Below are 56,189 nucleotides of genomic sequence, written 5' to 3'. Positions count from 1 at the left end.
CGGTAATGCCGATGCTCGCGCCCACATCGTAGACCCGCCCTTCCCACGGGAAACGCTGGCTGCGGATGGCATCGATGATCTTCTGGCACACGCGCTCGGCCTGGTCCACCGTGCAGTCCATGAGCAGCAGCGCGAATTCGTCGCCGCCCAGGCGGGCGAGCAGGTCGTCCGGGCGCACGTGGTAGCGGATCACGTGGCCGAGCTCGCGCAGCAGTACGTCGCCCGCGGCATGCCCGGCCGTGTCGTTGACGATCTTGAAGCGGTCCAGGTCGATGAAGCACAGCGCGTGATGCTGTTGCTGCATGCGCGCAGCGTCGCAGGCCTCGCGCAGCCGCTTCTCGAACCAGATGCGGTTGGGCAGGCCGGTGAGCGCATCGTGCGAGGCCGAATGGGCCAGCTCGCGCTGCAGCGCGCGGGCGCCGGTGATGTCCTGGAACACCAGCACCGCGCCGATGACCTCGCCGGTAGCCGTGCGCACCGGGGCGGCGGAGTCCTGCACGTCATGGCGGTCGCCGGTCAGGCTTTGCAGCACCGCGCCGTCCTGCAGGTAGACCGGGCGCAAGGTCAGCAGGCACTGTTCCACCGGGCTGGGGATCGGCGCGTTGGTATGCTCGTCGACGATGCGGAAGATGGATTCGAGCGGCTGGCCGGCAGCCGCCTGCATGGTCCAGCCGGTGAGCTGCTCGGCGATCGGGTTCATGAAGGTGACGCCCATGGTGGCGTCGGTGCAGATCACCGCATCGCCGATCGAGCGCAGCGTGATATGCAGGCGTTCCTTCTCTTCGAACAGCGCCTCGGTGAGGCGGCGCTGTTCGGTGATGTCCCAGTTGGTGCCGATCATGGACACCGCGGTGTCATCGTCCTGGCGCAGCACCATGGCCATGGCGCGGATGTGGCGCACCGCGCCGTCGGGGCGCTGGATGCGGTATTCGGTATCGAAGGTGCGCGTGCCGCGCACCGCCTCGCGCATCTCGGTGCTTGCCTGCTCGACATCGTCCGGATGCACCATGGCCGTCCAGCGCTTGATGTCCGGCGCGCCCAGGGCAGGATCGACGCCGTGCAGCGCATGCATGCGCGCGTCCCACTCGATCGCGCCGCTGGCAACGTCCCATTCCCAGATGCCTACGCCGCCGGCTTCCACCGCCAGCTGGGTGCGGCGCGACAGCGCCTCGAGCTTTTCCAGCGCGGCCTTGCGCTCGTCGATGTCTTCCACCTGCGAGATGAAATGCAGCGGCTTGCCGGTGTTCTCGTCGTGCACCAGGGAGACGGCCAGCAAGGTCCAGCGATAGTGGCCGTCCTTGTGGCGGAAGCGCTTTTCTATCCGGTACGACTCGATCTCGCCGGCCAGCAGGCGCTCGACCTGGTGCAGGTCGGGGGCGAGATCGTCCGGGTGGGTGATGGTCGGGAAGGGCAGCTCCGCCAGCTCGGCGGCATCATAGCCAAACAGGTCGCAGATGGCGCGGTTGACCTGCAGCCAGCGGCCGTCCAGCCCCACCAGCGCCATGCCGATGGCCGAATGCTCCATGGCCTGGCGAAAGCGCCGCTCGCTGCCGCGCAGCTCGCTGCGGTCACGCCGGTTCTGCTCCAGCAGGAAGGCGATGCAGATCGGGAACACCATGACCAGCGTGGTCGACAGCTGCACCGACTGCAGCAGGAACGGCTCGTTCGCGCCCACGCCGAGCGATGCGGTGACGAGCCCCAGCGCCACCGTGCCGCAGATGGCCAGCAACGTCAGCAGGGCAGTGGCAAAGGGATTGGTCAGCAGCGCCGCCAGCACCAGCGGCAGCGCCATCACCACGAACGGCTCGTTGCTCTTATATAGCGCCACGCCGCCCACCGCCAGGCTCAGCAGGAGCAGGCCGGCAAAACGGGGCAGCTGCGCGCGGCGGAAGGTGTCGGCGAAACGCTCGCGGGTGATCGATACCATCAGCGGCAGCAGCATGACGATGCCCATCGAGTCCGCCGTCCACCAGGTCCACCAGACCGCGCCAAAGCCGCTGTGGTAGGCGGTGCTGATGGTGGCGGCGCCGATGGTGGCGCCCACCGCCGGTCCCAGCGTGCTGGCCGCGCCCAGCGTCAGCGCGAAGCGCGCCAGCGGTCCCGGGCGGGATAGCGTGGCGCCGCTGGTCATGGCGCGCACCAGCCACGCCGAGAACGCGATCTCGACGACGTTGCCCAGCGCCAGCGCCAGCGCAATGGCAGGGCTATCGCCCATGGCCGCGTTGGCCGCCAAGCCCGCCACCAGCATCCCCGCCAGCTGCCAGGGCACATCGCCGCTGCGCTGGTGCAGCAAGATGCCGAGGCCGAAAGCGTTGGCCAGCCAGAGCATGGCCACGTTTCCGGGGTAGCGCGACACGGCCAGCCCGGCCAGGGCCAGCAGGAAGAAGGCGATTGCCGATAGCGACACGCGTTGCCAGCGCGGGTAGGTGGCGGGCAAGGGGCGGACATCCAAATCTGGCGTCATATGGCGTCAGCCTGAAGCTGCGTTCTCGAAATTGAGGCGATGGGCGGGCGTCGGGCAGGTTGCACGCACGGCCCAGCTTAATGGATCAATATAGCGGCGATACGCCGGAATCACGAGGCAATAAGCCCCGGTGTGTTACCGCTGTTCGGACTAGCGCCGGACGCCGTTTTGCGGTAGGAACCTGGCCCGCGGCGAGCTGGAACCGGCCCTGGCGGCCAGTCTGCTGCCATGGCGGACAGGCGCGCTGCCGTTCCAGTCATACAGGCGTTTCAGGCATTGCCCCGCCGAGGAGGGGTATCGGCGCGGATATCGGACCGGCGCGAAGCGCGTCGAAACCGATGCAGCTCGCCGGCGCGCGCTGATCGTCGGCGCCTGGACCGAGTCCGCCAGCTATGTCGACCCGCTCATGCGCGGTGACGGCCACGCCGGGATCGACACCATGATCGCCGTTGTCCATTCGCGCCTTCCGGGTTTGCGCTTTACGCGCGGGACGCCGGTCGACGCACATGGCGGCAACCTGCGCTTTACCTGGGAACCGGCGCCGGCGGGTGCGGCAGCCGTGGTGGTCGGCACCGACTTCGCGACGGTGGCGGCGGACGGCCGGCTGCAAAGCATGACGGGCTTTATCGACCGCGCGCCGGAAGGCATGGCCTGAGGCCGCTCGGGTGCAGTGCACGGCACCGAACGCGACTTCCCTTTTTGCACTATGCTCACAAGGTTTTACGGCGTGCGCACCGCGGCTGGGGCACACGCTGCTGACCGGCCGCCGGCGGCGCGGCGTGGCGGATCGAACCGCCGCGACGCGCCGGGGGCGGACCAGGGCAAACAGACCCAAGGAGCTCCCCCCATGACCACGCTAGATATCAACGGCAAGCCGTTGCAGGTAGACGTTGATCCTTCCACGCCCCTGCTGTGGGCGTTACGCGACAGCCTTGGCATGACCGGCACCAAGTTCGGCTGCGGCATGGCCGCATGCGGCGCATGCACCGTGCACGTGAACGGCCAGGCCACGCGCAGTTGCGTGACGCCGGTCTCGGCGGCGCAGGGCGCGCGCATCACCACCATCGAGGGCGTTACCGGCGACAAGGTTGGCCGCGCGGTGCTCGACGCCTGGATCAAGCACGACGTGGCGCAGTGCGGCTATTGCCAGAACGGCCAGGTGATGAGCGCCGTCGGGCTGTTGCGCAGCAAGAAGCACCCAAGCGATGCCGACATCGACCAGGCCATGGCGGGAAACCTGTGCCGCTGCGGCACCTACCAGCGCATCCGCGCGGCCATCAAGGACGCGGCGCGCGCGCTGGCTTAAGGGGACGACACCATGCGAATCAGATACCTCGAAGCGCTGGCCGGCGGCAATCGCAGGCACGCGGACGCTGGCGGCGTCGCCGCGCTGGACCGCCGCAGTTTTCTCAAGCTGACCGGCTTTGCCGGTGGCGGCCTGGCGCTCGGCATCCTGCCAGCCCAGGCCGCGCTGGCGCAGGAAGGCGCGGCGCCCAAGGCCCCGCCTTCACCGCCGCAGGCGTTCCTGCTGATCGCGCCGGACAACACCGTCACGGTGGCGGTCAACCGGCTCGAATTCGGCCAGGGCGTGCATACGGCGCTGCCCATGGCGCTGGCCGAAGAGCTTGACGTGGACTGGCGCAACGTGCGCGCCACGCTGGCGCCCGCCGGCGATGCGTACAAGGATCCCGCCTTCGGCATGCAGATCACCGGCGGCTCCACCGCGCTCAACCATTCCTTCCAGCAGTACCGCGAGCTGGGCGCGCGCGCCCGCGCCATGCTGGTTTCCGCCGCGGCCACGCAGTGGCAGGTCGATCCGGCGAGCTGCCAGGTGGCGCTGGGCGTGGTCACCTCCGGCAGCCATCGCGCTACCTTTGGCGAGTTGGCGCAGGCTGCCATGGCGCTGCCGGTGCCGCAGCAGGTAACGCTCAAGAACCCGGCGCAGTTCAAGCTCATCGGCAAGCCCACGCGCCGGCTGGACGCGCGCGGCAAGCTGGAGGCTACCACCGCCTTCGGTATCGACGTGCATCTCACGAACATGGTGGTGGCCGTGGTGGCACGCCCGCCGCGCTTTGGCGGCAAGGTGAAATCCTTCAACGCCGACAAGGCACGCGCGATCAAGGGCGTGGCCGACGTGATGCTGGTGCCGGTGGATCGCGGCGGCACCGGCGTGGCGGTGGTGGCCAATGGCTACTGGCCGGCCAAGCAGGCGCGCGATGCGCTGGAGATCGTGTGGGAAGACAGCGGCTCCAGCGTTTCCACCAAGGACCTGTTCGCGCAGTACAGAACGCTGGCCGCGCAACCCGGCACGGTGGCGCTGCAGGCTGACCTGGGCGCCATGTCCGGCGCCGCGCGCACCATCTCGGCGGATTACGAGTTTCCCTACCTGGCGCATGCGCCGATGGAGCCGCTGAACTGCACCTTGCAGGCCGAGGTGTCGGGCAAAGCGGTGCAGAGCGTGAAGGTATGGGTGGGCTCGCAGTTCCAGACCGTGGACCAGGCCGCCATCGGGCGCGTGCTCGGGCTGCCGCCGGCCAAGGTCACGCTCAACACCATGATGGCGGGCGGCGGGTTCGGCCGGCGTGCCGTGCCCACCTCCGACTACCTGGTCGAAGCGGCCAACGTGCTGCTGGCCTGGGTCAAGAACGGGCATGACGAACCGCTCAAGGTGATGTGGAGCCGCGAGGACGATATCCGCGGCGGCTACTACCGGCCGCTGCATGTGCACCGCGCGCGCATCGGCACCGATGCGCAGGGGCAGGTGCTCGGCTGGCAGCACACCGTGGTCGGGCAGTCCATCCTCTCCGGCACGCCGTTCGAGGCGTTCATGGTCAAGGGCGGCGTGGACTCGACCATGGTCGAAGGCCTGGTTGAGAACGACTACGGCTTCCCGCTGCAACTATCGGTGCACCACCCGCAGGTGGCGGTGCCGGTGCTGTGGTGGCGCTCGGTGGGCAACACGCACACCGCCTTCGTCAAGGAAACGCTGGTCGACGAAGTGGCCGTCAATGCCAGGCAGGATCCGGTGGCTTACCGCCTCGCGCGGCTGGACGCGGGCAAGCACGCGCGCCATCGCGCGGCGCTGCAGCTGGCGGTGGACAAGTCCGGCTACGGCAAGCGCAAGCTGCCCAAAGGCCAGGCCTGGGGCGTGGCGGTGCACGAGTCGTTCGGCACGGTGGTGGCCTATGTGGTGGAGGTGTCGCTGGTGAAAAACGAGCCACATGTGCATCGCGTGACGGCCGGGGTGCATGCCAACCGCGTGGTTAATCCCATGTCGGCCGAGGCGCAGGTGCAGGGCGCATGCGTGTTCGGGCTGGCGATGACGCGGCCGGGCTTTGCCATCGAGATTGAAAACGGCGCGGTGAAGAACAGCAACTTCCCCGACTATCCGCCGCCGCGCATCACCGATGCGCCGGTGGTGGACGTGTTCTTCGTGCCCTCCGAGGATCCGCCCACCGGGCTGGGCGAGCCGGGCGTGCCAGCCATTGCGCCAGCGGTGGCCAACGCGCTGTTCACGCTCACCGGCAAGCGCCAGCGGCAGTTGCCGTTCGTGTTCGCCTGAGCGGGCCTGAGCTGGCCTGAGCCCAGGCGCCGGGCTCAGGGCGCGCGGTTGTCGCCGGCCGCGCGCCAGGCCTGCGTGAAGCGCAGCAGGTCGTCGGCCGAGGCATCGGTGATGGCGGCGTAGCGCATGCCGTCCGACTCCCAGAGCGCCAGCTGGTAGCCTTGGCGCGACTCGATCTGCGCCGCCTCGCTACGGCCGGGGTTGAGGGCAGGCTTGCTGTCCGGCTTGTCCGCCGTGCGCGCTGGCAGCACGAACACATCGATGGGGTGCTGGTTGCGGCGGTAGACCAGCACCGCCACCGGCCGCCCGTGCACGTAGTCGAGCCGTCCCCCGACCAGCGGGAAATCTTGCGCAGCGAGTTCCCGTACCGACGGCGCGTAGTCGATCCGGCCATTGAACCAGGGCTTGACGGTGTGGCGGTCCGATGAGGCGACATCGATCGTGTGCCCCGAGATCAGTGCGCGCACGTGGCTGCTCACCATCTCGCCTTCCACCGTCGGCCCGGAGCCATCGCTCAGCGCGTACTGGGCCATGCCAATGCCCAGCGTCGCCACCGTCAGCGCGGCCATGGCGGGGGCCGGCCCGGCGCGGTGGTAGGGCGCATGCGCGCGCAATACGGTGCGCAATTCGCGCAGGTGCGCGAGCTGCGCGGTGCAGGCCGCACATTGCGCCAGGTGCCGCTCAAGGCGCAAAGCATCGCCTGCGCCGAGCTCCCCGTCGGCACTGGCTTGCAGCAGCAGGCGGGCGTCATTGCAGTTCATGGCCTGTCTCCCCTGCAGGTTGCGGCGGTGTGGCGTGGATGGCGGTTGCCGCGGCGGCCCTGCCCGTTGCCGGTGCGCTGGACAGGGTGCCTGCCGCGCTAAGGTCGGCGCCGCCCTGGGTGCCGGTGCCGCGCGCGTCCTCCGCGTGCATGGCGAGCACCGCCGCCGCCAGCAGTTTGCGCGCGCGTGCCAGCCGCGACATCACGGTACCCAGCGGGATGTCCGCGACGGTGGCGATGTCGCGATAAGGCAGGTCCTCCAGCTCACGCAGCACCAGGACTTCCCGAAAGGCCAGCGGCAGTCGCTCCAGCGCCACATGCAGCAGCCGGATATCCTCGGCGCGCAACAGCCATTGCTCAGGGCTGTCGCCGTGGCCATCCTGCCAGCCGGGCAGCGGCTCGCCATCGAAATGCGCATCGTCGTAGTCAGCGCTCTCGGCCTGGCCCGGCTGGTGCCGCTTGCGCCAGGCGGTGAACCACGTGTTGCGCACGATCGCCAGCAGCCACGCGCGTGGCTGGTCGCCCCGGAAGCTGTCAAAAAAGCAGAAAGCCCGCAGGCAGGCTTCCTGCACCACGTCATCGGCCTCCATGGGGCTGCCCGACAGCCAGCGGGCCAGGTTGTAGGCGGCGTCGAGGTGCGGAAGCACCAGATCGTCGAAACGGCGGCGCTGGTCGGCAGCGTTCACGTCACTCCTTTGGCTCGGTGCCCGGGTTGGACGCATCGCGCGCGCTTCCCCGTTCATTCCGTCTCTGCCGCGTATACCGGAAATGCACTGAGTTTATTCCCGATTCTCACCACCACCACGCAAAAAAAATATCGCCGGCAACGGGAATAAACACGCTTGCGCGCCGGTATGACAGGCAGGTCCCCAGCAACCGGATCAATCCGACCGATCCGATCAATCCGGTCGATCCGATCAACCGATGGAGCTCAATATGCAGCGAGCATGGAAGCGGCGCGATTTTCTCGGGCTTGCCGCGTGCGCCGGCGGCGCGGTGTTTGTGTCGGCATTGCCCGGATGGGCCGCCGGCCGCGACGAATCGTTCTACTTTGTCCAACTCTCGGACGCGCACTGGGGCTTCCAGGGCCCGCCCAATCCCGACGCGCGCGGGACCTTGCCCAAGGCGGTGGCAGCGGTCAACGCACTGGCGGAGCCGCCGGATTTCCTGATGTTCACCGGCGACCTCACCCACACCACCGATGACCCCGCCGAGCGCCGCCGGCGCATGCGCGAGTTCCAGTCGATCATCGCCGCGCTCAAGGTGCCGGTCGTGCACCTGATGCCGGGTGAGCACGACGCCAGCCTGGACCAGGGCGCTGCCTACCGCGAACTGTTCGGGCCCACGCATTATGTGTTCGACCACAAGGGCGTGCACTTCATCGTGCTGGACAACGTGTCTGATCCTGCCGGGCGGGTAGGCGCGGCGCAGCTCGACTGGCTCGCCGCGGATCTTGCGCAGCAGCCGCAGTCGGCGCGCATCGTGGTGTTCACGCACCGTCCGCTGTTCGACCTGTATCCGCAGTGGGACTGGGCCACCCGGGACGGCGCGCAGGTCATCGAGCGGCTGATGCCGCATCCCAACGTGACGGTGTTCTATGGGCACATCCACCAGGAGCATCACCACATGACCGGGCATATCGCGCACCACGCGGCGCGCTCGCTGATGTTCCCGTTGCCGGCGGCGGGGTCGCAGCCGCAGCGCTTGCCGGTGCCGTGGGATCCGGCGCAGCCTTATCGGGGATTGGGCTGGCGGGAAGTGGAGGCGGGCAGGGCTGCGGGGGATTTCGGGATCGAGGAGAAGCCTGTCAACGGTTGAGCGGATCGTGCCGTGTCGCTTTGATCGGCTTGGATTGGCTTTGAGCCGCTTGGAACCGCTTTGAACTCGCTATCAGGAGTTGGTCATGTCGGAAATCGGACGGGAAGGAATCAGCCGCAGGCGGGCGCTGTGCTGCTTGCTGGCGCTGGCGGGCGGGACGCCACTGTTGCAAAGCGCTGCCGCTGCGCCGCGGGTGATCAAGGTGCATGCGCGCAAGTTTGTCTTCACGCCAAACCGGATTGCGCTGCGGGTTGGCGAGCCGGTGGTGTTCGAGCTGACCGCGCAGGATGTGATCATGGGGTTTAGCGTGCCGGATCTCGGCATTCGGGAGGATTTGCCGCCCGGCAAGGTCGTGCGGGTTTCGGCCTTGCCCAAGGTGGCTGGCAGCTTTGTGTTCCTGTGCGATATTTTCTGTGGGTCGGGGCACGAGACGATGAATGGGGTGATTGAGGTTAGTTAGGTTGTTGCGGCTGCAGCTGATTGACGTCAAGGTCAAAGGCAACTGCAGTTTCACCACCCCTGCGGGGCGGCGACCTACTTTTTTGTCTTGCCAAAAAAGTAGGCAAAAAAGGCGCGCCGGATGGGGCGACACCCCCTCGGGCTTCGGCGAAAAGAGCGGCCGGGACCCAAACTCGCATCGCCTTAAGGCGATACTCAGACATGGGTCCCTCTTTTCCGCTCTTTTCGCCGAATCCCGAGGCGCCCCATACGGCCTTGGCACACCTTGACGGCTCGCTTCGCATCGCGTTGGGGTGATTCCCGCCCTTCGTGCGGGAATCACGGCTACACCGAATCGATGCTCTGACTCTCCTGCCGGTTTTCTCCCCTCTCCCACACTTGTGGGAGAGCAACCGTGTCAAGCGGGCAGTTTGTTTTCCCACGGCTGACCGGTCTTCGCCATGGTATTGAGGACCGTCAGCAGCTTGCGCATGCAGGCAGTCACGGCGAGCTTGAATGGCTTGCCGGTAAGACTCAGGCGTTCATAGAAACTACGGATGGCAGGGTTATGACGAATCGCTGTTACCGTCGCCATGTACAGCACATTGCGCACCTCGGCTCGACCGCCGCGGATGTAGCGTTGTCCCCGGCGCTTGCCGCTGTCGTCGTTAAACGGCGCCACGCCGACCAGCGCTGCAATCTGCTGGCGGTTGAGCTTACCCAACTCGGGCAGTCGCCCCAGCAGGGTGAACACGCTGACTTTGCCAATGCCCGGCACACTGCTAGGCAATTCCACTTTGTGCTTCCATACGTCGCTGGTGCGCAGCTTGTGGGTCATATCGATATCGAGCGACTTGATGCGGGTGTCCAACCATTCGATATGCTCTTTCAGACTCTTGATGGCAAGCGGCGGCGCAGTGGCGACTCGAGCCTTCTCTTGAGCCCGCATGACCACCAGCTGGCTGCGCCGGTCCAACAGGTCAGCAAATTCGCGCTGCGCCTCGTCGGGCAGCGGACGCACTGGCGGCCGGATCTGCTGGGCAAAACGCGCCAGCACGCGCGCGTCGAGCCGGTCGGTCTTGGCCAGAATCCCGCAAGCTTTGGCGAAGTCGCGCACCTGCTTGGGGTTGACAACCGCGACCGGCAATCCGGCACCGGCCAGCGCGATACTGACGCTGGTTTCATAACCGCCTGTCGCCTCGAGCACGATGCGCTCGATTTGACCTTCGTCGTTATGCTCGGCCAGGTAGGCCAGCAGCGAAGCGATACCCGCTTCGTCATTGGTGAACTGCAAGCTCGCGCTGTCAGGCAAAGAGTCCAGATCCAGCGTGTTCTTGCTAACGTCGATTCCTACAACCTTGATATCCATTTGGCTTATCCCATCCTTGTGACCATTCGGCGTGCTGCCATCCAACCGTTCGGGCTTAGGCTAAACGCTATCAAAAAATGGAAGCCTCGATCCTCGCTCTCCCTCGAACTTGGGCTTTCGCCCAGGGCATGGGGCCATCGATCTGAGGCTTCCAGGACATATTTTCCGACATACAAGGGGCGGGGGAGAGGGCGGGTGCTCGCAAGAGCGAGAGATCTCACATTGACCGTGCCTCAATCCCCTTCTCCGGACGTCAGCACGCGCTGGCTCTTGCGTTCGGCTTGCGCGCTGCGCGCGTGCTCACGTGCTTCGCGCCGTGCCTGCCGCCGTTCCTTGCGCTTCATATGCCAATAGTGCGCGCGATCCAGGTAGAGATACACCACGGGCGTAGTAAACAGCGTCAGCGCTTGCGACAGCACCAGTCCCCCCACCATCGCAAAGCCCAGTGGCCGCCGCAGCTCCGAGCCGGCGCCATGCCCGAGCATCAACGGCAGTCCGGACAACAGCGCGCACATGGTGGTCATCATGATCGGCCTGAAGCGCAGCAGGCACGCCTGGTAGATGGCTTCCTCCGGTTTCATGCCGTGGTCGCGCTCGGCGGTGAGCGCGAAGTCGACCATCATGATGCCGTTCTTCTTGACGATGCCGATCAGCAGGATGATGCCGATCAGCGCGATCACGCTGAGGTCATAGCCACCGGCCAGCAGGATCAGCAACGCGCCCACGCCGGCGGAGGGCAGGGTGGAGAGGATGGTGAGCGGATGGATATAGCTTTCGTAGAGCAGCCCCAGCACGATATACACGGCGACCAGCGCGGCGGCGATCAGGTAAGGCTGCGAGGCAAGCGAGGCGCCAAAAGCCTGTGCCGTGCCCTGGAACGAGCCGGAGAGTGTCTGCGGGCGGCCCATGCCGGACAGCGTGCTGTTGATGGCCTTGACGGCATCGCCCAGCGCCACGCCCTTGGCCAGGTTGAATGAGATCGTGACGGCGGGGAACTGCCCCTGGTGGCTGATCGACAGGTAGGCGGTGCTGTCGGTGTCGATCTTGACGAACGTGGACAGCGGCACTTGCTCGCCGGTCAGCGGCGAGGTCACGTACAGCTTGCTGAACAAGCGCGGATCGTCCTGCAGCGCGGGCGTGGCTTCCAGGATCACGTGGTAGCTGTTGATCTGGGTGAAGTACTGCGCGACCTGGCGCTGCCCGATCGCGTCGTAGAGCGTGGAGTCGATCAGCGCGGGCGTGATGCCAAAGCTCGAGGCGCGCGCGCGGTCGATGGTCAGGCGCGCTGCTGCCGCGGCGTTCTGCTGGTCGGACGCCACGTCGGCGAGCTGGGGCAGGGCGCGCAGGCGCTCCAGGATGCGCGGCGCCCACTGGTTGAGCTCGTCCAGGTTGGAGTCCATCAGCGTGTACTGGTATTGCGTGCGCGACAGCCGCCCGCCCACGTTGATGTCCTGCCCGGCCTGCAGGAACAGGTTGGCGCCCTGCACCTGCGCCAGCTTGGGCCGCAGCCGGGCGATCACTTCGTCGGCACTGACGGTGCGGCCCTGGTCCTTGGGTTTCAGGCTGATGAAGAAGTTGCCTGTGTTGAGCGTATTCTGCCCGCCGGTCATGCCAACCGCGGCGACATCGGGGTCGGCGCGCACGATATCCGCGAGCTGCACCATGCGCGCGTTCATCGACTTGAACGACGCGTCCTGCGCGGACTCCGCGATGCCGAACATGAAGCCGGTGTCCTGCTGCGGGAAGAAGCCCTTGGGTATGTAGATGAACAACGCCACCGTGGTGGCGACCGTGGCGATAAACACGCACAGGGTGAAGAACTGGTGGCGCATCACCACGTCCAGCCAGCGCCTGTAGCCCGACAGCATGGCATCGAAGCCATGCTCGAACCACCGGTAGATGCGGCCGTGATGATGGCCGCGCGGCGGGGTCAGGTAGCGCGAACACAGCATCGGCGTGAGCGTCAGCGAGACCAGCACCGATACGACGATGGTGAGCGTCACGGTCACGGCGAACTCGCGGAACAGCCGCCCCACGATGCCGCCCATCAGCAGCAGCGGGATGAACACCGCCACCAGCGAGACCGAGATCGACACGATGGTGAAGCTGATTTCGGCGGCGCCCTTGAGCGCGGCTTCCATGGGCTCCATGCCGTCTTCCACGTGGCGGTAGATGTTCTCCAGCATCACGATGGCATCGTCCACCACGAACCCCACCGCAATGGTGAGCGCCATCAGCGACAGGTTGTCGCGGCTGTAGCCCAGCAGGTACATGCCGCCGGCGGTGCCCATCAGCGCCAGCGGCACGGTCACACTGGGAATCACCGTGGCGGCCACGTTGCGCAGGAACACGAAGATGATCATCACCACCAGCGCGATGGTGAGCACCAGCGTGAACTCCACATCGGCCACCGAGGCGCGGATGGTCTGGGTGCGGTCGGCCAGCGTGTTGACGTTGACGGTGGGCGGGATCGCGGCCTGCAGGCGCGGCAGCGCGGCGCGGATGCGGTCCACGGTCTCGATCACGTTGGCGCCCGGCTGCTTGGTGATGGCCAGGATGATGGCGCGCCCGTTGTGGAAGGTGTTGTCCGCCGGCGCGGCGGCGCCGGCAAAGCCCCAGCCCGCCAGCTTGGCGTTCTCGGGCCCGTCCACCGCCACGCCGACATCGCGCACGCGCACCGGCGCGCCGCTGCGGTAGGCCAGCACCATGTCGTTCCACGCCGCCGCCTTGGTGACCTGGTCGTTGGTGTAGACGTTGAAGGCCTTGGTGGCGCCATCGGTGCTGCCGGTGGGCTGGTTGACCGTGGTGGCGGCAATCACGCCGCGCAGGTCTTCCAGGCTCATGCCCATGGCCGAGAGCTTCTGCGGATCCACCTGGATGCGTACCGACGGCTTTTGCTGGCCGCCGATGTTGACCAGCCCGACGCCGGAGATCTGCGAGATCTGCTGCGCCAGCACATTGTCGGCGAAGTCGTTGACCTCGGTCAGCGGCAGTGTGTCGGACTGCACCGCCAGCACCAGGATCGGCGAGTCGGCCGGGTTGATCTTGCGGAAGGTGGGGGGCGTGGGCAGGTTGCTGGGCAACTGACCGCTGGCGGCATTGACGGCGGCCTGCACGTCCACGGCGGCGGCATCGATGCTGCGGTTGAGGTCGAACTGCAGCGTGATCTGGGCGTTGCCCTGCGCGCTGGTCGACGTCATCTGCGTGAGCCCGGCGATCAGCGAGAACTGCCGCTCCAGCGGCTGCGCCACGTTCGACGCCATGGTCTCCGGGCTGGCGCCGGGCAAGTTCGCCGACACCTGGATGGTGGGGAAATCCACCTGCGGCAGCGGCGCGATAGGCAGCAGCGGCCACGCGGCGACGCCGACCAGCAGCACGGCCAGCGCCAGCAGCGAGGTGCCGATCGGGCGCTTGATGAAGGTCGCGGAAATGCTCATGGCCGTGCGTTCCCGGCGCGGTTTGCCGGGGCACCGGCGGCCGGCGCTGAGGCGGGCGCTGCGCCGGCATCCGCGATGGTGGTGGCCGCGGTCGTCTCGTTCACGCGGGTGCCGGGCTTGAGCTTGTATTGCCCGTCCACCACGACCCGCTCGTCGACCGCCAGCCCCTTGGCCACGACGGCCTTGGCGTCCTGGGTCTCCGCCACCTCGATCGCGCGGGATGCAACCGTATGGTCTGCCTGCACCACATAGACATAGGTGCCGGTCTGGCCGCGTTGCACGGCGGCGGCCGGGATGGTCAGCGCCTGGTCGCGCTCTCCTAGCACCAGCCGCGCATTGACGTACTGGCCGGGCCACAGCGTGTGCGAGGGATTGGGGAAGCGCCCTTTCAGCTGGATGGTGCCGGAGGTGGTGTCGATGGTGTTGTTGAGCAGGATCAGCTTGCCTTGTCCGAGCAACTGGCCGCTGGCGCGCTCGCTGGCCTCCACCGCGAGCGGTGTGCCGCTGGCCTGCATGGCGCGGTTGATGCGCTGGAATTCGCCATCGGGCAGCGTGAATACCACGTCGATCGGGTCGATCTGGCGGATCACCACCAGGCCGTTGGCGTCGGCCGCGTGGACGATATTGCCCGGGTCGACCAGGCGCGCACCAACGCGCCCGGATAGCGGCGCGGTGATGGTGGTGTAGTCGAGCTGCACGCGGGCGACGTTGACCAGCGCTTCGTCGGTCTTCACCGCGGCGGCCAGCTGCGCCACCAGCGCGCGCTGGGTATCCAGCGTCTGCTGCGTGGTGGCGTTTTCCTTGATGAGGCCCTCGTAGCGCTGCAGGTCGAGGCGCGCATTGGCTAGCTGCGCCTCGTCACGCGACCTCTGCGCCATGGCTTGCTGCAGCTGCGCCTGGAACGTGCGCGGGTCGATCTGCGCCAGCAACTGCCCGGCCTTGACGTCCTCGCCCTCGACAAAGCCGACGCGGTCGAGCTGGCCGTCCACGCGCGGCTTGACCGTCACCGTGGCCATCGCCTGCACGGTGCCGACGCCCGCCACGCCAATCGGCACGTTCTCGCGCTTGACCTGTGCGCTGGTCACGGTTACCGCCGGCACTGGCGGCGCTGCCCCGCGTGGCGCCGCCATGCGCTTGAGCGGGCCGGCGGCGAACCACGCCACGGCTGCCAGCATGAGCACGGCCAGGCCGATCAGGACGGGGTTGCGGCGGGAGAACTGGGTCGCCATGGATTGCCTTGGAAGTGGTCTGCCGATGTGGGTCGGGGGATCAGGGGATCAAGAGATCAGGGTTGCGCCAGCGCATCGCTTTGCCAGCCGCCGCCGATCGCCTTGACCAGCGCCACGCTGGCTGCAAGCTCACGGCCACGCAACTGGATTGCGGTCCGTTCGTTAGACAAGGAAAGGGCCTGTGCCGTTACCACCGAGAGGTAGGACGCCGTGCCAGCGCGGTATTGCGCCAGGCTCACGCGCTCCGCCACGCGGGCAGCATCCACCGCATGGTCCTGCACCACCACCTCCTGGTCGAGCACGCGCAGTGCCGAGAGGTTGTCTTCCACCTCCTGCATGCCGCTGAGCACGGTTTGCCGGTACGCCGCCACCGCCCCGTCGTAGGCCGCCGCCGCCTGGTCGTTTTGCGCGTTGCGCCGCCCGCCGTCAAAGATGGTGCCGGCCAGCGCCGCGCCCAGCGACCACACCCGGCCGGGCGGCCCGAACCAGTTGGCCAGGCTGCCGCTGCTGGCGCCGCCCACTGCGGAGAGCACCAGCGACGGGAAGTACGCAGAGCGCGCCACGCCGATATTGGCATTGGCCGCCGCCATGCGGCGCTCGGCCGCCGAGATGTCTGGGCGGCGCTCCAGCAGCGCCGAAGGCAGCCCCGGCGGCACCGCCAGCGGGCGCATCGAAAACGCCTCTGGCGCCAGCGTGAACTCGGCTGGGGCGCGCCCCAGCAGCACAGCGATCGCATGCTCAAGCTGGTTGCGCTGCACGTCGAGGTCGATCGCCTGCGCTTGCGCCGCGTTCAGCGTGACCTGCGCCAGCGCCACGTCGCCCGCGGTGGCCACCCCCGCGCGGAACTGGCTCTGGGTCAGCTTGAGGGAGTCCTCGTAGGCGGCCAGCGTGCGCGCATAGAGCGTCTTGAGCACATCGGTGACGCGCAACTGGATATAGTCCTGCACCAGCTCGCCCTGGATCGTCAGGCGCGCGGCGGCGAGGTCGGCGGCGCTGGCCTGCGCGTTGTCGCGGGCCGCTTCGATGCTGCGCCGCACCTTGCCCCACAGGTCGATTTCCCAGCTGGCATCGAGGTTGGCCGAATGCGTGTTGGACACCGTCTGGATGCCCAGCGTGTTGGTGCGCGCGCGCCCCACGCCCACGCCCGCACCGAGCGTGGGATACAGGCTGGCCCGCGCCGCCTGCGCCAGCGCGCGGGATTGCCGGTACTGGGCCTCGGCCTGGCGCAGGCTCTGGTTGGCTGCGTTGGCTTGCCCGACCAACTCATTCAGGCGGGCATCGCCGAAGCCCGCCCACCACGCCTGTGTCAGGTCCACCGGACGGGGCTCGGCAACCTTCCATTGGTGATCGTCCGGCACGGCTTCGCGATACGCGGCGGGGGTCTCGACCGGGGGGCGCCGATAGTCCGGCCCGACCGCGCAGCCGCCCACCCAGGCAGACGCCAGGGCGATGCAGAGCAGGCGCGGCGAGAGCAAACGCGCGGCGCTCATGAAGGCGAGAAGCAAGCGATATTCATGACGGGCTTTCGTGAGGCGATGCCGTTGTTTGTCGTTTCCTGCTCGGGCTGGCGGATTGGTTTCCGCGCGCACGCACGCCGCCTGCGCGGCGTCGCGCAGGCGGGTCTTATGGCAAGCATAGTGCGGCGCGGGAATGTGTGAAACGCGCTGCGCATTACTGAATATTTCACTCGCGTACGCCGATGTGCCGGGCTGCGCCACGGCTTGCGCCGCCAAGTGAAGCGCGAAATACACCCACGGATGCGGCACGCGGCGGGCGCGCGTGCCTGTTACGGGATCTTGCAGTGGGTGGATGCCGGGTGGACGCCGGCTGGTGCAGCGCGGCAAAAGGCGATCCGGCACCAGCGCCGCGCAGGACGCCCCGGCGCCGCGCGAGCGGCCACGGGCGGGCCGCCGCAGCCTGTTGTAATCTTGTGTAATTGTGCGCCAGCGAGCCCCCGCGGGTTGCATTTGCTGCGCCTGCCGCGTAGAAAGTAGGTGTCAGGCGGTCGCGGCGGAAGGGCTGCGGCAATCCACACGGCCGGCCGACGCATATAACTACATGACATCTGGACGACGAGCGGGAAGGCGTGGCCATGGAGACCGATCAAGAAAGCACACTGACGTACGCGCTGCTGACAGTGCCAGCGCGTGCCGCCATCTGCCGCGCGCTGCTGGAGGCGGGCGAAGCTGGCATGCCGGCGTTCGAGCTGGCCGGCGTCGCCGGGCTGAGCCTGCCGCGCGCCAGCCACCATTTCAATGAACTGATGCAGGCCGATGTGCTGGGCCTGGTCGTGCGCGACCGGCAGGTGATCTATGTGCTCAAGGCCCGCCGCGCGGTGAGCCTGGCGCTGGAGTATCTCGACAGCAGCGGGTTGTAGCAGGCCCGCGGCCGGCATGGCTGCAGCCCGGGGCTGTTAAACTGCGCGCCTGCGCGCCAAGGGCCTCCCGTTGTCCAGGTGGCCCTTTTTGTCTTGATTCTTGACGTTTCCCCAGCACGAAATCTCCCGCCCATGTCAGCACTGGAACGCTTGTTTGTTGCCCTGGAAGAGCACGGCTGGGCCGTGTCCGACGACCTCGTCGACACCACGCTGGCGGCGCGGCTGCATGCCGAGAGCCGCGCGGCGTGGGAGGCCGGCCTGTTCCATCCGGCCCGCATCGGGCGGGGCGAAGCCACCGCGCGCGACGCGGGCATTCGCGGCGATTCGATCCTGTGGCTCGACGACGCGCCCGCCGGCGCGGGCAGGGCGGATTTCCAGGCCTGGGCTGCGGGTTTGCGCGAGGCCTTGAACGAGCGCTACTTCCTGGGCTTGAAGCGCGAGGAATTTCACTTCTCGCACTATCCGGTCGGCACCGCCTACAAGAAGCACGTGGACCAGCATCGCGCGACCCTGCATCGCAAGATCTCGCTGGTGCTCTACCTCAATCCTGAATGGAGCGAGCGCGATGGCGGCGAACTCGCGCTCTACGGGCAGGACGACGGCGCCACCGAGTTGCACCGCGTGCTGCCACAGCGCGCGCGGCTGGTCGTGTTTCGCAGCGACCTGGTCCCGCATGAAGTATTGCCTTGCCACAAGACGCGCTGGGCACTTACCGGCTGGTTCCGTACCGATCACGCCTGAACCGCCTGAATCACCTGAGCGGCATCAGCAGCGTAACCAGCAACCCGGGGCAAAGGCATGAACACACGACCGCAGCCGCACGAAGATGACACCGCCGCCGGACACTTTTCGGCCGAGCTCGAAGCACTGCTCCGCTCGCATGCCATGCGACGGCAACTGGTCAAGGGCGAGGTGCTGTTTACCTACGGCTCCAACCCGGACGCGCTCTTCTGCGTCGAGCGGGGCGCCATCAAGGTCAGCAGCACGGCGCAGAACGGGCGCGAGGCCGTGGTCAGCCTGCTGGAGCCCGGGCAGTGGTTCGGGGAGGTCTCGCTCTTCATCGATGCGCACCGCGTGTACGACACGCGCGCTGCGGAGGCTAGCGAGTTGTTGGTGATTCCCGCCGCCACCTTCCATACGCTCATTGCGCGCGAGCCGCGTTGGCTGATGGAGTTCACGCAACTGATCTGCCGGCGCTACCGCAGCGCACTGGAGTGGATTGACGAGGTGATCCTGATGCCGTTTCCGGTACGGCTGGCGCGGCGCCTGCTTGCCGTCGAGCATGCGCACGCGCTGTCCACCCTCGGCACGCCGGGCGTGCGGACATCCGGCGCCCCCGCCGCGCTCAGGCTCTCCCAGGAAGACCTGGGCCATATGCTTGGCGTGTCCCGCCAGAGCGTCAACCGGCAGCTCAAGGACTGGGAGAAGCAGGGCGTGCTGCGCCTGGAATACGGACGCCTGACGTTATCCGACAAGGCGGCGCTGCAGGCCATCGCCAGCGAGTCCGCGCCGGGCACGTAGCTTGGGCGGTTGCGCTTCGTCGCAAGAATGAAATAACCGGCGGCTAAGATCGTGGCGGGGCCGGTGGATACTTTTCCCTTCGCGGGGATGGCAGGTTTTTTGACGAAATCCGTGTCTGCACGGCCCCGTCCCGATTGACGGCGATGGCTGTTGCCTCCCTTTCCTCCTTTCCTCCCCTCCGCGCCGCTTGCGAAAATAAACGATATATACTGTTTTGATACCACTGCGATCAAAACAGGAGGATGCATGGCAACGGTTTCGAATGGGCGCCCGCGTGCGCCCGCGCCCGCCGCGGCGCAGAAAATGGCAGCCACCGCAGTGAAGCGGCCGGTCAAGCGCGCCAGTAAGGCGGAGACGGCAGGCAAGGCTGCCAAGGTTGAAACGGGTACGTCCGTGGCTGCCGCACCGAAGGCCGCGAAAGCAGAGAAGGTTGAGAAGGTTGAGAAGGTTGAGAAGGTTGAGAAGACACAGAAGCCCGTCAAGGCCAAGGTCGTGCGCGACAGCTTCACCATGCCGGAGTGGGACTATGCCAAGCTGGCGGAGCTCAAGCGGCGCTGCCTGAACGGCGGCGCGCACGTGAAGAAGAGCGAGTTGCTGCGGGCTGGGCTCAAGATGCTGGAGTCGCTGCCGGAGCGGCAATTGCTGGCCGTCGTGGCCCAGGTCGAGACCGTCAAGACGGGCCGGCCCGCCAAGCGCAAGGCGCGCGACGCGGCTTCCGGGCAATGAAGTCGCGGCGCGCATTGCGTGGCACCTGGATGTATTCCGTCCAGGTGCGCGTCGTATCTTGCGGGTTTCATGAATAGTTGATGACAGCCTCAACCATCTGCCGATTCGGTCGTTAAGATGGGCAGGGCTTACCAATCCTGAAGCCGGACCGGCTGGGCGCTGCCTTGCCGGTCCTTCGCTTTTCAGAGCCTTCACCGTTTCTTGCCGGCGCCATCGTCATCCGCAGAATGAGTCTCTTCAGGCCGTCTTTCTGGTGCCCGTTTTCCGTGTTCGCCGTCGTCACGGTGCCGCTGGCCGAGTCACCGCGGGAGCGGCCTCCGGGCGATGTGTCGGCACAAGCCGGATCGAACCCGGACGCGCGGCGAGACCTCCTCACGGCGCCCACGCTCCCTGCCCGCTAGCCTGGCAGCAGCGCTCCTGCCGTGGCATCGTTTCGTTGCGGCGCAAGGCGACGCATCGCTCTCTATATATCTGGAAAGGGGTCACAAAGCGCCTATAATTATGGTGCATTGCACCAATTCGCCCGCTGCCATCCGACTGTACAAGATGGAACCATGCTCCCTATCAACCTGAGGTAAATCCATGTTGCCGTGTGAGCGATGCAAGCGCCAGGCCGGCAGGCCAGGACACCTGCCGCCGCACGAGGACCTCGAGGCCGCGCGCGCCGATGCGCAGGCCCAGGACGGCGCCGCCTATGCCTACCGCTGCCGCCGGTGCGGCTACGCGCTGGTGCTGCGCAGTCCCAGCCGGGAGGTGCCTGACTACTGGGCCCTGGAAGGCCGGGCGCCCTCCACCTGAAGCTGACGGGATGCCGGCCCGAGCCCGGCGTGCCCGCCATTGTTCCCGCCACGCCGCCGTGCTCGCCCACGCGGAGCGTATCGAGGCAGAGGCGATGGCTTTCGAGCGTCAGCTGTCCGGCCAGGCACAGGAGCTGGACGGCATGCTGCGGATCTCGTCGTCCGACTGGTTTGGCGTGCATATGCTGACCCCGGTGATCGCGGACTTTATCCGCGCCCATCCGCGCGTCGCGGTGGAACTGGTCACCGATGCGCGCTTGCTCAGCCTGGCACGGCGCGAGGCGGACCTGGTCTTTCGCATCCGCGCCTTCGACGAGGCCGATATCGTGCAGCGCAAGCTGATGCACATGGACTACGCGCTTTACTCGGCGCCCGGCGTGGCACCGCCGTGCGCGGGCGATGGCGAGGGGCATGCCCTGCTGACGCTGGATGCGGGCTTCGCGGGCCTGCCCGACATGGCCTGGATGCGCAAGCAACTGCCGAACGCCCGGGTAGCATTCGGCAGCAACAGCCGCGAGGCGCAGGCCAAGCTGTGCGCGGCTGGCGCGGGGCTGGCTGTCCTGCCCTGCGCGCTGGCCGAGCGCATCGGCGGCCTGCAGGCCATCGAATTGGGCGAGGCGCCGCCGGGGCGCGACGTCTGGGTGGGCTATCACCGCGACCTGCGCCGCCTGGGGCGGCTGCGCGCCTTCCTGGATGCGACCATCGAGCGCCTGGGCAATAGCGCAGGCGCTTAGTCCCCGGCAATCTCCACCACCAGCTTGCCCTTGGCCGTGCCGGTCTCGATGGCGCGATGCGCATCGATGGCGCTGTCGAGCGTGAAGTGCCGCGCATCGAGCCGCACGGAAAGCTTGCCCGCATCGGCCAGCCGCGCCGCTTCGCGCAGGATCTCGCCGTGGTGCGCGCGGCCCTTGCCGGTGAGCATCGGCATCAGCGTGAACACGCCTGAATACGTGGCCGCGCGAAACGACAGCGGCGCCAGCGCGTGCGTGCCCCAGCCCAGGCAGCTCACCACATGACCGCCAAAGGTGCGCGCCGCCAGAAAAGAATTGTCCAGCACCGCGCCGCCCACGGTGTCGTAGACCACGTCGAAGCCCTCGCCCGCGGTGTATTGCTCGACATACTGCGCGACTGATGTCGCGGCGTGGTCGATCGCGGTGGCGCCATAGCCCTCGATGATCGCCTTCTGCGCGGCCGAGCCCGTGGCGTAGACCTGCGCCCCGAGCGCGCGGGCGATCTGCACCGCGATATGCCCCACGCCGCCGGCGCCGCCATGCACCAGCACCTTCTGGCCGGGCTGCACACGAGCCCGGTCGACCAGGCCTTCCCACGCGGTGATGAACACCAGCGGCAATGCGGCGGCTTCGCGCATCGACAGCGCGGCGGGCTTGCGCGCGAGCAGGTCGGCATCGGCCGCCGCGTACTGCGCGAGCGAGCCTTGCAGGCCGCCCACGCCACCGGTCATGCCATAGACCTTGTCGCCGGGCGCGAAAGCCGTCACGCCCGCGCCCACGGCTTCGGCCACGCCGGCCAGGTCCAGGCCCAGCACGGCGGGCAAGGGCTGGCGGGCGTGCTCCGCCTGGCCGGCGCGGATCTTGGCGTCGAGCGGATTGACGCCGCTGGCCAGGATGCGCACCAGCACCTGGCCGGGGCCGGCCACTGGCTTGGGAAGCTGGACCGCCGTGAACGGCGCGCCGGCGGATTCGACGATGAGGGCCTGCATGGTGGGGTGGGACATGATGCGCTCCGGATAGGTTGGCGATGAACCAGCGATGGGTTTGAGCCGGGTTGGTGTGACCATTCTTGGCCAGGCCGGCGCGCTCGTAAATCAACGCTTCTGTACTCTTGCCATGCAGTTTTGAATGGGGCGGCTTCTTGTCACGTCGTGTCACGTCGTGTCACGTCGCCGTGGAGGTGGGTGACGTTGAGTATCGCGCAGCGGGCGAAAGTGCCGCAGGCAACACCACGGGTGGCATGCGATGATCCCGCCCGGAAACATTGGGCTGGTGATCCATGGGTAACTTTTATTTCGGCGAAATCCGTCCGGATTCCATCAGGACGCGAATAAAGATTTCGCCGCGCGGCCAGGCTCCATAACGATTTTCACAATTCCAGGGTAAACACGTATCAAGTCGTTGACTTGAAAACGCTACCCCCCGTCCCTATAATTAGCACTCGTTGGGCATGAGTGCTAACAGACCTCTCCCGACGTACTAATTCTGCTGGCCGTCAGTGCTGGCGGTCATTTTTTGTGAACCAAAAATCACTTTTTGTACCAAGGAGTCCGTATGAATCTGCGTCCTTTGCACGACCGCGTGATCGTGAAGCGTCTGGACAATGAAACCAAGACCGCTTCCGGCATCGTGATTCCCGACAACGCTGCCGAAAAGCCTGATCAAGGTGAAGTGCTCGCCGTGGGCCCCGGCAAGAAGGACGACAAGGGCGCTTCGATCGTCCTCGACGTCAAGGTGGGTGACCGCGTGCTGTTCGGCAAGTATGCCGGCCAGGCCGTGAAGGTGGATGGCCAGGAACTGCTGGTCATGCGCGAAGAAGACATCATGGCTGTGGTGAACAAGTAATCCACGCACCCCATTCGTACAGATTTAGGAGATTCAGAACATGGCAGCTAAAGACGTAGTATTCGGCGACGCCGCCCGTGCCAAGATGGTCGAAGGCGTGAACATTCTCGCCAACGCAGTCAAGGTTACCCTGGGCCCGAAGGGTCGTAACGTGGTGCTGGAGCGCAGCTTCGGCGGCCCGACCGTGACCAAGGACGGCGTGTCCGTGGCCAAGGAAATCGAGCTGAAGGACAAGCTGCAGAACATGGGCGCGCAAATGGTCAAGGAAGTGGCTTCCAAGACCAGCGACAACGCCGGTGACGGTACCACCACCGCAACCGTGCTGGCCCAGTCGATCGTGCGCGAAGGCATGAAGTACGTTGCCGCCGGCATGAACCCGATGGACCTGAAGCGCGGCATCGACAAGGCTGTGGTGAACGCGGTTGAAGAGCTGAAGAAGCTGACCAAGACCACCACCACCAGCAAGGAAATCGCGCAAGTTGGCTCGATCTCCGCCAACAGCGACGAAGTGATCGGCAAGCTGATCGCTGAAGCGATGGACAAGGTCGGCAAGGAAGGCGTGATCACCGTGGAAGACGGCAAGTCGCTGGCCGACGAGCTGGAAGTCGTGGAAGGCATGCAGTTCGACCGCGGCTACCTGTCGCCGTACTTCATCAACAACCCGGAAAAGCAAGTTGTCGCCCTCGACAACCCGTTCGTCCTGCTGTTCGACAAGAAGATCTCGAACATCCGTGACCTGCTGCCGGTGCTGGAACAAGTGGCAAAGTCGGGCCGCCCGCTGCTGATCATCGCTGAAGACGTCGAAGGCGAAGCCCTGGCGACCCTGGTGGTGAACAACATCCGTGGCATCCTGAAGACCGCCGCTGTCAAGGCTCCGGGCTTCGGCGACCGCCGCAAGGCCATGCTGGAAGACATCGCCATCCTGACCGGCGGTGCAGTGATCGCTGAAGAAATCGGCCTGACGCTGGAAAAGGCAACCCTGCAAGAACTGGGTCAAGCCAAGCGCATCGAAATCGGCAAGGAAAACACCATCATCATCGACGGCGCCGGCGACGCAGGCTCGATCGAAGCACGCGTGAAGCAAATCCGTGCCCAGATCGAAGAAGCGACCTCGGACTACGACCGTGAAAAGCTGCAAGAACGCGTGGCCAAGCTGGCCGGCGGCGTTGCAGTGATCAAGGTAGGAGCCGCCACCGAAGTCGAAATGAAGGAAAAGAAGGCACGCGTGGAAGATGCACTGCACGCAACCCGTGCAGCCGTGGAAGAAGGCATTGTCCCCGGCGGCGGCGTGGCCCTGCTGCGCGCTCGCGCTGCCATCGCTAACCTGACCGGCGACAACGCTGACCAGAACGCTGGCATCAAGATCGTGCTGCGCGCCATGGAAGAGCCGCTGCGCCAGATCGTGCTGAACGCTGGCGAAGAAGCTTCGGTCGTCGTGGCCAAGGTCATCGAAGGCAAGGGCAACTACGGCTACAACGCCGCCACCGGCGAGTACGGTGACCTGGTGGAAATGGGCGTGCTGGACCCGACCAAGGTGACCCGCACCGCGCTGCAGAACGCTGCTTCGGTCGCATCGCTGATGCTGACCACCGACTGCGCAGTTGCCGAAACGCCGAAGGATGAATCGGCTCCGGCAATGCCGGGCGGCATGGGCGGCATGGGCGGCATGGACGGCATGATGTAAATCTGCCGGCCAGCCAAACGGCAGCCTGCTGTACCCGCATCACCCGTAGTAGCAAAAACCCCCGCTGGCGCGAGCCGGCGGGGGTTTTTGTTTTTGGGGCGACAGTACCGGCCGAAGGCGCGCCGTCGCGGGAAAGGCTCAGAGCTCCACCGTGTAGCACCAGTCGAAGGCCGGGTTCTCCGGCTCACCGGTTTTGCGGCGGATATAGCCGCGCGGGTTGCACACCACGCGCGCATCTTCCAGGCGGTAATCGAAGCCGGTATGCGTATGGCCGTGCACCCACAGGTCGGCCTGCGCAACCAGGTCTGGCCTGCGCGAAATAAAGCCGGCGGAGACCAGGTCATGGGAGAAGCGCGGGTCGAGGCTGCCGAGATCCGGCGCATGGTGGGTTACCACCACCGTCTTGCCGGCAAAGGGCGCGGCGAGCTGCGCCGCCAGCCAGGCGCTGGCCGCTTCGTGCCGCGCCAGGGCGTCGGCGGTGGTGAAGCGGCGCCGCTGGCCGTCGCCATCCGCCACTTCGATCAGGCGGTGGTCCACCATCACGCCAGCGCAGGCCAGCATCGACTCATCGCGCCGGCCAGCGCCAAACAGCGCGTAGTCGGTCCACCAGGTGGTGCCGATCACGCGCACCGGCTCGCCTGCCAGGTTGTCGAAACAAGCCACCGCGTCATTGAGCACGCGCACATGCGGCGCCGCCCCCGCGGCCTGCGCCATCTCCGCGTCCACTTGCTCGAAGGCGCTCTCGTAGTACTCGTGATTGCCGGGCACATAGACCACCGGCCCCGAAAAGGTGCGCGCGGCCCAGTCGACGCCGGCGCGGCCATTGGCGATATCGCCGGCCAGCACCACCAGGTCGGCGGGGCAGTCGGGCACCGCCGCTGGTGTGTCGTGTTCGAGGTGCAGATCGCTGAGGATGCGGATCTTCATAGGGTCTCCATGCGAAATGCCGACGCGCCGACGGTAGGGGGGGCTGGCTGTATTCTTCATGCGAGCGAAGACATGGTCAAGCGTCATGGGCGCGTCGCGCCCTTCACTTCCCGCCGGCGGGCATGCTGGCAATTTGTGCCACCAGCAAAAACGCCCGGACAAAGTCCGGGCAAGACTGGCTCCCTGGCATTGCACCGGGAGACAATCGAGGGAGCGACGTCCGGTCAGGTGAGGCTAGCCAGCTCACTGGCCGGACATGGTCGGCAACAAGACCCGGTAGATCTGGATGAATGCGGGTCCAAGCAACACTAGCAGCAGTGTCGGGAAGATCATGAAGATCAAGGGGAACAATAGTTTCAGCGCAATCTTCGCGGCCTGTTCCTCGGCACGCATGCGGCGCTTGGTGCGCAGCATGTCGGACAGCACCCGCAGCGACTCCCCCAGGCTCGTGCCGAAGCGGTCGGCCTGGTTCAGCATGGATGCGAATTTGTCCACGTCTTCCACACCGGTGCGCAGCGCCAGGTTGGTCAGCGCCTTGTCCTTGGCGAAGCCAGAGCGCAGTTCCAGCAGCATCAATTGCAGCTCGTCGGCCAGCACCGGACAGCGCAGCGCGAGTTCATCCGCCACGCGCATCAGCGCCGCGTCGAGCCCGAGCCCGGCCTCCACGCAAACCGTGAGCAGATCAATCACGTCCGGAAACTCCTCGAACACCGCGCGCTTGCGGTTATCCACCTTGCGCGATAGCACGGCATTGGGCAGGTAGTAACCAATCGCGCCTAGTACCGCCAGCAGTGCCAAGGTCTTGTACTGCCCCTGGAACGCCTGCATGCCGCTCACCGCTACCAAGGCCAGCATGGGCAGCCCGATGGCCAGCACCGTCTTGGCGGCGAAGTAGAGATGCGGCGCGGCACTGCTGCGCCAGCCGGCGTTCATGAAGCGCACGCGCATCTGCGAGCCTTCCCAACCCTCCTTGGGCAACGACAGGCGGGACACGGGCCTGGCCCACCGCACCAGGTTGTCGAGCCAGGCATTGTCCTGCCCCGTGCTGGCTCCGGTGGCCGTACCGATTATCTGCCCCATCCTCTCGCGTGCCCGGCTTGGCGTGAATGTCAGCAGCAGACCGAACACCGCGCCGAACGCTGCCACAAAAATGAGAACCAGCATCAGGACCTGCTCTGTATGGACATCTTGCATGATCGCCTCCGGAATCGAGAATTCTGCTTACTTCTGGGTCGCGCACATTCAGACCCGGATACGGATGATCCGGCGCATCCAGACGACGCCGAGCGTCATTCCTCCCAGCGCCATCCCGACCATCTTGAGGCCGATCGGGTCTTGCCATAGCACTGTCATGAAATCCGGATTCACCACGAGAATCAGTCCCGCGGTGGCGAACGGGAGCAGGCCCAGTATCCAGGCCGATAGCCGCCCCTCTGCCGAGAGCACCTTGATCTTGTCGAACAGCTTCAGGCGTTCACGCACCAGGTTGCCGATCGTGTCGAGAATTTCGGCAAGGTTGCCGCCGCTCTCGCGCTGTATCAGTACCGCGATCACGAAGTAGCGCAAGTCGTTGATCGGCACTCGCATCGCCATGTTGGTCATGGCTTCGTCCAGAGCGACTCCGTAATTGATCTCCTCAAAGGTAGTCCGGAATTCGCGGCCCATCGGGTCTTTTACCTCCTGCCCCACCATCCCCAGCGCACTCGAGAAGGAGTGCCCCGCGCGTAGCGCGCGGCTGATCATGTCGACAGCATCGGGCAATTGCATCTCCAGTTGCTTGAGGCGTTTATGCCGAAGTGCGATGACATGCCAGACAGGCAATGAGCCAACCAGTAATGCGCCCAGTACCACCAGTCCCGGCGGCACGGGCAGCAGCGGCACGAGCGCCAGCGTGCACAGCGCGACCAGCCCGCAATAGCCGAGTAGCTGCGCAACCGACCACGTGCTCCCGGATTGCTCGAGCCATCGGTCGAGCCCGCCGACGCGAGGCAGCATCAGCAGCCAGCGTTGCAACAACGGCGTGTTGCTTAGCATGCGCCCCTTCAGGATCGACAGGGTCTCTGCGCTAACCTGCCCGCCGGCCGACAGCGACCGCAGCCTGGCCTCGATCCGCTTCGCCGCCGGGCCGTGGTAATTGTTCCACCAAAGGTAGACGCCTTCGATGCAAAGCACCACTGCAGCGAACAACAAGATGATGAAGGCATAAAATATGAAGCTCATTTTCTTCTCCCCGCATTCTCTGTGCCGCTGGCCGGTTCAGACGTCGAAGCGCTTTGCCGGGTCATAGGTCTCGTCGGGCAAGCCCACGCCGAACACGCGCAGGCGTTCGGCAAACTTCGGGTACACGCCTGTGGCGCGGAAGTGCCCGTTGACCGTGCCATCCTGGGCCACACCGGTACGCTGGAAGGTAAAGATCTCCTGCATATTGATGATCTCGCCCTCCATGCCGGTGATCTCCTGGATGCTGACTATCTTCCTGCGCCCGTCAGTCAGCCGGGACGCCTGAACAATGACGGTGATTGCCGAGGATATCTGTTGCCGGATTGCCTTCGGTGGCAGGTTGAGGCCGGCCATGCTGACCATGTTTTCCAGGCGCGTAAGCGCATCGCGCGGTGTATTGGCGTGGATGGTGGTCAGCGAACCCTCATGGCCGGTATTCATCGCATTGAGCATGTCCAGCGCCTCGCCACCTCGCACCTCGCCCAGGATGATGCGGTCGGGACGCATGCGCAGCGCGTTGCGTACCAGGGCGCGCTGCGTGATCTCACCCTTGCCTTCGATATTCGGCGGCCGTGTTTCCAGTCGCAGCACGTGCGGCTGGCGCAACTGGAGTTCCGCGGCATCCTCGATGGTGACGACGCGCTCGCTCTCGGGAATGAAGCCGGACAGGATGTTCAGCAGCGTGGTCTTGCCACTGCCGGTTCCGCCTGACACCAGCACGTTCACCTTGGCGTGTGCTAGCGCCTGCAGGAGTTGCGCCATCGGCGGCGTGAGGCTCTTGAGTTCGACCAGGTTGGCTACCTGCAGGGGATTGACGGCGAACCGCCGGATCGATAGCAAGGGACCATCGATGGCGGAGGGGGGAATGATCGCATTGACGCGCGAACCGTCCGGCAGCCGCGCGTCCACCATCGGACTGGTTTCGTCAATGCGTCTGCCGACCCGCGACACAATCTTCTCGATGACTTTCATCAGGTGTGCGTCGTCGTAAAACGTGACATCGGTGAGTTCCAGCTTGCCGCGCCGCTCCACGAAGGTCTGTTTCGCCGTGTTGACCAGGATGTCGGAAACCGTAGGGTCTTGCAGCAGTGGCTCAAGCGGCCCGAAGCCGAACATCTCGTCGTAGACCTCCGATGTGAGCAGCCTGCGCTCGGCGTCATTGAGCAGGATCTTCTCTTCCTCGATGATGCTGCTCACCAGCAGGTTGATTTCCTGCCGGACCTGCTCCTGGGGGAAGCGCGCCAGCCGCTCCAGCTCCACACGGTCCAGCACCGTCTCATGGATGGTCCGCTTGAACGCGCGGTAGTTCGCCGGGGTCGGCGGGAACTGGATTGTCCCATGGCCATTGGCGATGAAGGCAGGCTGGCTGGGGCTCGACAGTTGATCGCGGATCGACATGATGATCTCCGGTAGGGGAATCAGGAACTCGGTGGCTCAGGTTGCACGCGTGCGCAGCATCAGCTTGCGCAACGGCGACACGCTGTCTTGTTGCGCACGGCGCTCGGCTCCGGCTCCGGCTCCGGTTGCGGCAACGAACTGCGTACCCAGTGCCAGGATCGCCTTGGCGATGGCGCTGCGTTTGTGGGATTTCGCGACCGGCTCTCCGTGGCTGATTGCCTCGTCGACAGCCGAGGAATCGTCGGGCAGCGCGTGGAAGATCTTCATGCCAAACACGTCGCCCAGGGCCGAGCGGGCCAGCGCATTGCGGCGGCCCTCGCGATTGAGCAAGATGTGGACCTTGTCGGCCGAGTAGTGCAGGGCGCGCAGGATATCAAGCAGGCGGCGTCCCGGACGGGCAAAGGCGATGGTTGGCTCGACGACGACGCAGATGCGATCGCTGCGATCCAGCAGGCCGATGGACAGAGGGTCGAGCGCCTGTCCGATGTCCACGATCACAAAGTCGTAGACCGGCTGGACCACCGAGAGTATCCACTCGAGTTTCTCTTTCTGAATCTGGCTCGCCTTGATCGGGTCGGTGGCGCCGGCCAGGATGTCGAAATTGCTCTCGACATGCGTCAGGCAGGCATCCAGGAACGCCGCATCCATGCGCTCGATCTGACTGCAGATTTCCGGGAGGGTGGAGGGCGGTGGCTTGTCGCTGACAAGATAGGTCAGGTCTCCGAACTGCCGGTTCAGGTCGATTACCAGGACGCGCTTTCCCAACTGGGTGCCAAGCGCATACCCGAGATTGCTGGCGAGGAAGCTGGTGCCCGCACCGCCCTTGCATGAAATGAACGAGATCACTTGCGCCATCTCGCGATTCCTGGGCACATGGCTGGTCTCCACCCGCCGCAGCGCTTCCGCCAGTTGCATCCTGTCCAGCGGCCACGCGAGGACGTCGCGCACACCTGCGCGCAGGGCCTTGATCAGGCAGTCGGAGCACGGGTTGGGCGTGACAAGAATGCAAGGCAGTTCGGGGTGCTGCTGACGCAAGGCTTCGATGCTATGCATCTGCGATGCCCCGACGACGGGTTGCTCGATGATGAGGAGATCCGCCAGCTGCATCTGGCTGCCATGGAACGGAAAGCGGGCCGGCCCTTCCAGCAGCGACATGGTCTGGAAGTTCCCGATCCCTGCGCTCAGGCGGGAAATCTCGTCAAGTTTTTGGGCATCTTCCGATGCGATCAGGATCTTCAACATGGTGCGTTCTCCAATCTCGGGAAATCTAGCTGCAAACCGATCCACCGCTTGACGAGTTCATGCTCTCTCGGGACAGCGTGGAGGTGAAGGGCGGCATGGTCAGCGTAATCGGAATCAAGGGGATGAACGTGCGTACCGAGACGTTGGTTATGCTGACGGTTGCGCTCTGGCAGGTGCCCCGCGCGGTGACCGCATCGGAGTCGCATCCCGTTGGCAGATAGCTGAGCTGGATGTTGGAGGCGCTGAGCAGTGGCAACAGTGAGCGCATCTTGGTCTTGATGATCGCGTCATCGGCGTCGCAGACGATGGCCATGCGCGCGCCAAGCCGTGTCGCCTCGGCTGCGGTGTTCCAGTAGAACAGCACGCGGGAGAACTCCACGATGCCAAGCAGCAGGGGGAAGAAAATGCCGGCAATCAAGGCGAACTCGACAGCAGTCGCGCCGCGCTGCCGCGCAGGCCGGAGGAAGGGGGCTCGCGTTTTCATAGTACCTGCCTCATGACGGTAGCGATGTCGGTGAAGGTCAATCCGCTTGCATTGATGAAGGTCTGGATGGGCGAGTACGTATATCCGGTGATCTTGACCGTGACGAGGTTGATCGTGCCGGCCGGCGTGCCAGTGCCCGTGCTGTTGTCGTAGGTGCTCACGTTGGCGAATGACATGCCGGGGCAGCCTGATGCATCGACCCGATCGCAGATCACCACCATCGATGTCGTGAGGCCGGTCGAGAGCGCGGAGCCCGAGCAGCTGGTATTGCCGTAGACGGCCAGGCATTTCGCCGGCCCCGTCGGATAGCTGACATCCAGCGGGGAGAACTGCGACAGGTAGCGGGCCGCGGAGCGCGTGCCTTTGGTCAGGGTGTCGAACTGGTAGATGGCGCGCCCGAATTCCGCCACGCCACAGACCATCAGCAGCATGGGGACCAGGAGAATGCCGAACTCGACGGCCGCCACGCCGCGATGGCGCGCCAGGAGCATTTTTCTTGTCTTCATGATCTCCTCCTATTGCACGAGAACCGGCACTAGCGGTCCTACGCCAGTACCTGCGCCAGGGATGCCTTGCGTCGCGCAGGGGCTGCCGGGCGTGCTTGAGTCGCCCCGGTACTCGAGCCGCACGGAGTCGATGTTTCCGCCGGTTTGCATGGGCTCGATCATCAGCAGGCAGGCCCAGCTTATTACCGGCGCGCTATGGTTGCCGGGGTTGGCGAAACCGGAGCAGTCCACAATCGGTGCGAGCACGAGGCGGCGATCCGCGCCGCTCTGGTACGAAGCGGCGGAGGCGGCATTGCCCTGTGTGCTCAGCCCGGTGACGGAGTCGCCCTGATAGGCACGATAGGCCTTGCGCGCGGCAAGGAAGTTCGGCTGGGTCTTGCCCGATGTATCCACGGAGCTGCCGTCGTAAGCGCTGCTCTTTGCCGTCCAGGTGGTGTCGTTGTACGTGAATCCCGTAAAGTCGGTCACGCCTAGCACTTTCGAGCCTTTGATGATGCCAAAGCGGCTGTTCCAGTCATCCGCCAGTGACGCCTTGTTGCCGGCAGAGCCAATCAATGTCCCTTGGGCCGGCAAGTTGCACTGTCCCGCGCCGTCAAGTTGCTTTGCAATCTGGCTGGCACTGTTGCCTCCGCCCAGGTCCGCCCAGCCAAAGTTGCCGCCCCCGTAGGTGCCCTTGTTGCTGGCGTCGAGCTTGGTCACCAGCCACTGCCCGGTGGTATAGGGGGACTGTGGCGGGCTGATGGTGCTGGGTTTGCAGACAAAGACGGGGATGGCGCAGGTCGTCTGTGCCGAGCCGGTGGTCGCCACCGCGAACGACGCGACGGTTTGGGCCCCGATACTCACGCCCGGCAGGAAGTTGAGCACCTGGGCGAACCAGTTGGCAATGCCGGCGCGGCTGACAGAGCATTTGACGTACTTGATGCTGGCGAGCGGGTAGGTGGCGCTGTTCTTGTCCAGGAAGGGGTCGGCCAATGCGTCGCTGTATGTCACGCTCTGGTTGGCGGCAAGCTGTACCGACTCGCTCTGGAACAATGCCATGTTACGCAGGCCGGCGGTAATGCCCGCTGCTTCCGAGACGGTGAGTGGTGTGGCTCCCGTCAGGTCGCGAGCGGCAGCCAGCGCGCAGGCATCCGCGCCGTTCTGCAGTTCGCTCTTGGCGACGTAGAGTTTGCCCAGGTCGAGCGCCAGGCCGAGGAAACCGACCAGCATGACCAGCGCGATCGCAACGATGATCGCTACCGCTCCGCGCTGCCGGGCGCGATGGCTCGACAGTGCGGTCCTGCGAAGCGTTGATTTGGACATGATGAGTCTCCCCGAGCAAACCGATTTCAGCGCGTTCCCGCACCCCCCGCCATGCCCATGCCGCCGTAGCCCCCCGCACCGAAATCCATGCCACCCGCAGCGCCTGTGTTGGCGGGGCGCAGGCGTATCAGCGACCGCTCGTAGTTGGTCATTGCGGCCACGGCGGTCTTGCCATCGGTGCCCGTCAGCGATGGCAGTCCGGCGGGCGCGTCGGGGTTGATGATCTGGGATCGCGTCACGGTGGTAACGGCCTGGCCAAAATGCTTGTCCCAGTTTGGCGTCGATGTCATGCAGGCGGACAGGGTCAGAGTGCCAAGCACTGCCAGCGTGACGGCGGCGCAGCGCGCGCACTTCAGGTTCTTGTTCATGGTGGTTCTCCTCGTGGACGGACGCTTCGGCAGCTCAGTTGGCGCTCGGTGTTTCGGCCGGGCGGGCTTTGTCCGGCGCCAGGCCGCCGGGGCTGGCGGTGGCAGCGGCGCGCGCCTGCGCCAGTCGTGCCGCGGTGGCTTCGATGCGCGCGATGCGCGCGGCGGCAGCGTCTGCCGGCGGAACGCCCGCAGCGCTCGCCCGGGGCGCGGGCGGGGAGATGACGGGCACGTCATCCAGCGGCTTGGCTGCCGGAACCATGCTCAGCGGAGCCTTTGGTGACTGCGGAGCGGGCGCTGCCGGGACCGCTGCCGGCGCGGGAGCTGCCGGGGCCGGCTGCGAGGGCGTCGGGCTCGGTGCGTCAGTCTTCTTGCCGGAGCCTTCCATATTGCCCATCAGATAGAGCGCGAGCGGGTTCGGTGTCGAGAAGCTGTCGGTTGGCAGCGGATAGGATGCGCTCTGCATGGGTTGGACCAGGTGCGGGGTGATGATGAACACCAGTTCGGTCAGGTCCTGCTGGAAAGACGTGCTGCGAAACAGCGTGCCCAGCACGGGAACCTCGCCGGCGCCCGGCAATGCCTTTAGCGAGCCGCGTGCGCTGTTTTGCAGCAGGCCGCCAATGGCAAAGCTCTCTCCGTCCCGCATCTGCACGGTGGTGGAAGCGCGCCGGGTGGTGATCAAAGGCAGGATGGTCTGGCCCGTCAGGCTGCTGCCGCTGACCGTGGCGCCGGTGGGCGAGAGCTCGGAGACCTCGGGTGCCACCCGGAGATTGATGCGCCCATTTGCCAGCACGGTCGGCGTGAACTTCAGGCCAACGCCAAACTCCTCCTGCTGCAGGGTGATGGTGGATGCACCACCGAGGGCATTGCTTTGCGCCACCGGGATATAGATCTTGCCGCCAGCGAGGAAGCTCGCCTCCTGGCCGCTGATGGTGACCAGGTTCGGCTCGGCCAGGATCTTCACCAGGCTGTCATTCTTCTGCGCATCGACGGCCACGTTGAAGGGCCGGTTGTTCGCCTTGTTGGCGAAGATGGCCCCCGACGCGCCGCTCAGCAGCGAGGTCACCAGGCCACCGCTCCAGGAGCCGAAGCCGCCCTGGAGGTTGACTGCCGAACCGAGCTGATTCAGCAACGTCTTCGACACTTCGGCCACCTTGACCTCGAGCATGACCTGCTGTGGCGTGTCGACAGACAGCATGTTGAGGACGCCGCCTTTCTTGTTGCCCTCGCCCTGCGCCGCTGCGGCGTACGCATAGGCGATTTCCATGGCCTGTTGCGCGGCCTGCGCGTTCGAAACGCTGCCGGAGAGCACCAGGTTGTCAGCGGCCGTCAGCACGCGGATCTGTGATTCGCCGGGCATCAGTTGCGCCAGCGAGGTCTGGAGCCCGCCGGCGTCTGCGTTGACCACCACGTTGATGATGCTGCAGCCGCCACTGCGTCCTTGCACGATCATGTTCGTGGTGCCGACGCTGCGGCCAAGCACGTAAAGGGTTTGCGGCGACACCATGGTGGCCTGGACCACGTTGGGGTTGCCGAGCGTGCGGTTGCGTACCGGCTCTGGCAGGGGGATCAGCGAAGACTTGCCGACCGGCACGATGATATTGCTCTCGTTGCGGATCGCGCCGGTGCAGTTCGGCCCGCGGCTGTCCGCGGGCACCGCGGCAGCCGGCGCGGGCGCCATGCTGATGGTCATCTGCACCGGGCCGCCGGCGGGCGCGCCCATGGCTGCCTTGGCAGGTGCCGCGGTGGTGGATTTGGCGATGGCGCCGGCTTCGACCGCCACCTGGGCAGCGGCAGCCAACGGTACGCACAAGATTGCACCTGCGACGCTCGCGAGCGCAATGGCTCGGGCACCACTCAGGACTTCCGTATTGACGTTGTTCATTTCGTATCTCCCCCCGGAGAGGCTGTACTTCGCGCCTAGAGTTGCCAAATAGAATCTGGCTGGGCGGCCGCCCTGGCCATCAGAAACATTCAACACTGCCCTGGATGCCGGCCAGCACTCCGATGCAATGGCCCGGCCTGGCCGGCGTCACTGCGAGCGGACGCGGTCTGGCCGGCGCGTGCGGCGCATTGACCGTGACCACCTTGACGGGTTGTTCCGTCGGCGGCGTGCCGAGCAATGTGATCTTGGTAGCGCCACCGGTGCTGACCGCGGCGACGTCGACCTGATTGCGCAGGACGAGCGACAGAGTGCCCACACTGCGGGCGACGTCGAGCTTTTCTGCCTGTTCGGGCGTGACTTCGAGCGTGACGGCATTGACGACTTTCGGCTGGGTGTCGTCGCGGCTGACTTGCTGGGCTACCGCCAGCACCAGGATCTTCTCCAGCACGATCTTGGAGATGCTGCCGTTGCCCGCGCCCTTGGCCTCGGTCTCGTTGGTGTTGACAATCACGTCGACGTGATTGCCTGGCAGGGCAAAGCCCGCCACCCCGACCACATCATTGACACGCACGGTGATGGCGCGCCTGCCCTGGCCAATCACGGCGGAGAGTCCACCTTTGGTGCCCAGCGGAGCGAGCTTGGCGTCGAGAATCGGCTCTCCGCGTTGGACACTGGTGCGAACCACGCGCCCCTCGAGGGATTTGAGGTCCTCGAACGCGCCGGGCGGCACGCTTCCCGCTGGCCAGCTCACCAGGCTCAGTTGCGCATTGGTGAGCGGTTGTCCGAGATTCAGGTCGCTGGTTGCTACCACGACCTGTTTGAGCGAGCTGGAAGATTGTTGCACCAGCCATCGCGAGGCGGAGACGACCGCCGCGACCCCCGCGACCAGGGCGATGAACAGCATCAGAATTGCTCGAGCGTTTTTCATGATGAATCCCCTTACCGTTGTTCGTTAGACAGCATGCCGGCACTCAGCTGGCGGCGTGAGGCGCGGCCTGCCATGCGATCCCTATGCCGGAGGGACGCGTGGATTCGGGTACTGCCTGCGCACCGAAATAGCACTTCCAGGCGCCGCGCAGCGCGTCCTGCGTCACCTGCGGCGGACCGCGGTGATAGAGCACGCTGGACGCCACCAGCACAAGCAGGTCACGTGGAATGCAGGCCAGCAGCGGCGTCCTGCTAGGGAAGTGCAGCTCCTCCAGCAGGAAGTCGAATGCCGCTTCGGTGCTTTCCAGTCCGACGTCGCTGGCGGCGCGCAGGTATACCTCGCGGTAGTCATCGCTCGACAAGGGGCCGATGAAGAGCTTGCTGCCGAGCCGCCGCAGGAATGCCTCGTCGCCCAGCTGCTGGGGATCCAGGTTCGTCGAGAACACCGGCCACACATCGAACGGCACCGAGAATCGCACGCCGGTTTGCAGCGAGAACATGTCGACGCCGCGGTCCAGGGGCACAATCCAGCGGTTGAGCAACTCGCTCACGCCTACCAGCTGGCGCCCAAGGTCGTCGACGATGTAGATGCCATTGTTGGCCTTCATATGCGGTGGCGCCTGGTAGAAGCCCGACATGGCGTCGTAGCGCAGGTCCAGCATGGACAGCGTCAACTCGCCGCCCGACAAGACGGCGGGGCGGTGGCAGATGGTCCAGCGGCGATCCGTCGAGCGCTGCTGCAGCGGTGCGTCGGCGGTATCGAACGGGACATGCACGAGCGGGTCAAAGACCTGGATGATCTCGCCGGCGACGGTAATCGCATGCGGTACCGGCACAGCACCTGGCAGGAGCTTGCCAAGGCGCTGTGCCAGGTAAGTCTTGCCGCTACCGGCAGGGCCATACAGCATCAGCGCCCGGCCGGTATTGACTGCCATGCCCACCTCGTCGAGCAGGTGAGAAGGGACGACCAGGTCGCCGAAGGCGGCAGCCATATCTTCCCTGGATACCGATGCCTGGCGCACGGAGTGACGCTGGACGGCAGCGAGATACGCGTCGAGGGTGACCGGCGCTGCGCCGACATAGCTGCTGCGCGTGACCAGTTCGGCGGCCCTGGCATACCCCGCATCGGTCAGGCGGAAGCGTACGTCAAGGTCGCTTGCGCCGCGGTGCGCCACCTCCAGCATGCGCTCTTGCACCGCGATGCTGGCGACCTCGTGGGTCACCGTGGCGGGCAGCTTCAGGGTATCGGCCAACTGGGCGAGCATGGCGCTGCGATGCACGTAGGCCGCCTTCATCAATAGTCCCACCAGCAGTGTGACGTCGACGCCGGTGTCGGCGACCGTCCTGGGCGCGGGATGCCACGGACGCACTTGTTCGCGCATGGCGCCGTCCGGGTTGTCGGCGTCGAAGCCTGGCATGGGTGCCCGCTGCGCAGTTCCCGATGTGTTGTGTTCGATCATTGCTCCCCCCGTCGATTGGCTGGTGCGGCCTTGCAAGCTCGATTTCAGTTTCTGGTTCAGTTTCAGGTTCAGTTTCTGGTGAATCGTGGCGAATGGTTGTCGTCACACGGAGGCGAACAACACGCCGATCGTGCCGGCGGCAATGGCCACACCGTAGGGCAGCGATCCAACCGACCATGACGATTCGTTGCTGGCACCGCTGTCCCGGGTGAGCGCAGGCCCGACCCGACCGAACGACGTCAGCATCAAGGCAAGGTTTCGGCGCAACTGACCAAGGCGGCCACGCCACAACGTCAGTGCCAGCGCCCACGCCCCACCGGCCACGAAGGTAGCCAGCGCAATCTCGAACGCCATCGGCGGGCCCAGCCAGGCACCCACCGCGGCCATTAATTTGACGTCGCCGGCTGCCATGCCGCGCAGAAGGTAGAGCGGCAGGAACAGGGCGAACCCGGTGAGCCAGCCACTTGCCCAGGCCAGGGCTCCGGCGCCCCAGCCGTGCATGACGATCTGCACAGGCAGCGCGAGCAGCCACGCCCCGAAGGTCAGCCAGTTGGGAATGCGACGTTGCTGGGCGTCGATGGCTGCTGCGGTCAGGACCAGCACGATCACCAATGGACCGACGCATTGCGGTAAGGCGGACTGGGCTAGCATGATGTTCCCTCTACTTTTTTTGTTCTATCTGTGCCGGCCCGTTATTCGGACCTGGCATTCCTGCTCAAGCGGTGACTGCGGAAGCGATCTTCTGGTAAAGGTCAAACACGCTGGCGCCTACTGCCTGGACCGAGATGAGAATGGCAACGGCGATCAGAATCCCCAGCAACGCGTACTCGATGGAAGTCACCCCGGATTGATCACGGTGCAGTTCCCTGAACATTCGTCCTAGCTTTGGCATGGTGTCCGCCGTGTCGTCGTGGATCGTTGGATTGGGCAGGATGGCTCGTGTCGTGAAGCCCCCCTTTCCACCGTGAGCCATCGTGAATCCGCCTTGGCCGAGGCGGGGTGCGGACGGGCTGGAGAGCCCGTCCGCGTCGCCTTAGCCGTTAGCGGATGTGAGCGCAGTGCCAATCGTTGTGAAGGTGGACTTGAGCTGTGTGCCGACGGTCGCGACCGCGCCGATGATGACGACGGCGATCAGTGCAGCGATCAGGCCATACTCAATGGCGGTGACACCATCTTCATCGTTGGCGAAGCGCTTGATGTTGTTGATCAGGGCATTCATGACAATCTCCTTCGGTGTTGGGAAAAGACTTGATGCAATGAAAATCAACTGCGGGGGAGGGTTGTTCGTTGCGGAGGGCCGCAGATTGCGAAGGCGTGGAACGGCCACTTGCCACCCTTGTGTTCGCGACAAAGCCGAGAGATCGCGGCGCTATGCGTGGCGGCAATCCGGATCCCGTCCAGCATGCCCTTCACCAGCGCCTGCGAGGGGAGTCCTGGCAGGCGATTTGATGTACCGTCCCTCCAGATAGTCCTTGCGGCCTCCAGATGGACAGCGGGCATGGCGTGTTGTCGGTCAGCAGTCATGGCGTAAGTTCATTTCGCTGATTCGTTGTCGGGCTTCGGCGCCTTTGCTGCGTGCCTCCGCTTCTTCGGCATCCAGCTGGAACTGTCCTGGGGCCGTATGCCAGACCATAGGCAAAAGCTGGGCCACCCCACCGGGATTCGTTGAATTCAAAGGGACTCCGGGAGGGCGGGCGCGCAGAGAGCGTGCCAGCCAGGGTCTGCGCCGGCATCGTCGTTGCTGCGTGGAAACGTGCGGCGCAGCAACGCACGCGTTACGGCGGCCTATGGATGAGGCGTGACGGATCCGCCTAGTCCTAAGTCGCTAGGAAGGAAGGATGACTTTCCGCAAAAGGGCATTGCAAAGGGCGTGCACAGCCTCTGCACGCGGACGCAAGGCCCGGCAGATCCGCCGAATGGTTGAGGTGATGGCGGCGAGGCTGGCGCCAAGTGGCATGTTTCTGGCGAGAAACGTCAAATGGCGGTCCGTCTTACGCAGGTCTGGCACGTCCTCGGCGCCAGGCCTGGCTCTGGGAGCTATTCGCTCGCGATTCAAGGCTGAAACGTTGGGCCTTTATTGCCCTGGAAAGCCGCAAAACGCAGTGTTTTCGGGCAAGGGGCGCGCTTGTTTAATCTTGGGATTCAGACAAGACTAAAACCACGGTAGCCGAAGAGAAACTGAGAGCGCGTGCCAGGGACCAGCTAAGGATGCTCGGCAAATAGCGCGTCGAAAGCCAGAGGCAAACCGGCATCGCGTAGCGCCTTTTCAACGCACGAGAAAAGCGCCATTGCGAGGACACGGACAGGAGCGAATCGTGAGGGCCAGAATGCGCGAAGGCAAGGAATCCCCGCAGTCGGGCGCGCTCGGCCTCGACCGGGTTCGTTTCTACAGCATTGTCGTGCTGGTGTTCTTCGGTCTATTTGTCGTCGCTTGGGGATGGGCCAGCAACGGCTTCATGAGCGGCCATGCGGCGCGTCCCGGGGTGGATTTTTCCGTATTCTGGAGCGCTTCCTATCTAGCGCTGCAAGGGGCTGCGCAGGATGCCTATGTGTTTAAGTTGCTGGCCCCGGTAATGGCGGCGTTCGGCTCGCAGGCCTCAGGCGGCGATTTCTTTATGCCCTGGCTCTATCCGCCGACATTCCTGCTGGCTGTGCTGCCATTGGCGCTGCTGCCGTTCCCGGTCAGCTATTTCCTCTTCTCAGCCGGCACGGCGTATCTCTATGTCACGTCCTTGCTAAGGTTGCTTGGTTCCGCAACGAGCTGGAGGTCTGGGAATTGGCTGCCGATCGTCGCGTTTCCTGGGGTGTTGCTGACCCTCTTGCTGGGGCAGAATTCCATGCTGACAGCCGGCTTAGCGGCACTCTCGATGCGCTGGCTGCAGCGGCGCCCGGTGCTCGCCGGCATTTGTATTGGCCTGCTCTGTATCAAGCCGCAGCTCGGCCTGTTGTTTCCCATTGCCTTGATCGCGGCAAAGGCATGGAGGGCCCTCGCCGCCGCGGCCCTGACCGCGCTCGCGTTGCTTGGCGCCAGCCTGGTGGCGTTTGGCTGGGAGACCATCCCGGCCTTCCTTGGCGCTGCCGAACTGGCGCGAGTGCAGCTGATTGAGCATAGCCCGCAGGGGTGGCTTATTTCGCCGACAGCGTTTGCGGCGGTGCGCCTGGCCGGCGGCAGCATCGCCCAGGCTTATCTGGCCCAGGGCCTGGTTGCCTTGTCTTCCATCTGTGGCCTGCTCTATGTCTGGTTGCGGCAGACTCCCACGGGGCTTCGCATCGCCATGCTCGCCACGGCCACCATGCTGACGACCCCATATCTTCATGGCTATGAGCTGACCTGGATGGGGCTTGCCATTGTCGGCATGGTGAGCGACTGCCTCAGGCGAGGATGGCTGCGCGGCGAGCGGCAATTGCTGGTAGTCGTGTGGCTTCTGCCCTTGTATGAACTTCTCAATCCCTTCATGACGCTCCCGCAGATCGGCCCCGTGATCCTGATCCTGGTGGCCGGCGCGATCCTGCGGCGGGCGGGCACCCAGGTGGCAGGGAGTGTGACATGCGCATGATGAGAACCGCTGCCGCTGCCGCTGCCGCTGCCGCAGTCGATGGCGACCAGGCGCCGGGCGAGCACTGGCTGAACCCCGAGCGGGTACGCCTGTACTCGGCCGTGGCGCTCGTCGCCTACGTTCTCTTCTTCTCGATCTGGATCTGGCGTGCCTATCTGTCGAGGCAAGCTGATGCGAGCCTGTTCGGTGGCGACTTTATCGCCTTCTGGAGCGCCGCCCAGCTTGCCCTGAGCGGCAACCCCATGGGTGCCTACGATGACGCCACCTTGCGGCTGGTCGAGATCGCCGCAATGCCGGCCCTTGCCTCCGCCGGGGGCACGCTTCCTTGGCTATACCCGCCTAGCTTCCTGCTGCTGGTCTGTCCGTTGGCGCTGCTTTCATTCGGCGCCGCGTACGGGGCTTTTATCGGGACGACCGGTGCACTCTACCTGTGGGCGGGGAGCCGCATTGTTACTTGGCGCGGCGCATGGCTGCCAGGCATGGCCTTCCCCGGTATCGCCGTGGTGTGTGCGACGGGCCAGAATGCCCTGCTCACCGCCGGTCTGGCCGCGCTCTCGCTGACGATGGTGCGGCGTCACCCGGTTGCTGCCGGGCTGGTGATGGGAATCCTGACCATCAAGCCGCACCTGGCGTTGCTGTTCCCGCTTGCACTGGTTTGTGCCCGGGCCTGGAAGGCGCTGGCAGCCATGGTGGCTTCTTCAGCCGCGCTGCTGGCTTTGAGCGCTTCGGTGTTCGGCACGCAGACCTTTTTCTCATTCCTCGCCAATGCGGACATGGCACGCCTCGCGGTGGAGGGTGGCGAAGCAAAGCTCGCCCGGATGCCGACCGTGTTTGCCTTGGTGAGATTGCTGGGCGGTAATCTCGCGCTCTCCTATGGCATTCATGCCATGGTGGCGGCCCTTGCCGCCGGCGTCGTGATCTATGCGTGGTGCAGGCCGGCCAGTTTCCCGCTGCGGGCGAGCGCTTTGATGGCGGCCACGCTGATGCTGAGTCCTTATCTCTACGACTACGACCTCGCATTTCTCGGTTTCGTGATTCTCTGGCTTGCCGGTTATGCCATTGAGCGCGGATGGGTGCGCTGGGAGAAGGAGTTGCTACTCGTCCTTTGGCTCACGCCACTGCTCGGGTTGCTTGTTGTCCAGGCGATCGGATTCCAGTTCATGCCGCTTGCGATCCTGGCAACGTTGTTTCACGTAGTCCGTCGAATCCGCACGGAGCGAGTTCAGAACCCGGAGCCGTGCCACAACAATGAAACGCGGGTGGAGGGGGTGGGTCATGATTGATCAATACGATAACAAGCAGATCTCTCTGGTGGTGCCATTTTTCAATGAGCGCGATGCTATTCCAGGGTTCTTCAAATCCGTTGTGCCAGTACTCGAATCGATCGAGGCGGCCACGTTCGAGATCGTCTGCGTCAATGATGGCAGCAACGATGGCACGCTGGAGAAGCTGCTGGAGATCTCGCGGCGGGACGCTCGCGTGCGGGTGATCGACCTGACGCGGAATTTTGGCAAGGAAGCCGCGCTTACCGCGGGGATCGATGAGGCGCTTGGCGATGCGGTCATCCCGATCGATGCCGACCTGCAGGATCCGCCAAGCCTGATTCCCGTCCTGGTTGCGCGCTGGCGGGAGGGGGCCGAGGTCGTCCTCGCACAACGCGCAAGCCGCTCGTGCGATTCGTTTCTCAAGCGCACGGCGGCGCTGGCCTACTACCGGGTGCATAACTATCTGTCGGAATTGAAGCTGCCGGAGAACGTCGGCGATTTCCGGTTGATGGACCGCGTGGTCGTCAATGCGCTCAAGCAGTTGCCGGAGCGCAGGAGATTCATGAAGGGCTTGTTCGCCTGGGTGGGCTATCGGACCGTGATCGTGCCCTACGAGCGTGAGGCGCGTAATGCCGGGCATTCCAAGTTCTCCGGCTGGCGTTTGTGGAATCTCGCCCTGGAGGGCATTACCAGCTTCAGCACGCTGCCGTTGCGCGTATGGACGTATCTGGGGTTCCTGATCGCCTCGATCGCCTTCTGGTACGGCATCTTCATTATTGCGCGCACGATTGTGCTTGGTGTGGAGGTGCCCGGCTATGCCTCCTTGCTTTCGGTGCTGTTGTTCTTTGGCGGGGTTCAGCTGATCGGCATCGGCGTGGTAGGGGAGTATGTCGGCCGCATCTACTACGAAGCCAAGGGACGGCCCATCTACCTGGTGCGCCGCCGCTATCAGGAACGGCGCCAGCCGGGGCAGCTTGCCGCCGGCAAGCGGGTGGTCAACCTGGCCAGCGTGCGGCGAGTATCCCAGGAGCGGTGATGCATGTTGCTGCGGGCAGCTTATCGGTAGGTCCAGATCTTATGCATCAGGAAGCTGAAAGGCGTCACCACCATGACGATCACCAGCAAGCCGATCCAGTAGCTGCCCCCCGTTGCCTGGACGGCCCAGGAGATGAGCACCGTGAGGACCAGCGCGAGCGCGGATACAACAAGAAAGCGCGCGAGGTTCTTGCGGTGCAGCCGGCTCGAGAAGCTCCACAGTGTATTGAGCAGGTAGGAGCAGCCCGTTGCCATGATGAAGGCAATACCGTTGGCCAGCATGGGTGACGCCGAGCCCCAGGCGATGAGTGTCGAGGCCGTTGTCACATGCAGCAGGGTCGCTGCGGCACCTGACAAGGCGAATCGTATAAGCCGGGTTGTACCGGCGCGATCGATCCGTGCGTTCACGGTAGCCGGGCAACAGCCAGCAGGGAGATGCCAAAGGGCAGAGGTGACATCGAGAGCCAGTGCCGTTCCGCGGAGAATATCCGGTGCAGCAGGGCATTGAGCGGCGCTGCGGGCACCGCGCTGCCGGTCGAGGCAGGGCTGCCGCTGAGCCGGTCCTTGAGCCGTGCGGCAATGGCAAACGGGCACAGCAGCGCGTTGAAGTGCGATATCCGCTCGAGCTCCAGGCCCGCTGCGCTGACGGTTGCGCGCAACGCCCGCTGGCTGTAGCGCCGCTGGTGGTGCAGGAATTCGTCGTGTTGGCTCCAGAGCCACTGATAAGCCGGCACGGTGATCAGCACCGCGCCGCCTGGTTTCAGAATGCGTCGTGCACTCACAAGCGAGGCCGTATCCTCGGCGATATGCTCAAGGCAATCCAGAAAGCAGATGAGGTCGAAGCCTGGCGCGGAAAATGGGATATCGTCGGGCCACCTGCCGCCGCGGATATCGAATTGGCCTGCCGTCTTCTGTTCGGCGATTTGCCGCGCGGTGGCATCCATTTCGACGGCGCTCACCTTGCCAAAGCGGGAAAGCATGGCGAGATTGCCGCCCGTGCCGGCCCCCACTTCGAGGATGGCCGCGTCGGCCGGCAAGCTCAGGCGCTTGATCATGGCTGCGACGATATCCCGGCGGCCGCGGAACCACCAGTGGGCGGCTTCGGTCTGTGCCATTTCAAGATAGGCATTGGGCGACATGGTTTTTCTCCTCTTCTAACGCGCTTTCCGGCGTCGGACTAGCCCTGCAGGCAAACCATGCCCAACCCGCCCTTTCTCACCTGAAGCCTGTGCTCGCGCATCATCCGGAACAGTGTGACTCGCGAGATCCCTAGCTCCGCGGCCACGTCGATAAGCCGCTCGTGGTGCCGCTGCAAGGCCTCCTTGACGGCATTCAGCTCCGCCGCCTCGCGCACTTCCGCCAGCGTCAGGGGGCGGGTCTCGGGAGGTGGTTGCAGGTCCAGGTCGCACGGTGTGATGACGCCGTTCTCGCACATGGCTGCCGCATGCCGGGTACGGTTGATCAGCTCGCGGACGTTTCCGGGCCAGTCATGCGCACTGAGGGCGCGCAGCGCTGCTGGCGAGAAGCCCTTGATATGATCCGGGGAATGCGAGCGGATATTGTTCAGGATATGCTCGGCCAGCAGCGTGATATCGCCTTCCCGTTCGCGCAACGGCGGCTGCTTGACGCGCAGCACGCACAGGCGGTGATAGAGGTCGCCGCGGAAGCGTTCTGCCGCAACTGCCGCGTCGAGATCGACGTGCGTGGCAGACACGATGCGCGCATCGACCGTGATCGACTCGGTGCTGCCCAGCCTTTCTATGCGGCCGGTTTCCAGAAAGCGCAGCAGGCTGGCCTGGCTTTCGAGCGGCATATCTCCGATCTCGTCGAGGAAGAGGGTGCCTCCGTGTGCCATCTCGATGCGCCCGGGCTTGCGCTTGAGGGCGCCAGTGAAGGCGCCGCGCTCGTAGCCGAACAGTTCCGACATGAGCAGGGTGGGGGGGATTGCCGCGCAGTTGACTGCCACGAAGGGCTGCCCGGCGCGCCGTGAGGCGCGGTGGATCGCCTGGGCGGCTAGCTCCTTGCCCGTGCCCGATTCGCCGGCGATGAGTACCGGCGTATCCCATCTGGAGACTTTCTCTATGCCGCGAAACAGGCTTTGCATGGCAGCGCAATTGCCGATCATGCCGTCGAGGCCACTCGCCTGGGGCGGTGGATGCGAGGCCTCCAGGCGCAGCTGCACCATGCCGACCGCGTGGCCCAGGGAATGGGCCAGCGCCGACATATCGCAAGGATCTCTGTAGTAGTCGACGAAGTGCAGCCCGAGCAAACGGCGCGCTGAATCCGAGAGCGCTTCCTTGCTCGTGACAGTGGCGACCCAGCTCATGTTCGGCTGAGCGAGCCAAGGCTCGAACGACTCGAGCTCGGCGTCACTGAATCCACTGTGTATATCGAGAAGCCCGCTGATGGGCTGCGTGTCCTGGGCGAGTGCGTCGAGCTCTCGCTGGCTTGATGCGAAGATCAGCTTCCAGCCTTGTTGCGCCAGGAACCTGCAACGCATGGCGTCGTGATGCTGCGACAGATACAGCAGCGGACGATTGACGTACGCGGTCATATAACCCTCCCCCGATCTCTTCTTCTTGTTGCGAGCTAGTGTCCGTTCCGGACTTGTTCTAGTTCGCGGTCTTCTTGAAGGGCGATGCCTGATCCAGAGCACCGCGGCTTCGGGAATGGAGGGTCTTCAGTTCGCCAGCTGCATGGCGCTCGGGGTCCGGGCCACATCGGGCTCGGCTCGATCACCGCACCTGGCTAAGCACGAATGCCAGCTTGTCACGAACGAGGGTGAAAATTGAACGTCGGCACAATGCCGACAAGCTCCCTGGACCCGACTCGCGTGGTGGACCTCCCGTCCCCACCTGACTTCAGGAACCCTGCCAACGGGCAAAGCCCGCCGGAGCACCCGCACCCGGCGCGTCACTGACTGTGTGTCGCGCCTTGCGCAGGTGCCGCGGGCCGATCCTGACCATTGACGGATCGACCCGCGCCTGAAGTGACTGCAACTGCCTATCATCGGGCAGGCACGTTTGTGCATGCCTGTCCTGCCTGGGCCGTGTAGTTATCTGGCGCGGCCCTGCGCCTGAGCCCCTCCCCTGGTCCCGCCTGGGCTTGCGGGTTCGTTATAACCTTGTCGTCGGACTTGGTGGTTGCAAGGCGGTGCCAGTTGTTGTGGTCTGGCTTGCGCCTTTAGTCCGATCAGATGTTCTGCGAAGCATAAATGCGACGAACGTGCCAGCGCTGCTAAGTCATTGATTTCACTAACAGGGACGGTGATGAGCTCGTCGCTTGCCAACGCAAGTGTGTAACAGAATGTTTCTTCCATGTTACTGCGCATCGTCCTGCGAATTTTGTGATTCAGTATGCCCTCGACCGGGAAATGCGAAGTTCTAGCATCTTGTGCTTCTTAAATGGAACGGCTGCTTCGCATTTCCAAGCCCGCGCTTCCGTCCCGGATGCGTGCTTTCCCTATGCCGGCATGTGGCCTGCGGTAGCGCTAGCCTGGCGCCAGCGGATCAAATGGTTGCATTTCTGAAAATGCGTATCTCCGGCGGTACTCGATGCGAGGGTTGGAAAGAACTAGCAGTGGCCCGTGCCGATGAGAACGAAAATACGAGAGATTCTTACTAACGGCAAAGGTCGTAGTCCTAAGGGCGGACGATATAGCGCGCGGCGTACTTTTCACAAGCCAGAACGCGGGCCGGACTCATCTGTATGGATGAGTTGCGCATGCCTTACATAGTTCGCTGGCATCGCGTGGATCGGTTGCATTTGTGAAAACGGGCCCAGAGCTGCGAAAGCAGGGCGCCTCGGCGGGTTGCCCCAGGCAACCGGCAGTCAGGGAGCGATGCTTGGGCGCCTAGTACTTTGGTAGTCCCACGTAGAGTCGATGCCGGACGCAGCCCGACTACGCTATCTTGCATCCAGTACCTCGCCGCAGACGAGCGAGCGGGGCGCGCAGCTGGATGAGTCCGGGGAGGGGCTGCAAAATGAAAATGGGCGACAGGGTCTTCACGCGCGGTGACGCGATCAGATGGATGTTCGTGCTCGGGTTTCTGGTTCTGGATTCGATCTGGCTCGCGGCAAGCGGGCGTTCCGTGGCCCATGCCAGCCTCGTCGCCATCTGCAGGGCCGTGGCGATGCTTGCCGCCATTGCCCTGATTCTCAGCTGGATCGCAGGCATGCCGCGCGTGACAGCAACATCGCGCGGACTGCACTATCGGCGGCTGGCGCTAGTGGCGCAATGTGGCGCGCTGCTGGTGGCCTTCACCAATGTCATGAGCGTGATGTCCTATTTGCTGATCACGCTGGCCCCGCCTCTGGTGGATGCCAGGCTGGCCGAGCTGGATAAGCTGTTGGGATTTGACTGGCCGCAGGTCTACAACTGGGTCAGGGCGCGGCCCGCGGTGACGCTTTTCCTGCAGTTGGCTTACGCCAGCGGCCTGGCTCAGCTGCTCCTGGTTCCCATGGTGACCGGTTTGGCGGGGCGGGCCGAACATTTGCGTGAGTTCATGTCCAACATGTTCCTCTCGTGCACGCTGCTGTTGCTGATTTCCGCCCCTTGGCCCGCCGCCGGGGCCTACGTCTCGTTCGGCGTAGCAAGCGCCGCCGAGATGGCCAGCGTTTCACACTTCAGCGAATTACGTGCCGGAGCGATGCAGGTATTCGATCTCGCGCACGTACAGGGGCTGGTGTCCATTCCGTCCTATCACACCGCCATGGCGCTGATCTTTGTGCAAACGATGCGCTGGACCCGCACCGGGTTCGTGGTCGCATGCCTGTTGAACCTGGCGATGATCCTGTCGACGCCGACGGAAGGGGGGCATTACCTGGTGGATGTCGTGGCTGGCGTGGGATTGTGGGCCCTGACGGCGGGCTTGCTGCGCGTATGCAGAGCGGCCGAACCACGAATGCTCGACCAACACGTCGCCCAGCCGCAGCCTCTCTGACCCTCCGACGCCGCGAGAGAGTGCGGCGGGCCGGTTCCGCCGTCCCTCCGGAACCGAGCCCGCGCCTGAAAGTACTGCAAAGCAGATAGAAATCGCCGCACCGGCAGCGTTGCTGCTGCCGTGTGCGGCGTGGGCCATGGATTCTGAAAACTGCGCTGGCCCGGCGCTTAACCTCCCCGCGAAGCAGGCCCTGTCACGGCCACTGCTCCACTCCCCGTTCAAGTCTGATTATCGTGATGCCGCGCCCGGTGGTTTTGTACCGCCTTGTCGCAGGCATCCCTGGCGTACCGTATTTGCTGACATCGACTATCTTCTCGGTCGCTCTGCTCTTTGTAACGAAGACAAGAGCGACGAACGTGCCATGGCTTATAAGTTGCTGATTTTGTTAGAAATGCATTTTGCGAACTTGTTACATTCTGAGTTTCTTGTAACAAAGTGTTTCCTTGCCGTTACTGCTTTCGGGGCTGTTGTGTGCGCCGCAACATGGCAGGCATGGCAAAAAGCGATGCTCTGTCTTCTCTTAGATCAACATATGTGGCGAATGGGAGGTGCGAGGTGTCCTTTGCTGCCTCGCCCGGGAGCCATCCAAAGGGTATTCGCGAGAACGTATTCGGGTGGTGGAGCAGTCGCCGCACGACCGTGCGAACGGTTGCAGCGGTGATACTTCATACGGCAAGCGGCTTGTGCGCCTTGATGCACATGGTCTTGGCGATGGGCGGTGCGGCAAGGTTACGCACGCGCCAAAAGCATGCGCCGGCGACAAAAGATGTAGCCGGATCGGTGGGTAAATGTTGGCTGACTCACATTGGCCCGGGCTATTCCTCGCCCTGTTGGATGAGTAGGGAACTTCCTGCCAAGGCGGGCGAATACGATCGACTTGGTTACATTCCTGATACATTGCTGGCCGCTATGCCGGGATAAGAGATATCGTCGCGCGGCGTGCGGGTACTGCGGTTAGCCGGCGTATCGCCAAATTGCACAATTCACGGGAGAAAGCAGAATGCAGCTAGATAACAACGCGTTCCAAGCGGCGGCATATGACCAGCCGGCCACCACTGTGCGTCCTCTGCGGTTCGAGTTCATTGGCTCGGGCTCTGAGTTTTTCCGCATCTGGATTGTCAATACCTTGCTGACCATCGTCACGCTGGGCATCTATTCGGCCTGGGCCAAGGTCCGCACGATGCAGTACTTCTATCGCAACACGCGTCTGGACGGCGCGAGCTTCGACTACCACGGCCGTGCCTCCGCCATCCTCAAGGGCCGCGCCATCGTGTTTGGCCTGGCGATGGTGTTTCAGCTTGCCAGCCATATTTCCCTGTTCCTGGCATTGGCGCTGGGCCTGGCTGTGGCGGTGGTGTTTCCGCTGCTGCTGGTACGGTCCCTGCGTTTTCGCATGGCGAACTCCAGCTACCGCGGCCTGCGCTTTGCCTTCACCGGGAGCGATGCCCAGGCTTACAAGGTGTTCCTGCTCTGGCCCGTGCTCACGGTGCTCAGCCTCTATGCGCTGGCGCCGCTGGCGCACCAGCGCTTCAAGCAATACCAGCATGACAACACCCGCTTTGGCACCGCGCCCTTCGGCATCAGCGCGAGCGCGGGCGGCTTCTATGGCGTCTACCTGCGCGCATTCGGCATGATGGTGGCGGTCGTGGTGGGGATGAGCGTGGTCGGCGGCATGCTGGGCAAAGGCATCGGCACCGGGATTGGCGCTGGCATGGGGGCGGGCATCGGCGCGCCGGTGGTGGCGGGGATCATGGCTGTCATCGGCTTTTTCGTGGCGATGATGGCGGTCGGCCCCTTCTTCATGGCGCGGCTGCAGAACCTGGTGTGGAATCACACCACGCTGGCGCCGCACGCGTTTCGCAGCGAGGTCAAGGCGGGCCGCCTGCTATTTATCTTCGCCACCAACATGATCGCCAATGCACTGACGCTGGGCCTGTTCCTGCCGTTCGCGCGCGTGCGTTCGATGCGCTACCGTATCGAGAGCATGACCATGCTCGCGGCGGGTCCGCTGGACGCCTTCGTGGCCGGCGAGACGCAGCAGGTTGGCGCGCTGGGCGATGCCGCGGTGGACTGGTACGACATCGACATTGCGCTGTGACTGCGCTGTGACCCACCCCATCGCCCAGCCAAGTTCGTTCACTTCGATGCCAAGGCCCTGATGCAGGATATCCCCGACGCCACGGCCACCGCCCCGGTAGCCGCCACTTACTTCGACGGCCGCTCGTCGCGTGCCCATCGGGTGATGCTGTCCATCGAAGGGCGCGATGCGGTGCTGCGCGAAGCCGATGGCACGGTGCTGCGCCGCGCGCCGCTGGCCGCGCTGCGCGTCTCCGAACGGGTCAAGCGCGCGCCGCGCCTGGTCACGTTTGCCGACGGCGCCTTCTGCGAGGTCACCGACCACGCCGGCTTTGCCGCATTGCTGGGCGCCAGCGGCCACCGCGAAGGCTGGGTGGTGCGTGCGCAGAACAGCTGGCGGCTGGCGCTGCTGTCCGTGCCGGGTCTGGCCGCGGCGCTGCTGCTGGGATATTTCTACGTACTGCCCTGGGGCGCCGGCATGGTGGCGCGCAGCGTGCCGCCGGCGCTGGAAGCCCGCCTCGGCGAGGCCACGCTCGCCAGCATCGATCATGGCTTGCTCATGCCATCGGCCCTGCCGCAGGCGCAGCAGCAGCGGATTCGCGCCGACTTCGCCGCGCTGGTGCGCCCGGCCGATCCGGGCCACGAGTACGAGATCCTGTTCCGCCACGGCGGCAGGCTCGGGCCCAACGCGCTGGCCCTGCCGGGCGGCACCATCGTGGTGACGGATGAACTCGTCAAGCTGACCGGCGTGGGCCCGGGCCTCATGGGCGTGCTTGCCCACGAGGCCGGGCACGTGGCCGAGCGCCATGGCCTGCAGCAGATCCTCCAGGCCTCGGCGGTGGGCGCGCTGGCGGCTTATTTCTTTGGTGACTATTCCACCGTGCTGGCAGGCGTGCCCGCCGCGATCCTGACCCTGCGCTACTCGCGCGACCATGAGCGCGCGGCGGATGCGTATGCGGTGGAGGTCATGCAGCGCAACCACTTGCCGGTGTCGGCGTTTGCCGACGTGTTGCAGGCGCTGGAGGACGCCCACGCCCGGCAGGCGGAAGTCCAGGCGGCCAAGGCCGACAGCGAGGGCGAGGCCAGCGCGCCAGCCGCCTCCGGCGAGCGCGAAACCAAGCGCGAGCGCCGCAGCCGGCGTGCCGCGGAGGATGGCGGCAACAACGGGGATGGCGACGATGGCGACAGTTTCTTCTCCACCCATCCGCTCACGCGAGAGCGCATCGAGGCGCTGCGGGCGGCCGGGCGCTAGGTCTCAGGCGCCCGGCTGCGGCGCACCCGGCCGAGGTGCATCAAGCGGCGCGCGCAGGGCGGCGCCCGCCACCTGGCTTTGCAGCCAGCTATGGAACCGCAGGATGGCCTTCTCGCGCGGGTTGCCTTCGCGCCAGGTCACCCAGTAATGCAGGCTGGACGGGATGCGGGTGGTACCGATCTGCACCAGTTCGCCGCTGGCAAGGTAGTCGCTGGCGAGTTGCAGGCGCGCGGTGGCCACGCCAAGTCCTGCCACTGCCGATTGCAGCATCATGCCGGCGTCCTGGAAGATCGGCCCGCGCTCGGGCTCCGTGCCAGGCAGGCCCGCGCTTTCCAGCCAGTCGCGCCACGGCCGCAGGGCGAAGCGCAGCATTGGCAGGCGCGGCAGGTCGGCCAGCGTGAAGCCGGGGTAGCGCGCGAGCAGTGCCGGGCTGGCTACCGCGATGACATGGTCTTCGATCAGGTTGTGGCAGGCAAAGCCGGGCAGGTCCACGCGCTGGTGCCAGATCCCCACGTCCACCGAGTATGGATCGGGCGGCGTGATCTCGGCGTGCAGCCGCAGGTGCAAGTCCAGCCCCGGCAGGGCCGCGTGCAGGCTCGGCAAGCGGCGGATCAGCCACGCGTTGGCCAGGTCGGCCATGACGCTGACTTCCAGCCGCACCACCTGCGGGGCGCCACCGTTGCTGGCCTCGCGCAGGCCGTCTTCCAGTTCCGCCAGCCCGTCGCGAATCCGCTCGGCCAGCCGCGCGCCCACATTGGTGGGGATCATCAGGTGGCCGGTGCGCTGGAACAGCTTGGTGCCCAGCTTGTCCTCCAGCGCGCGCAGATGGTGGCTGATGGCGCTGTGGGTTAGCGCCAGCTCCTCCGCTGCGCGCGAGAAGCTGCGGTGGCGGGCAGCGGCCTCGAGCGCCCGCAGTGCCTGCAGCGCGGGCAGGTGAGGCGCGCGCTGCGTGCGCAGCGGCTCGGGTGGCGGGGCGGGTTCAGCCGGGCGGGCGGGCAAGCCGGGCTGGCCGGACAGGCCAGGCTTGATGGGTTTCGGGTGTCGGGAGGTCATTGCCGTCAAATTCTACTCACAATTGCGGCGGGTATCTTTCGTTGGTGTTGCGCGCGGCGACTGACGACAATGCAGACATGAATTCTGCCAATGTATCCACCCCCGCCGCTGCGGCGCCGTCTCCTGCTTCCCGGGCTGGCGATCCTGCGCTGGCCGCCGCGCGCTGGCGCGTGCTTTGCATTTTTTCGCTGGGTTTCCTGGTTTCCTATATCTTCCGGGGCGTCAACCTCGGCTTCGCGCCGCATTTGATCCGCGAAATGGGGCTGGGCGCCGCCGACCTGGGGTTGCTGACCAGCTTTTACTTCCTGGGGTTTGCCTGCGCCCAGTTGCCGGCCGGGCTGATGCTCGACCGCTTTGGCCCGCGCCGCACCGAGGCGGCATTGCTGCTGGTGGCGGTGGCTGGCGCGCTGGTGTTCGCCTCGGCGACCAGCATGGCCGCGCTGGCGGCAGGGCGCCTGATGATCGGCGTGGGCGTGTCGGTTTGCCTGGGGGCTGCCATCCAGGCCCTGTCGATCTGGTTCCCCCTGTCGCGCATGCCCTTGCTCAATGGGGTGGTGATGGCGATCGGCGGGCTGGGCGCCGTCGTGGTGGGCGCGCCGCTGGGCTGGCTGCTGTCATGGACCGACTGGCGCACCGTCAGCTACGGGCTGGCCGGGTTGACGCTGGCCATGGCGGCGCTGCTGTGGCTCGGCGCCCCCGAGACCAGCCGCGCTGGCAAGCAGCGCCTTGCCGAGCAGCTGCGCGGCACCTGGCAAGTCTTTCGCAATGCGCGCTTTTTGCGCGTGGTGCCGCTGGCCCTGCTGAATCAAGGTGTGTTCCTGGCGGTGCAGACGCTGTGGGTCGGTGCCTTCCTGCGGGATGTGGCCGGCTATTCGCCGGAGCAGGGCGCTCGCCTGGTGTCGGTGATCGGCTTTGCCATGATGGGCGGCTGCGTGTGCGCGGGCTGGGCCGCGCGCCATCTCGAGCGTGCCGGCGTGAGCCTTTACACCTTCGCCGGCGTTGGCATGAGCGGGTTCATCGTGATCCAGTGCCTGATCATGGCGGGTGTGCCCCTGCCGCCGGTGCTGCTGTGGGCGGCCTATGGCGTGTTCGGCTCCAGCGGCATCCTGGCCTATGCCGTGCTGGCGCGCAGCTTCCCCGACGCGCTGATCGGGCGCGCCACCACGGCGCTGACCTTGACGGTGTTCCTCTCCACCTTTGCCTGCCAGGTCGGCATCGGGCTGGTGCTGGACCTCTGGCCCGCCGATGCGGGTCGCTACCCGAAGGCGGCGCACCTGACCGTGTGGGGCGGGCTGGTGGCGCTGCAGGTACTGGCCGCGCTGTGGTACATGCTGGGGGCGCGTCACGCAAGCAGCGCTACAGCATGACCGGGCGGTCGTCGAGCTCGTTCGGATTGGGCCGGTCGCCAGAAGGGAAATGCTGCGCCAGCTGATCGTGGATCTTTTCCACTGCCGCCAGCACGGGCCTGACCGATAGCTCCCGGGCCAGCCCGTTAGCGAGTTCGTCACAGATGGCGCGCCAGGTTTCCGGGGCCACGCGGGCATCGATGCCACGGTCGGCCAGCAGCTCCACCGCGTGATCCGCCAGGTTGATATAGAGCAGCACCCCGGTGTGGCCTTCGGTGTTCCATACCTCCAGCGCGCCGAACAGGGCGCGGGCACGGGCGCGCGGGCTGGTGCCGGAAAAGGCCAGCGCCAAGGGCAGGCTGGATTCGATCACGACCCGGACTTCGCCGTGATGCCGCTGCTCGCCGGCGCGCACCGCCTGCTGCAGTTGCTGCTGGGCGTCGGCGGGGAAGAGTTTGCTGGCGGCGCCGGGGCGCGTGCCGAGATGGCGCAGGGCGCGTTTGAAGTGTGGCATGTGTCGTTACCAGTTGCCGGAGGCGCCGCCTCCGTCGAAGCCGCCGCCGCCTCCACCACCAAAGCCGCCGCCGCCACCGCCGCCTCCTCCGAAGCCACCGCCGCCGCCACGTCCCCAGCCGCCGCCCCCGAGACCGCCAAGGGTGCCGCCCAGTCCGCCCGCAGCCGCGTCCCAGCCGCGCCCGCGCGTCACGATCCGCGAGCCACCCGAGCGGCGGGCTGCGGAGATGAAGAAGAACAGGATGATGGCGAGCGGGAACAGCACCGGCAGCCAGTCGGTCCACGAGCCGCTCTGGGCGGCCTTGGCGCCTGCCTGCGGGCCGGGCAGGGCTTCCTTGTCGATGGTGGCCTGGATCGCCGAGACGCCGGCCGCAATGCCGCCATAGAAATCATTCTGCCGGAAGTGCGGCGCCATCACGTCTTGCAGGATGCGCTTGGACATGGCGTCGGTCAGCGAGCCTTGCACGCCGCGCCCCACTTCCAGGCGCATCTTGCGCAGGCCGGGCGGGTTGTCCTTGGCGATCAGCAGGATCACGCCGTCGTCGATGCCCTTGCGCCCGGCGCGCCAGGCGTCGGCCACGCGGATGCTGTAGGCGTCGATGGGCTCGGGATCGGTGGTGGGCACCATCAGCACGAAGATCTGGCTGCCGCGCTGCTGCTCGTACTCTGCGAGCACGTTTTCCAGCGCGCTGCGCTGGCTGGCGCTGAGCGTGCCGGTGAGGTCGGTGACCCGCTGCGTGAGCGGCGGCACCGCGACAAAGCCGTCGCCGGCGGCCATGGCCGGGGACGCCAGCAGCGCGCCCAGCCACAGCAGCAGCGCCAGCATGGCGGCTGTCCAGCCACTGCGCTCAGAGGGATTGCGCATAGGTATGGTCCGGGATCAGAACTTCACCGTGGGCGGTGCCGAGATGGCCTTCTCGTTCTCCACCGTGAAAGACGGCTTGACCGGGTACTTGAAGATCATGGCGGTCAGGTTGGTGGGGAAGCTGCGCGCCAGGATGTTGTAGTCGCGCACCGCGGTGATATAGCGCTGGCGTGCCACCGTGATGCGGTTCTCGGTGCCCTCGAGCTGCGATTGCAGGTCGCGGAACGACGCATCGGCCTTGAGTTGCGGATAGTTCTCCGACACCGCCAGCAGGCGCGACAGCGCGCCGCTCAGCTCGCCCTGGGCTTGCTGGAAGCGCTTGAAGGCTTCGGGGTCGTTAAGGGTCTCGGGCGAGACCTGGATGCTGGTGGCCGCGGCGCGCGCCTTGGTCACGGCTTCCAGTGTCTCGCGCTCATGCGTGGCATAGCCCTTGACGGTATTGACCAGGTTGGGGATCAGGTCGGCGCGGCGCTGGTACTGGTTGATCACCTCGCCCCAGGCCGCCTTGACGGCCTCGTCCTTGGACTGGAAGTCGTTGTACCCGCAGGCGGACAGCAGGCTTGCACACAAGGCCAGCATGAGCCAGCGCAGCACAGAGCGCCCGGAGGACAGTGACAGGGAAGGGGATGCGCGCATCGAAGACTCCGGAATTCGTGGAGTCCCCAGTGTAGCGCAGGGACCGGCCGGCGCAAGCGGATCGGCCCGGGTGCAGTTGACGGCAGGCCGGCCGTCCCGGTAGATTGTCGTTTCTGCCGTGGTCGCCACGGCGTGCTCCCATTCAGCCCCAACCTGCCATGCGCGCTGTTCCGT

At 65.4% G+C, this 56,189-nt stretch carries 50 protein-coding genes (1 of these 50 running past the window's edge); 20 read left to right on the top strand and 30 right to left on the bottom strand.

The window, feature by feature from the left end; genetic code table 11:
• Positions 1–2,464, bottom strand: partial view of a diguanylate cyclase gene (locus tag AC1DS3_RS04755; protein ID WP_441640944.1) — the 5' portion only. Its footprint begins 920 nt before the window's first position; 2,464 of the gene's 3,384 nt are visible here — the first part of the coding sequence; the start codon lies at positions 2,462–2,464; the stop codon falls past the left edge of the window.
• A gap of 439 nt (positions 2,465–2,903) precedes the next feature.
• Between AC1DS3_RS04755 and AC1DS3_RS04750 the strand changes: the two genes are divergently transcribed.
• From AC1DS3_RS04750 to AC1DS3_RS04740, 3 genes are all read left to right on the top strand, one after another.
• Positions 2,904–3,119 (top strand): hypothetical protein, encoded by a 216-nt coding sequence (locus AC1DS3_RS04750; protein ID WP_441640945.1) that lies wholly within the window; start codon positions 2,904–2,906, stop codon positions 3,117–3,119.
• 192 nt (positions 3,120–3,311) lie between these two features.
• Positions 3,312–3,770, top strand: coding sequence for a (2Fe-2S)-binding protein (locus AC1DS3_RS04745; protein ID WP_150988428.1), 459 nt, complete (start codon positions 3,312–3,314; stop codon positions 3,768–3,770).
• A 12-nt stretch (positions 3,771–3,782) separates the two neighbouring features.
• Positions 3,783–6,026 (top strand): xanthine dehydrogenase family protein molybdopterin-binding subunit, encoded by a 2,244-nt coding sequence (locus AC1DS3_RS04740; RefSeq protein WP_441640946.1) that lies wholly within the window; start codon positions 3,783–3,785, stop codon positions 6,024–6,026.
• 35 nt (positions 6,027–6,061) lie between these two features.
• Here the strand turns inward: AC1DS3_RS04740 and AC1DS3_RS04735 are convergent, their stop codons facing one another.
• On the bottom strand, positions 6,062–6,787 hold the full coding sequence (locus AC1DS3_RS04735) for an anti-sigma factor family protein (protein WP_477126766.1): 726 nt from the start codon (positions 6,785–6,787) through the stop codon (positions 6,062–6,064).
• Positions 6,774–7,508 (bottom strand): RNA polymerase sigma factor, encoded by a 735-nt coding sequence (locus AC1DS3_RS04730; protein WP_441640950.1) that lies wholly within the window; start codon positions 7,506–7,508, stop codon positions 6,774–6,776. The genes AC1DS3_RS04735 and AC1DS3_RS04730 overlap by 14 nt, the downstream gene beginning before the upstream one ends.
• Positions 7,509–7,722: 214 nt before the next feature.
• Between AC1DS3_RS04730 and AC1DS3_RS04725 the strand changes: the two genes are divergently transcribed.
• Both AC1DS3_RS04725 and AC1DS3_RS04720 read left to right on the top strand, forming a co-directional pair.
• The gene (locus tag AC1DS3_RS04725; RefSeq protein ID WP_441640948.1) at positions 7,723–8,604 is read left to right on the top strand and encodes a metallophosphoesterase family protein; all 882 of its coding nucleotides are present in this window, start codon (positions 7,723–7,725) and stop codon (positions 8,602–8,604) included.
• 85 nt (positions 8,605–8,689) lie between these two features.
• On the top strand, positions 8,690–9,064 hold the full coding sequence (locus AC1DS3_RS04720) for a cupredoxin domain-containing protein (protein ID WP_441640949.1): 375 nt from the start codon (positions 8,690–8,692) through the stop codon (positions 9,062–9,064).
• Positions 9,065–9,460: 396 nt separating this feature from the next.
• Here AC1DS3_RS04720 and AC1DS3_RS04715 read toward each other — a convergent pair whose 3' ends face one another.
• The 4 genes from AC1DS3_RS04715 to AC1DS3_RS04700 all read right to left on the bottom strand — a co-directional run bounded on the left by AC1DS3_RS04715 (position 9,461) and on the right by AC1DS3_RS04700 (position 16,567).
• Positions 9,461–10,411, bottom strand: coding sequence for an IS110 family RNA-guided transposase (locus tag AC1DS3_RS04715; protein WP_441640602.1), 951 nt, complete (start codon positions 10,409–10,411; stop codon positions 9,461–9,463).
• A 233-nt stretch (positions 10,412–10,644) separates the two neighbouring features.
• Positions 10,645–13,848: an efflux RND transporter permease subunit gene (locus tag AC1DS3_RS04710; RefSeq protein ID WP_441640601.1), complete on the bottom strand. Its 3,204-nt coding sequence runs from the start codon at positions 13,846–13,848 to the stop codon at positions 10,645–10,647.
• Entirely contained in the window at positions 13,845–15,077 is a 1,233-nt protein-coding gene (locus AC1DS3_RS04705; RefSeq protein ID WP_441640600.1) for an efflux RND transporter periplasmic adaptor subunit, read from the bottom strand. The genes AC1DS3_RS04710 and AC1DS3_RS04705 overlap by 4 nt, the downstream gene beginning before the upstream one ends.
• A gap of 56 nt (positions 15,078–15,133) precedes the next feature.
• The gene (locus AC1DS3_RS04700; protein WP_441640603.1) at positions 15,134–16,567 is read right to left on the bottom strand and encodes an efflux transporter outer membrane subunit; all 1,434 of its coding nucleotides are present in this window, start codon (positions 16,565–16,567) and stop codon (positions 15,134–15,136) included.
• 602 nt (positions 16,568–17,169) lie between these two features.
• Between AC1DS3_RS04700 and AC1DS3_RS04695 the strand changes: the two genes are divergently transcribed.
• The 6 genes from AC1DS3_RS04695 to AC1DS3_RS04670 all read left to right on the top strand — a co-directional run bounded on the left by AC1DS3_RS04695 (position 17,170) and on the right by AC1DS3_RS04670 (position 21,232).
• Entirely contained in the window at positions 17,170–17,454 is a 285-nt protein-coding gene (locus AC1DS3_RS04695) for a helix-turn-helix domain-containing protein (protein ID WP_441640599.1), read from the top strand.
• 132 nt (positions 17,455–17,586) lie between these two features.
• Positions 17,587–18,195, top strand: a complete 609-nt coding sequence (locus AC1DS3_RS04690; protein WP_441640598.1) for a 2OG-Fe(II) oxygenase — start codon at positions 17,587–17,589, stop codon at positions 18,193–18,195.
• 57 nt (positions 18,196–18,252) lie between these two features.
• Positions 18,253–18,975, top strand: coding sequence for a Crp/Fnr family transcriptional regulator (locus AC1DS3_RS04685; RefSeq protein WP_441640597.1), 723 nt, complete (start codon positions 18,253–18,255; stop codon positions 18,973–18,975).
• A 303-nt stretch (positions 18,976–19,278) separates the two neighbouring features.
• Positions 19,279–19,701: a hypothetical protein gene (locus tag AC1DS3_RS04680; protein WP_441640596.1), complete on the top strand. Its 423-nt coding sequence runs from the start codon at positions 19,279–19,281 to the stop codon at positions 19,699–19,701.
• A 582-nt stretch (positions 19,702–20,283) separates the two neighbouring features.
• On the top strand, positions 20,284–20,499 hold the full coding sequence (locus tag AC1DS3_RS04675; protein WP_441640595.1) for a hypothetical protein: 216 nt from the start codon (positions 20,284–20,286) through the stop codon (positions 20,497–20,499).
• A 10-nt stretch (positions 20,500–20,509) separates the two neighbouring features.
• Positions 20,510–21,232, top strand: a complete 723-nt coding sequence (locus AC1DS3_RS04670) for a LysR family transcriptional regulator (protein WP_441640594.1) — start codon at positions 20,510–20,512, stop codon at positions 21,230–21,232.
• On the opposite strand, the gene AC1DS3_RS04665 is transcribed toward AC1DS3_RS04670, so the two are convergent.
• Complete coding sequence (locus tag AC1DS3_RS04665; RefSeq protein WP_441640593.1) at positions 21,229–22,233, bottom strand: zinc-dependent alcohol dehydrogenase family protein; 1,005 nt, start codon at positions 22,231–22,233, stop codon at positions 21,229–21,231. The two genes, AC1DS3_RS04670 and AC1DS3_RS04665, sit on opposite strands and share 4 nt — an antisense overlap.
• A 550-nt stretch (positions 22,234–22,783) precedes the next feature.
• Between AC1DS3_RS04665 and groES the strand changes: the two genes are divergently transcribed.
• Together groES and groL are read left to right on the top strand one after the other, a co-directional pair.
• Positions 22,784–23,074, top strand: coding sequence for a co-chaperone GroES (groES, locus tag AC1DS3_RS04660; RefSeq protein ID WP_006160236.1), 291 nt, complete (start codon positions 22,784–22,786; stop codon positions 23,072–23,074).
• 40 nt (positions 23,075–23,114) lie between these two features.
• On the top strand, positions 23,115–24,758 hold the full coding sequence (groL, locus tag AC1DS3_RS04655) for a chaperonin GroEL (RefSeq protein ID WP_441640592.1): 1,644 nt from the start codon (positions 23,115–23,117) through the stop codon (positions 24,756–24,758).
• Positions 24,759–24,896: 138 nt separating this feature from the next.
• Here groL and AC1DS3_RS04650 read toward each other — a convergent pair whose 3' ends face one another.
• From AC1DS3_RS04650 to AC1DS3_RS04580, 15 genes are all read right to left on the bottom strand, one after another.
• Positions 24,897–25,685 carry a metallophosphoesterase gene (locus AC1DS3_RS04650; protein WP_441640591.1) on the bottom strand — a complete coding sequence of 263 codons (789 nt, stop codon included), beginning with the start codon at positions 25,683–25,685 and terminating at the stop codon, positions 24,897–24,899.
• 243 nt (positions 25,686–25,928) lie between these two features.
• On the bottom strand, positions 25,929–26,849 hold the full coding sequence (locus tag AC1DS3_RS04645; RefSeq protein WP_477126765.1) for a type II secretion system F family protein: 921 nt from the start codon (positions 26,847–26,849) through the stop codon (positions 25,929–25,931).
• 78 nt (positions 26,850–26,927) lie between these two features.
• Positions 26,928–27,905, bottom strand: coding sequence for a type II secretion system F family protein (locus AC1DS3_RS04640; protein ID WP_441640589.1), 978 nt, complete (start codon positions 27,903–27,905; stop codon positions 26,928–26,930).
• 36 nt (positions 27,906–27,941) lie between these two features.
• Entirely contained in the window at positions 27,942–29,303 is a 1,362-nt protein-coding gene (locus AC1DS3_RS04635; RefSeq protein WP_441640588.1) for a TadA family conjugal transfer-associated ATPase, read from the bottom strand.
• Between the two features lie 36 nt (positions 29,304–29,339).
• A complete protein-coding gene (locus AC1DS3_RS04630; RefSeq protein ID WP_441640587.1) occupies positions 29,340–30,545 on the bottom strand; it encodes a CpaE/TadZ family protein in 1,206 nt (401 codons plus the stop codon).
• A 25-nt stretch (positions 30,546–30,570) separates the two neighbouring features.
• Positions 30,571–31,029, bottom strand: coding sequence for a TadE family protein (locus AC1DS3_RS04625; protein WP_477109606.1), 459 nt, complete (start codon positions 31,027–31,029; stop codon positions 30,571–30,573).
• Positions 31,026–31,535 (bottom strand): TadE/TadG family type IV pilus assembly protein, encoded by a 510-nt coding sequence (locus tag AC1DS3_RS04620; protein ID WP_441640585.1) that lies wholly within the window; start codon positions 31,533–31,535, stop codon positions 31,026–31,028. The genes AC1DS3_RS04625 and AC1DS3_RS04620 overlap by 4 nt, the downstream gene beginning before the upstream one ends.
• A 9-nt stretch (positions 31,536–31,544) precedes the next feature.
• Entirely contained in the window at positions 31,545–32,837 is a 1,293-nt protein-coding gene (locus AC1DS3_RS04615) for a pilus assembly protein TadG-related protein (RefSeq protein ID WP_441640584.1), read from the bottom strand.
• Positions 32,838–32,863: 26 nt separating this feature from the next.
• Complete coding sequence (locus tag AC1DS3_RS04610; protein ID WP_441640583.1) at positions 32,864–33,205, bottom strand: hypothetical protein; 342 nt, start codon at positions 33,203–33,205, stop codon at positions 32,864–32,866.
• A gap of 34 nt (positions 33,206–33,239) precedes the next feature.
• Positions 33,240–35,087, bottom strand: a complete 1,848-nt coding sequence (locus tag AC1DS3_RS04605; protein ID WP_441640582.1) for a type II and III secretion system protein family protein — start codon at positions 35,085–35,087, stop codon at positions 33,240–33,242.
• 79 nt (positions 35,088–35,166) lie between these two features.
• Positions 35,167–36,015 (bottom strand): Flp pilus assembly protein CpaB, encoded by an 849-nt coding sequence (cpaB, locus tag AC1DS3_RS04600; RefSeq protein WP_441640581.1) that lies wholly within the window; start codon positions 36,013–36,015, stop codon positions 35,167–35,169.
• 43 nt (positions 36,016–36,058) lie between these two features.
• The gene (locus AC1DS3_RS04595) at positions 36,059–37,432 is read right to left on the bottom strand and encodes an ATP-binding protein (protein WP_441640580.1); all 1,374 of its coding nucleotides are present in this window, start codon (positions 37,430–37,432) and stop codon (positions 36,059–36,061) included.
• A gap of 144 nt (positions 37,433–37,576) precedes the next feature.
• Positions 37,577–38,125 carry an A24 family peptidase gene (locus AC1DS3_RS04590; protein WP_441640579.1) on the bottom strand — a complete coding sequence of 183 codons (549 nt, stop codon included), beginning with the start codon at positions 38,123–38,125 and terminating at the stop codon, positions 37,577–37,579.
• A gap of 64 nt (positions 38,126–38,189) precedes the next feature.
• A complete protein-coding gene (locus tag AC1DS3_RS04585) occupies positions 38,190–38,447 on the bottom strand; it encodes a Flp family type IVb pilin (protein WP_441640578.1) in 258 nt (85 codons plus the stop codon).
• A 60-nt stretch (positions 38,448–38,507) separates the two neighbouring features.
• Positions 38,508–38,693: a Flp family type IVb pilin gene (locus AC1DS3_RS04580; protein WP_441640577.1), complete on the bottom strand. Its 186-nt coding sequence runs from the start codon at positions 38,691–38,693 to the stop codon at positions 38,508–38,510.
• 1,108 nt (positions 38,694–39,801) lie between these two features.
• On the opposite strand from AC1DS3_RS04580, the gene AC1DS3_RS04575 reads away from it, so the two are divergent.
• Genes AC1DS3_RS04575 through AC1DS3_RS04565 form a run of 3 tightly spaced genes read left to right on the top strand, consistent with a single transcriptional unit; the run spans position 39,802 to position 43,332 of the window.
• Positions 39,802–41,031, top strand: a complete 1,230-nt coding sequence (locus AC1DS3_RS04575; RefSeq protein ID WP_441640576.1) for a glycosyltransferase family 87 protein — start codon at positions 39,802–39,804, stop codon at positions 41,029–41,031.
• Complete coding sequence (locus AC1DS3_RS04570) at positions 41,022–42,314, top strand: glycosyltransferase family 87 protein (protein WP_441640575.1); 1,293 nt, start codon at positions 41,022–41,024, stop codon at positions 42,312–42,314. The genes AC1DS3_RS04575 and AC1DS3_RS04570 overlap by 10 nt, the downstream gene beginning before the upstream one ends.
• Positions 42,307–43,332, top strand: a complete 1,026-nt coding sequence (locus tag AC1DS3_RS04565) for a glycosyltransferase family 2 protein (protein ID WP_441640574.1) — start codon at positions 42,307–42,309, stop codon at positions 43,330–43,332. The genes AC1DS3_RS04570 and AC1DS3_RS04565 overlap by 8 nt, the downstream gene beginning before the upstream one ends.
• A gap of 20 nt (positions 43,333–43,352) precedes the next feature.
• Here AC1DS3_RS04565 and AC1DS3_RS04560 read toward each other — a convergent pair whose 3' ends face one another.
• The 3 genes from AC1DS3_RS04560 to AC1DS3_RS04550 are packed head-to-tail and all read right to left on the bottom strand — an operon-like array spanning position 43,353 to position 45,885.
• The gene (locus AC1DS3_RS04560) at positions 43,353–43,688 is read right to left on the bottom strand and encodes a GtrA family protein (protein ID WP_441640573.1); all 336 of its coding nucleotides are present in this window, start codon (positions 43,686–43,688) and stop codon (positions 43,353–43,355) included.
• 47 nt (positions 43,689–43,735) lie between these two features.
• On the bottom strand, positions 43,736–44,470 hold the full coding sequence (locus tag AC1DS3_RS04555; protein WP_441640572.1) for a class I SAM-dependent methyltransferase: 735 nt from the start codon (positions 44,468–44,470) through the stop codon (positions 43,736–43,738).
• Between the two features lie 38 nt (positions 44,471–44,508).
• Positions 44,509–45,885: a sigma-54 dependent transcriptional regulator gene (locus tag AC1DS3_RS04550; RefSeq protein WP_441640571.1), complete on the bottom strand. Its 1,377-nt coding sequence runs from the start codon at positions 45,883–45,885 to the stop codon at positions 44,509–44,511.
• Between the two features lie 1,429 nt (positions 45,886–47,314).
• Between AC1DS3_RS04550 and AC1DS3_RS04545 the strand changes: the two genes are divergently transcribed.
• The 3 genes from AC1DS3_RS04545 to AC1DS3_RS04535 all read left to right on the top strand — a co-directional run bounded on the left by AC1DS3_RS04545 (position 47,315) and on the right by AC1DS3_RS04535 (position 51,602).
• Positions 47,315–48,274: a phosphatase PAP2 family protein gene (locus AC1DS3_RS04545; protein ID WP_441640570.1), complete on the top strand. Its 960-nt coding sequence runs from the start codon at positions 47,315–47,317 to the stop codon at positions 48,272–48,274.
• Between the two features lie 1,000 nt (positions 48,275–49,274).
• On the top strand, positions 49,275–50,372 hold the full coding sequence (locus AC1DS3_RS04540) for a YjgN family protein (protein ID WP_441640569.1): 1,098 nt from the start codon (positions 49,275–49,277) through the stop codon (positions 50,370–50,372).
• Between the two features lie 60 nt (positions 50,373–50,432).
• Positions 50,433–51,602 (top strand): M48 family metallopeptidase, encoded by a 1,170-nt coding sequence (locus tag AC1DS3_RS04535; RefSeq protein WP_441640568.1) that lies wholly within the window; start codon positions 50,433–50,435, stop codon positions 51,600–51,602.
• 3 nt (positions 51,603–51,605) lie between these two features.
• On the opposite strand, the gene AC1DS3_RS04530 is transcribed toward AC1DS3_RS04535, so the two are convergent.
• Entirely contained in the window at positions 51,606–52,655 is a 1,050-nt protein-coding gene (locus tag AC1DS3_RS04530; protein WP_441640567.1) for a LysR substrate-binding domain-containing protein, read from the bottom strand.
• 77 nt (positions 52,656–52,732) lie between these two features.
• Between AC1DS3_RS04530 and AC1DS3_RS04525 the strand changes: the two genes are divergently transcribed.
• Positions 52,733–54,022, top strand: a complete 1,290-nt coding sequence (locus AC1DS3_RS04525) for an MFS transporter (RefSeq protein ID WP_441640566.1) — start codon at positions 52,733–52,735, stop codon at positions 54,020–54,022.
• On the opposite strand, the gene AC1DS3_RS04520 is transcribed toward AC1DS3_RS04525, so the two are convergent.
• Genes AC1DS3_RS04520 through AC1DS3_RS04510 form a run of 3 tightly spaced genes read right to left on the bottom strand, consistent with a single transcriptional unit; the run spans position 54,012 to position 56,015 of the window.
• The gene (locus tag AC1DS3_RS04520) at positions 54,012–54,515 is read right to left on the bottom strand and encodes a TPM domain-containing protein (protein ID WP_441640565.1); all 504 of its coding nucleotides are present in this window, start codon (positions 54,513–54,515) and stop codon (positions 54,012–54,014) included. The two genes, AC1DS3_RS04525 and AC1DS3_RS04520, sit on opposite strands and share 11 nt — an antisense overlap.
• A 6-nt stretch (positions 54,516–54,521) precedes the next feature.
• Complete coding sequence (locus tag AC1DS3_RS04515; protein WP_441640564.1) at positions 54,522–55,379, bottom strand: TPM domain-containing protein; 858 nt, start codon at positions 55,377–55,379, stop codon at positions 54,522–54,524.
• A 15-nt stretch (positions 55,380–55,394) separates the two neighbouring features.
• Entirely contained in the window at positions 55,395–56,015 is a 621-nt protein-coding gene (locus AC1DS3_RS04510; RefSeq protein WP_174426188.1) for a LemA family protein, read from the bottom strand.
• Between the last annotated feature and the right edge of the window lie 174 nt (positions 56,016–56,189).

The organism is Cupriavidus sp. 01L46 (assembly GCF_056399905.1).
Note: the sequence above shows the minus strand (reverse complement) of the source record. Positions and strands in the feature narration are given on the sequence as shown.

Excerpts from the sequence above, each read along its gene's own strand:
- AC1DS3_RS04750 (WP_441640945.1), top strand. The coding sequence starts at position 2,904 with ATGATCGCCGTTGTCCATTCGCGCCTTCCGGGTTTGCGCTTTACGCGC.
- AC1DS3_RS04745 (WP_150988428.1), top strand. The coding sequence starts at position 3,312 with ATGACCACGCTAGATATCAACGGCAAGCCGTTGCAGGTAGACGTTGAT.
- AC1DS3_RS04740 (WP_441640946.1), top strand. The coding sequence starts at position 3,783 with ATGCGAATCAGATACCTCGAAGCGCTGGCCGGCGGCAATCGCAGGCAC.
- AC1DS3_RS04735 (WP_477126766.1), bottom strand. The coding sequence starts at position 6,787 with ATGAACTGCAATGACGCCCGCCTGCTGCTGCAAGCCAGTGCCGACGGG.
- AC1DS3_RS04730 (WP_441640950.1), bottom strand. The coding sequence starts at position 7,508 with ATGCGTCCAACCCGGGCACCGAGCCAAAGGAGTGACGTGAACGCTGCC.
- AC1DS3_RS04725 (WP_441640948.1), top strand. The coding sequence starts at position 7,723 with ATGCAGCGAGCATGGAAGCGGCGCGATTTTCTCGGGCTTGCCGCGTGC.
- AC1DS3_RS04720 (WP_441640949.1), top strand. The coding sequence starts at position 8,690 with ATGTCGGAAATCGGACGGGAAGGAATCAGCCGCAGGCGGGCGCTGTGC.
- AC1DS3_RS04715 (WP_441640602.1), bottom strand. The coding sequence starts at position 10,411 with ATGGATATCAAGGTTGTAGGAATCGACGTTAGCAAGAACACGCTGGAT.
- AC1DS3_RS04710 (WP_441640601.1), bottom strand. The coding sequence starts at position 13,848 with ATGAGCATTTCCGCGACCTTCATCAAGCGCCCGATCGGCACCTCGCTG.
- AC1DS3_RS04705 (WP_441640600.1), bottom strand. The coding sequence starts at position 15,077 with ATGGCGACCCAGTTCTCCCGCCGCAACCCCGTCCTGATCGGCCTGGCC.
- AC1DS3_RS04700 (WP_441640603.1), bottom strand. The coding sequence starts at position 16,567 with ATGAGCGCCGCGCGTTTGCTCTCGCCGCGCCTGCTCTGCATCGCCCTG.
- AC1DS3_RS04695 (WP_441640599.1), top strand. The coding sequence starts at position 17,170 with ATGGAGACCGATCAAGAAAGCACACTGACGTACGCGCTGCTGACAGTG.
- AC1DS3_RS04690 (WP_441640598.1), top strand. The coding sequence starts at position 17,587 with ATGTCAGCACTGGAACGCTTGTTTGTTGCCCTGGAAGAGCACGGCTGG.
- AC1DS3_RS04685 (WP_441640597.1), top strand. The coding sequence starts at position 18,253 with ATGAACACACGACCGCAGCCGCACGAAGATGACACCGCCGCCGGACAC.
- AC1DS3_RS04680 (WP_441640596.1), top strand. The coding sequence starts at position 19,279 with ATGGCAGCCACCGCAGTGAAGCGGCCGGTCAAGCGCGCCAGTAAGGCG.
- AC1DS3_RS04675 (WP_441640595.1), top strand. The coding sequence starts at position 20,284 with ATGTTGCCGTGTGAGCGATGCAAGCGCCAGGCCGGCAGGCCAGGACAC.
- AC1DS3_RS04670 (WP_441640594.1), top strand. The coding sequence starts at position 20,510 with ATGCCGGCCCGAGCCCGGCGTGCCCGCCATTGTTCCCGCCACGCCGCC.
- AC1DS3_RS04665 (WP_441640593.1), bottom strand. The coding sequence starts at position 22,233 with ATGTCCCACCCCACCATGCAGGCCCTCATCGTCGAATCCGCCGGCGCG.
- groES (WP_006160236.1), top strand. The coding sequence starts at position 22,784 with ATGAATCTGCGTCCTTTGCACGACCGCGTGATCGTGAAGCGTCTGGAC.
- groL (WP_441640592.1), top strand. The coding sequence starts at position 23,115 with ATGGCAGCTAAAGACGTAGTATTCGGCGACGCCGCCCGTGCCAAGATG.
- AC1DS3_RS04650 (WP_441640591.1), bottom strand. The coding sequence starts at position 25,685 with ATGAAGATCCGCATCCTCAGCGATCTGCACCTCGAACACGACACACCA.
- AC1DS3_RS04645 (WP_477126765.1), bottom strand. The coding sequence starts at position 26,849 with ATGCTGGTTCTCATTTTTGTGGCAGCGTTCGGCGCGGTGTTCGGTCTG.
- AC1DS3_RS04640 (WP_441640589.1), bottom strand. The coding sequence starts at position 27,905 with ATGAGCTTCATATTTTATGCCTTCATCATCTTGTTGTTCGCTGCAGTG.
- AC1DS3_RS04635 (WP_441640588.1), bottom strand. The coding sequence starts at position 29,303 with ATGTCGATCCGCGATCAACTGTCGAGCCCCAGCCAGCCTGCCTTCATC.
- AC1DS3_RS04630 (WP_441640587.1), bottom strand. The coding sequence starts at position 30,545 with ATGTTGAAGATCCTGATCGCATCGGAAGATGCCCAAAAACTTGACGAG.
- AC1DS3_RS04625 (WP_477109606.1), bottom strand. The coding sequence starts at position 31,029 with ATGAAAACGCGAGCCCCCTTCCTCCGGCCTGCGCGGCAGCGCGGCGCG.
- AC1DS3_RS04620 (WP_441640585.1), bottom strand. The coding sequence starts at position 31,535 with ATGAAGACAAGAAAAATGCTCCTGGCGCGCCATCGCGGCGTGGCGGCC.
- AC1DS3_RS04615 (WP_441640584.1), bottom strand. The coding sequence starts at position 32,837 with ATGTCCAAATCAACGCTTCGCAGGACCGCACTGTCGAGCCATCGCGCC.
- AC1DS3_RS04610 (WP_441640583.1), bottom strand. The coding sequence starts at position 33,205 with ATGAACAAGAACCTGAAGTGCGCGCGCTGCGCCGCCGTCACGCTGGCA.
- AC1DS3_RS04605 (WP_441640582.1), bottom strand. The coding sequence starts at position 35,087 with ATGAACAACGTCAATACGGAAGTCCTGAGTGGTGCCCGAGCCATTGCG.
- cpaB (WP_441640581.1), bottom strand. The coding sequence starts at position 36,015 with ATGAAAAACGCTCGAGCAATTCTGATGCTGTTCATCGCCCTGGTCGCG.
- AC1DS3_RS04595 (WP_441640580.1), bottom strand. The coding sequence starts at position 37,432 with ATGCCAGGCTTCGACGCCGACAACCCGGACGGCGCCATGCGCGAACAA.
- AC1DS3_RS04590 (WP_441640579.1), bottom strand. The coding sequence starts at position 38,125 with ATGCTAGCCCAGTCCGCCTTACCGCAATGCGTCGGTCCATTGGTGATC.
- AC1DS3_RS04585 (WP_441640578.1), bottom strand. The coding sequence starts at position 38,447 with ATGGCTCACGGTGGAAAGGGGGGCTTCACGACACGAGCCATCCTGCCC.
- AC1DS3_RS04580 (WP_441640577.1), bottom strand. The coding sequence starts at position 38,693 with ATGAATGCCCTGATCAACAACATCAAGCGCTTCGCCAACGATGAAGAT.
- AC1DS3_RS04575 (WP_441640576.1), top strand. The coding sequence starts at position 39,802 with ATGCGCGAAGGCAAGGAATCCCCGCAGTCGGGCGCGCTCGGCCTCGAC.
- AC1DS3_RS04570 (WP_441640575.1), top strand. The coding sequence starts at position 41,022 with ATGCGCATGATGAGAACCGCTGCCGCTGCCGCTGCCGCTGCCGCAGTC.
- AC1DS3_RS04565 (WP_441640574.1), top strand. The coding sequence starts at position 42,307 with ATGATTGATCAATACGATAACAAGCAGATCTCTCTGGTGGTGCCATTT.
- AC1DS3_RS04555 (WP_441640572.1), bottom strand. The coding sequence starts at position 44,470 with ATGTCGCCCAATGCCTATCTTGAAATGGCACAGACCGAAGCCGCCCAC.
- AC1DS3_RS04550 (WP_441640571.1), bottom strand. The coding sequence starts at position 45,885 with ATGACCGCGTACGTCAATCGTCCGCTGCTGTATCTGTCGCAGCATCAC.
- AC1DS3_RS04545 (WP_441640570.1), top strand. The coding sequence starts at position 47,315 with ATGAAAATGGGCGACAGGGTCTTCACGCGCGGTGACGCGATCAGATGG.
- AC1DS3_RS04540 (WP_441640569.1), top strand. The coding sequence starts at position 49,275 with ATGCAGCTAGATAACAACGCGTTCCAAGCGGCGGCATATGACCAGCCG.
- AC1DS3_RS04535 (WP_441640568.1), top strand. The coding sequence starts at position 50,433 with ATGCAGGATATCCCCGACGCCACGGCCACCGCCCCGGTAGCCGCCACT.
- AC1DS3_RS04530 (WP_441640567.1), bottom strand. The coding sequence starts at position 52,655 with ATGACCTCCCGACACCCGAAACCCATCAAGCCTGGCCTGTCCGGCCAG.
- AC1DS3_RS04525 (WP_441640566.1), top strand. The coding sequence starts at position 52,733 with ATGAATTCTGCCAATGTATCCACCCCCGCCGCTGCGGCGCCGTCTCCT.
- AC1DS3_RS04520 (WP_441640565.1), bottom strand. The coding sequence starts at position 54,515 with ATGCCACACTTCAAACGCGCCCTGCGCCATCTCGGCACGCGCCCCGGC.
- AC1DS3_RS04515 (WP_441640564.1), bottom strand. The coding sequence starts at position 55,379 with ATGCGCAATCCCTCTGAGCGCAGTGGCTGGACAGCCGCCATGCTGGCG.
- AC1DS3_RS04510 (WP_174426188.1), bottom strand. The coding sequence starts at position 56,015 with ATGCGCGCATCCCCTTCCCTGTCACTGTCCTCCGGGCGCTCTGTGCTG.